Raw genomic sequence first — 57,310 nt, 5'->3', positions numbered from 1 at the left:
ACTGCTCGAGGGTGATGTCGATGTCGATGCGCTGCGCGCTGCCGGGGCAACGACGCCCGCCCGCCGGCTTGTCGCCTAAGTAGCGGCGTTCACCGCTCTTCGGGGCGGCGACGCCGTCGCGGTGCGGCGTGATCATCGAGCGTGTGAGGCGCTGCCAGGTCTGACAGCGCGGGCAGACCCCCATACGGGGCTCGTTCTCACGGAGGCTGAGGTGTTCGGGCCGCATGGTGCTGGCCTTGATGGGGGTGCGTCCGTTGTGGCGCATCAGGTGTCTCCCTTGCTGTTGCGTTCTCCGCCGGGCAGGAGCTGGACCAGGCCCTGTTCCTGATCGACGGGCAGCGCAACGGCTGCGGGGGCGCAACTGGCTGCTGCTCTCGGAGGACCGCGTCGAACTCGTCACCCCGGGCCGGCGTATAAGCACGGACAACCAGACGTATGAAGTTGAGTGGCAGGGGCGTGTCGCCCAGAAGCCCGGGGGAGGTTGGTGGAGTTCTCAACCCCGGCCACCCGCGGTAAAGGAGTGGCGGCCTCCTGCGCTGGAGCGTGACGGGGCGGTTTGCCCTGACCGCAGAGTCTGCGGCTGACCTGCCCCGCTAGCTCTCGGGATCAGAAGCATGCAAAACGGACTCAGGGATTCGAAGTGTGCCGGTCGCGCCGTCTCCAGGCTTGTACGGCTGTCCGTTCCTGTAGGCCGGGAGAAAGCCCTGGTGGATCCAGCGGTAGACGGTGGCTGGGTGCACTCGGAAGTGCGTCGCGACGTCTCGAACTCGCAGCACTGCGCCTCCGTTCAAGTGATTCGCATCTGTCGACAGACAGTAATAGCTTGCTGAATAAGGTAGCAAGCATCGCGCGCAGATTTGGCCAGCCAGCACCCCTCAGGCATAAGCATCAAGGGATTAAGGTTGGGGAGGTCAGGGGACACATCGTCAATACGAGGGGAGGCTCAAGAGATGGCCGAGATGCAGCGACCAACGGACTCGCTCGCCTACGTAACGCCTCGCGCGGAAGGGCAAGTGGACGCCTGGAGCGAAGAGTCGCAGCACCGGGGGAGCCAGCGACTTACTGAGGTCGCGGAGGTCGACCCACCACAGGAAGTGGCTGCAGCGCTCCGTCTCTCCCCTGGCGAGAAGGCCGCTGTGCGCCGACGCGTCATCCTGCTCGACGGCGACCCCATCGAGCTCGCCGACTCGTACTACCCGCTCTGTATCGCCCGCGGAACGGCTCTGGCAGAAAAGCGAAAGATCAAGGGTGGCGCCCCGACCCTGCTTGCAGAGCTTGGCTACCGAGCTCGACGCGTATGCGAAGACCTTGAGTTCCGGGAAGCAGACAACTTCGAGTGCACAGCCCTCGTGCTTCCCGCTGGGGCCACTGTGCTCACCCTGCTACGCGCAACGGCTGGCGAAGGCGGGAGCCCATTCGAAGTGCAGCACATGGTCATGAAGGCGCCTCGTCGCCTCCACTACGAGGTCGAGGTCGACTGACATGCCCGAACCGCACGAGGACAAGCGCCCACTGGCCGAGCGGATTGCCGCCGACATCCGCAAGTTGATCATGTCAGGCGAGTGGGAGCCCGGTAGGAAGGTACCGACGAACGAGAAGCTCAGAGAGCAGTTCCGTACGTCCAACGTCACCATCCAGCGCGCTCTTCAGATTCTCAAAGACGAGAAGTTCCTCGAAGGGCAGGCGGGCGTGGGCGTCTTCGTGCGCGACGAGCGTGCTCAGACGATCATCCCCGCCCACTACATCGCTCCCTCGGATCCGGGGCAGCCGTACCGCTGGCTAACAGAGGCCACCAAGAGGCAGCAGCGCGGGAAGTACCGGATGCTCGAAGTCGGTGAAGTTGTACCGCCAGTTGAGGTGGCGCGTGCTCTCCGTCTTGATGGGGAGGGCACCGCAACGCTTCGGTCGCGGATTGGGTTCCTCGACGACCAGCCAGCCGAGCTTGTGCACTCGTACTACCCGATAGAGCTGGCGCGCGGAACGCGCCTCGAAGACCGGCGCCTTATCCCTGGCGGGTCGCCGGCTCTGCTGCACGAGATGGGCTACCCGACTCGGTCTCAGGACGACGCGGTAGCGGCCAGGCCGGCCACAACGGAGGAATACGAGGCACTTGAGATCCCCCGAGATGTGCCGGTGCTTGAGGTCTTCCGCATTGTCTATAGCGACGACGAGAAGCCGATCGAGGTCACCATCCTGACCAAGCCGGCGCACCGCTTCAAGATGGGCTACCACATCCAACTTTGAAGTACCGCCAGCTTCGCCCCCGGCCGTCGGCTGGGGGCTTTCGCGTGCGCGACCATGGAGGCTTGATACAAGAATGAATACGGGCTACGGTCTGTGACGTAAGAGCAGCCAATGCCAAGCATGCAGCTGGGAGCGGCATGTCTGTGCTCATCGGATACTGCCGCGCCAGGAGTAGGCGCTGTCGCTGGTGGAGTGACTGACGTCGATGTCTCTTTAAAACGCCAATGAGACGGCGCAAGTAAGGGTGCGTGGGGGTCCCCGTCCAGCGGACTCGTGCGCTGCGGGTGGGGTGGCGTCGTCGGCGGGTTCGCGCTTGCTCTCTCGCAAATGACGAAGCGCCAGGAGGGCGCTTCGTCCTGCCCTCCTTCGTAGCAGTGGAAGGCGAGACCCGTGTTACAGGGTGCTGCCCTTTGCCGGCCTGCACATGCCCGAATCGCACGCTTTGTGGCTTACGCCTGGTTGCAGTTTTGCTCGCAATCAGGCCGGCTGCCATGCGTCGGAGCCGTGGTGGAGTGCCCGCCTGGTCGCTCACAAGGAGCCCGGTGAGCGCCGTGGCGGTAGCTCTTTCTCCGCGGTCGTCACAGGATGAAAGGGCTTTTGGATGCCTGCGTACTGTGCCGACGACGGAGCAGGTGGTCGCAGGGACCAAATCGCGACGGTGCGGGCCGCGGTGGTGGCTTCGATCGATCGAGTGGCTGGTGGGTGCAGACCTGCATCCGCGTGTGTCGATGACGACAGTGACGGTCGCGCGCGACCTGGCGGCACGGATGGACTACGACACAGGCCAGGTGCGCTACTGCCTCGCGGGCATGGTAGCGAGGCTCGGGTTGTCGCGGGCAACGATCGGCCGGCACGTGTCCTACCTGCGTGAGATGGGCTCGCTCGTTTGGGCGGTGCACGGCACTAGGGTCAACGTGCGCAGGGCGCGTGGCCTGGGCGGATATGCCGGTACGGCGACGGTCTACGCGGCGGTGATCCCACCGGTCTACGACCACGCCATGGGACACGGCATCGTCGGGAGCGGCTACAGCGCGCGCGTTGTCATCGACCAGCGCGGCCAGGCTCCTGCCGCTGTCCAGCCTGCGAAGCCTGTGGATAACCCCCCTGTGGATCACCGAAGTTCGGCACCCAGTGAGACCCCTTCCCTTACTCGGGTTAGGTGTGTGGGAAAGGCTCAGGTAGTGGGTGGTAAAGACTCTTCTACCGCTGCGCGGGCAGCCGCCCAGATCTCCTCCCGCCGCAAGAAGCGCAGGCTCACGATCCTCGGATACAAGATCACCAGCGAGCGCATCGAACAGGCCCGCCGTCTTGCCGTGTCGGTACGGCCGCAGGTGCACTGGATCCAGACCTCCCGCTACGACCAACTCTCCTGGGTGCTGTTGGACATGGTCGCCATGGGCTGGTCCGAACCGAAGATCGTGCTCTGGCTCCACCAGGTCGGCCACACCGCAGGCACACGCCGCTGGCGGCCCCGCTCACCACACCGTCTCATCGCCGCAGCCCTGCGCCGCCACGACCACGCAGCCACCCAGAAGACGATCGTCCAGGGCCCCGACTACGAGCAGGCCGCGCGCCACAGCACGGCCCCCAACAACGCCTTCCAGCAAGCCCGCGAAAAGGTCCAGCCGGACATGCGACAGGGCGTGGAGTACCCAGCACTGGATGACATCCCGGAGGACATCTGGGACCGGGCCATCCTGCACCACGCTGTAGACGCGGCCCTGGTCCGTTCGTTCGCGCTGCACGTCGGCCGAGACGAGACCATACGCGTCTACGGCAGCAAGGCGGCAGAAATCCTTGACGCCGCAGACGAGAACGCCCGAGCCGGACTGGCCTCCCGCGCCTCGTCTCCGGAAGCCATCTGCCCCATCCCTGCGTCCTGACCGCCACCGGCTGCGCGAGGGACATCTATGGCTCACCTCCGCTCACGCGGGGACGACGGGCAGCGACCGCCGTTCGAGGGCTTCGTTGTAGAGCGCCCCCCGCACGCGCAGGGACGACAACTCCGGCGCCCCGTCCGGCAACGACCTGCTGGAGCCACCCCCGCACACGCGGGGACGACGGTGGGTAGACGGAGACGCCGACCGACGTCGGCGAGCTACCCCCGCGCGTGCGGGGACGACCTGCACGCCGCTATTGCGCCCGGGAGCAGACTGCCAGCCCGCCGACGACCTTCCTGTGCTCGGGGCCAATCCCTTTGTCCGCGCGACTATCCCTGGCGGGTTCGGGGATCTACGCAGGCTCTGGGTGATGCCCTGCTTCGAGCTGGGACCATCCCCGCGCCCGCGGGGAGCACACCGCCGTCCGACGGGGCATCGGACAGGACCCGGACCATCCCCGCTCGCGCGGGGACCACCCCACGACTCGGCCAGCCGGACCTTCAATCAGGGGACCATCCCCGCGCCTGCGGGGAGCACGGCTTTGCGGGCGTCGATGATCCACTGCGGTTGGGGCCATCCCCGCTCGCGCGGGGAGCACTCGTGCAGCTTGAGCAGCCTGACCCGGCGTTCGGGAGCATCCCCGCTCGCGCGGGGAGCACGGTCGACGAAGTCACCACCAGCTAGACCGCCGGGGACCATCCCCGCTCTCGCGGGGAGCACGGAACCTCTTTGATCTCGTCCGGGTACTGGAAGGGGCCATCCTCACTCGCGCGGGGAGCACAGGTGGTCGGTCAGGGAGGTGTTGCCGCAGAGGGGACCCATCCCTGCGCCTGCGGGGAGCACGCTACGCGGTCGGTTCGTGAGCTGGCGCTGGCGGGACCATCCCCGCGCCTGCAGGGAGCAGACCACCAGCTTGTCGCCCCCGTGGTGCCAGAAGGGATCATCCCCGCGCCTGCGGGGAGCACCAGGGGCCCGGAGTAGTGGCGTTACGCAATCTGGGAGCATCCCCGCGTGTGCGGGGAGCAGATGGCGGCCATGCGGCCTGCGGCGCCCTGGTCGGGACCATCCCCGCTCGCGCGGGGAGCACTGTGGCGGTTGCATCGGACACGCGCTGTGCCCAGGGACCATCCCCGCTCGCGCGGGGAGCACTTGGTCACGAACGGTGTCAGCGTCGGCAGCGTGGGACGATCCCCGCTCGCGCGGGGAGCACATCACGGCGTGACAGATGCCGTAGAGGGCTGAGGGACCATCCCCGCTCGCGCGGGGAGCACTCATCCTCGACCGGGGTCGGGACTTCGGACAGGGGACCATCCCCGCTCGCGCGGGGAGCACTGCCCGTGGGACGGCTGGCGGCCAGGCGGACGGGGGCCATCCCCGCTCGCGCGGGGAGCACGGATGAGGACAAGCGTGTTCGCCTCGCGGTGGAGGGATCATCCCCGCTCGCGCGGGGAGCACCACCTCGGCGAACTCGGTGTCGTCCTTGGCCTGGGACAGGCGCGGGGAGCACGCAGATCCCCAAGTTCCGGGTTATTGCCCAGAGGGACCATCCCCGCCTGCGCGGGGAGCACACCGGCAACGACCCAGGCGAGGAATTCGCCTCAGGACCATCCCCGCAGGCGCGGGGGAGCAGACGTACAGCCCGGCCGCGTTCTACCGGGTGCGGGAACTATCCCCGCGTGTGCGGGGAGCAGTTGGCGACGGCGACTCCCATTCCGCGGCGGGTGGGACCATCCCTGCGGGTGCGGGGAGCAGCGTGTTCGTGGGGCTGGGCGGGATCATCAACGCGGGACCATCCCCGCGGGTGCGGGGAGCAGTCTTGGAGCTCGTTTGTCGGGCTGCTGAAGCCGGGACCATCCCCGCGGGTGCGGGGAGCAGAGCAGCCGCTGATACTCCGCCCGCTGCCGGCGAACCGACGAAATGGCGCTCGCGGGGTGACGGAATGCGTTGGGCGACGAAATGAGTGGGTCCACAGCGGCGGAAGCGTGTGGCGGTGTACGGCTTCGGCTGATCAAGGCTGATGTCTTGTGAGGTGACGCTGAAGGTCGATGTGGCGGAACTGGTACACCGCTCCCACCTGTCGCAGTACGCCTCGCCGCTCGTGGGCATCAGCGAGGAAAGTCATGAAACGCCAGGGCAGGTGTCCCAATAGGGCCAGTCTTATCCGTGCCACCAGAAAATCCACCCACACCGACCGAGCAAGTCCGATCAGAAGGCCGACCGGGATCCCAAAGACAAGACCGAACAGGAACCGGCCTGCGAGCCCGGCCGGGTCTACTCCAAACCCAAGTTCCAGCAAGGTCGCAAGGACGCTCGCGAGTGCGCCCGCGAGTCCGCCCGCGACCGTAAGAACACAGAAGGTGCGGCGGTCCCTAGCCAGGATCACGCCTGGCCCCACGGTCTTGTCCAGGTCCGGGTGTACCGACCTCAGTCCTCCCAGGACCACGAACGGAAGCCCGCCCGCGAGTCCGCTGATAAGGCCGGTCCGGAACCCGTACGTGGAGCCGACCAAGGACCCGAAGATCAATCCGAACAAGAATCCGAAGCTGAGCCCTACCGTGAACCAGGACTTCCCTTTCCAGCTCCAGCGGATCGCAGAACTTGGCTTTCTCCTTCCTGCGGACGAGGCGAGCATTGTTGCCGGCACCAGGCACAGCATCACAAGGACGAGCCACGAAGTGATTCCGGCCGCGAGGTCTCCCTCGAACGGCACCAGTAGGAGGAGTGGCAACGAGCCGATGAGCCCGACCGTGAGCCCAACCGTGATTTCCTGAAAGTGCCGGAGGACTTTGGAGAGTTGCCACCAGGCGAGGTCGGGGGTGCCATCGAGGGTGTCTTGGAGGTGGCCGGCCAGGAAGGTGAACGTGCGCTGGGCCTGTTGGGCGCTCCACCGTACGGGGTGGTGGCGGTAGGCGGCGGGGATGAAGGCAGCAAACAGGTGAGTGTCGATGTCCTGGCGAGTGGGGAAGCGGGCCTGGTCGATGAGTTCGCTGGGGTCGGGGAGGGCGACGATCTGTTCGTCGGGGCGGGGGTTGTAGATGGTGCGAGCCAAGAACAGGCCAAGTGGGGTGCTCAGTGCCTGGGAGACAGGGGTGTCGGTGCTCAGTGAAGCGGTGACCCGTCTCCAGCGGTTTGCAGCCCCGGTGCCGGAACCTCCGGCGTCGCGTTCCAGATAGGCGGCCGCTTTCGCGGGATCCAGTGGGAGGAGGCGGATGCCTGCGGCTCCATTCAGGAGAAGGGTGGTCCCGGCTGGCGTTGCCAGGGCGCTCCGATACTCGGCGGTGCGGCTGGAGAGCACCAGCGGCTGGCCGGCAGGTAGTACCTGGTTGATGTTGTCCAGGGCCCTGGCACGCATGGCCTGGGGGACTTCGTCCAGGCCGTCGAGGATGGGCAGGATCAGCCGCTCCGCAAGCAGAGCGCGTGCTTGGGTGACGGTTCCGGCTGGCGACAGGTCGGCGGGAACGAGTGCGCGCAGGGCAGGGTGGTCGCGGATGAGCTCGTCGGCCATCCAGGTGTACAGGTCCTGCCGCACTGGATCCCACGCTGCGAGAGAGAACAAGACCGGGACCGGGCCACCGGACGTCCGGTTTTTGAGCAGAGCAAGCAGGAAGCGAATGAACAGCACGGTCTTGCCGGAGCCGGATTCGCCGAGGATGACCAGGCGGCGGGTGGGGACGCGTTCGAAGACCTGGGCGATCTCACCCCCACTGCCGGCCAGCCCTCGAGGGCTCGCAGCCCACGTGAAGGTGGCTTCGGGGGACTGGCCTGGCCAGTCACCGGCCAGCTCCTTCAAGTGGGGCCACGATTCAACCAGGTCCGCTTCGGCTGCGACCCATTCGACCGACAGCGGGAAAGGGTCGTTGAGACGGCGTACCTGTGCCTCAGTCTCCCACTGTTGATGTACCCCTCGGGCGAGTTGGTCGGCCACGTCCTCCAGCCGGGCGGGCGTTGGTCCGCTCTTGCCAAGTCGGAGCACGGCGATCACCGCGGCCGGTATCCCCAGCAGGAGGGTGAACGCAGTGACAGCAGCGATCAGACTGGCGACTCGATGGCCGCGCGTGATGTACCACACCAAGAATGCGCCGGCCATGAGTACGAACAGCGGTGGAACCCACTTTGGTACACGTCTCACACGATGATCATGCAGGACCCCGAACGACATTCCCATGATTGACGTCGCTGCCGGAGCCGACCGGGAAGGCAAGCTGCGCAAGCCCAACGCTCGTGGCATGAGCCAGCGGCGTATCTCCGGGGAATCGGGCGCGTTGATCACGAAGATCGCTACACAAGGGCAACCCGCTGAGACCCAGGTCGGTAGTTCCGTCGGCAGCCCAAGGAGCCCCTAACCTCGAGTTGACTGGGACGGGCCGCCCACCGAAGTCTCACTCCGTCTGAGGCACCGCTGGTCACACTTCGGGGGCTACCTCATCGTCAGGGAGACACGTGATAGTTCACCCGGGAACCTTGACGGTCCAGCACGGGAAATCCACACAACGCGGGCCACGTTTCCGCAGGCCAGCGAATTCCGTCGGTAGACCCTGCCGGTCGGGACCATCCCCGCGGGTGCGGGGAGCAGGGGTCGGTGTCCCGCATCCGCCGCCACTCGGCGGGACCATCCCCGCGGGTGCGGGGAGCAGAGCACGTCGTGCACCCTCGACGTCCTCGGCGTGGGACCATCCCCGCGGGTGCGGGGAGCAGGCTGACCTGCATATCTATCGGGCAACAGGCTTGTAGTTCAGTACTTTCGCCGAAACGGACATATCGACCTGCCGCCGTAGAAGGGATGTTGCTGGCGGACCCCACCTCCGCTGCACGGACGGGAATTCAAGGCTCATCCCCTCGGCACACGGAGCACGTTGGCTCACGCCTAAGGGAGGATCTCCTCCCTGTAGTTGCGGGGAGCAGGCCGGGCCCCTGGCCCGGGTAGCCCGCCTTCGCGGGACCAGCGGTGATACTAGGCTGTTGGGTCCCAAACCCCGCTGAAGAGCGCCAGTTCTAGCAGGTCCGGGCTCGCGACAGGCCACCCGACTCCAGACTCGGCAAGCTGCCCGGCTGCGGCGGTCATCCACTCCAGATAGACGTCGTACCGGTGTGGCGTCCAGCCGCCGTCAGACCAGATCCAGTCAGCCACAGCCGCCACAGACGGCAGGCCCATGGCCAACCCGACTCGCGTAGCGTGGGCACGCAGAATGTTCGCGACCCTCTGGTCGAGGATCAGTGCTCGCGGAGAACTCGGGCCATCCACAGCCAGGTCCAGGAAATAGAAGAGTTTGGTGAAGAAGGCCGGGCCCAGTCCCTTCACCGCTCCGTACAGAACACGATAAGCCGCGGCCGCGTTGTCCTCCTTAAGCACCGAAGCTGCCTCCGCCAGTGCAGGTGCGACCGCCGGCTCCGCCAAGATCTCCTTGAGGCGGTGGGGACCGTATCCCGTTCTGCCCTGTCCCCACACATACGACGCCACAAGAGCCTCGGACCACTCGCGACGTTCGACTGCCTCCCCCACAGCCGCGACCACCTGGGCACGACTGACCATCGCGGTCCGCGCCTGTGTCAGCTCAGAAAACCGGTCAGGCCACGGCTCGACACCTGCCCAGTGCATAGGGGTGTACTCCACGGCGTGACCGCCGACCCCGGCCGCGTACCGAGCGCCAGCCCCAGACAACCATGCACCCAAGGTTTGGATGGCGGATGTCGGCAGCAGCCTCTTCATCAACTCGGCGTCCAGTGCGTCCGCGAGATCCTGTCTTCTCATTCTCGCCCCTCCCCACCCACAGTGTCTGCCATCCTGACCCGGGCCGCTGACAGACCTGGACAAGAAAGTGGTTCGGGCCGATCCGTCGCGGCATCCACCGCCCGTCAAATCCTCCCGACCATCCCCGCGCGAGCGGGCAGCACGCGCCCCTCAGGACACGGCCGGGCATCCGCGTGGGACCAGCCCCGTCTGCACAGGGAGCACCACATTCCTGATTATCGCGGTCGTAACGACAGGACCATCCCCGCTCGCGCGGGGAGCACCATATGCCCCAGATATTCGCCATGCAGACGGTGGGACCATCCCCGCCTGAGCGGGGAGCAGGAGCGGTACTTCGCGAACTCGCTCATCGGCATGGGGACATTCCCGCTGGTGTGGGCAGCACTGCAGCTTCCGCAGCCGCAGCCGGTCGTACTCAGAACCATCTCCGCGTCTGCGGGGAGCACGCCACCCCCAAGCGTGACGCCGCGTACGCCAAGGGACCATCCCCGCGTCTGTGGGGAGCACGCTCCGCCTCGAACCGCGTACGGGCGTGGATGGGAACCATCCCCGCGGGTGCGGGGAGCAAGACGGTACGCCCCTGGAATCGGGACCATCCCCATGGAGATGGGGAGCACGAGTAGGTGCATCGTGGCCAGCGAAAGTCTTGCTGGTTCGGTGCGCGAGCTTAGTCACGCCATCCTCTGCCTGTGCAGGCGGGTTTCAAGGCTCATGAGTCCTGGGAGTGGCCTGGTTTTGCCTCCGCCCAGCGGACCATGGGCAACCCTGCAACGGCAGAGACGGCGCTTGCCAGCGCCGTTGCGATCCCCCATCTGACCGCATCGTCATCGGGCTCTCCGAAGGGCAAGAACCTGCCCAGCAGGAGAGTCAACCAGAAGATGACGATCACTCCTGCGATCACCAGTAGCCATCGTAACCACCCGGGCATCGGACTCCCCTTGAATCGTTGTGCAGTTGGTGGCGATACTGGGGCACCCAAACCTGAGGTGTCAAACACCCCTGATCACAGTGCAGTTGGCGCCGAACGGCGGCTGCGACAACCCCAGGTCGCTATGGGCTGCCAGTTGCATGCCGGGGTCTCTATGCCAGAAGCAGTCACCTTGTGTGAGCGCTTGCTGTATTCATCAGACATGGCCTGTTCGAGGGGGCGCATTGCAGTTAGGGCTGAGTGGCCAGCTAGGGAAGCCCGCCAGGTCGGCGTGGGCCAAGTACGAGCCTGGTACGGACGGCTGGCTGCCGTTGTGGCGGCACATAGAGGACAGTGCTGCGGTAGCCGGCCTGCTGTGGGACGAGTGGCTGCCTGCTGGTCTGCGGAGGCTGATCGCTGAGCCGTTGCCCGGTGGGGAAGTGGACGGGCGCAAGCTCGTCGTCTGGCTCGCGGGTGTGCACGACATCGGCAAGGCCACCCCAGCATTCGCCTGCCAGGTGGATCAACTTGCCGATGCCATGCGGGAACAGGGTCTTGAGATGCGATCCCGCCAGGCGATGGGCCCGGATCGGCGGCTTGCGCCGCACGGGCTGGCTGGGCAAGTGCTGCTCGGTGAGTGGTTGGAGGAGCGGCACGGGTGGGTGCCGAAGCAGACGGGGCAGTTCACTGTCGCTGTCGGTGGCCATCATGGGGTGCCGCCGGAGAACGGCCAGATCAAGGCCCTGTACGACCATGAGGAGCTGCTGCGTACTCCGGGTCGCAGTAGCGGGGCATGGCGAGCTGTGCAGCATGAGTTGCTCGAGGCAACCGCGCAGCATTTCGGCGTGGAGGACAGGCTTGAGGCGTGGCGGACAGTGAAGCTGCCGCAGCCTGTGCAGGTCTTGCTCACTGCCGTGGTCATCGTGTCGGACTGGATCGCCAGCAACCCTGACCTTTTCCCGTACTTCCCGGATGCGGCGTCTTGTAGTGGCCAGGAGCGTCTGGCGGCCGCGTGGCGGGGGCTGGATCTGCCGGCGCCGTGGCGGGCGGAGGAGCCCGTGGGGGATGCGCAGGAGTTGCTGGTGTCCCGGTTCGGGCTTCCGGTGGGAGCGAAGGTTCGGCCGGTTCAGGAAGCGGCTGTGGGGCTTGCCCGGGAGATGGCTGTGCCGGGGCTGATGGTGATCGAGGCGCCGATGGGGGAGGGGAAGACCGAGGCCGCGCTTGCTGTGGCCGAGGTGTTCGCGGCGCGGTCGGGTGCGGGTGGGGTGTTTTTTGCGTTGCCCACGATGGCGACGGGCAACGCCATGTTCTCGCGTCTGCTGAAGTGGCTGAAGCGATTGCCCGGTGACGGCGGTGCCCGGCACTCGGTGCATCTGGCCCACTCCAAAGCGGCTCTCAATGAGGACTTCGCCGGGCTGCTGGCGCGGGGCGGGCGGGTTGCCGCGGTCGATCTGGATGCTGTGGTGTCTGCCGATGGGTCGGGGGACCGGGCGCGGTGTGCGAGTGCTGAGCTTGTGGCGCATGCCTGGCTGCGCGGTCGTAAGCGGGCGATGCTGGCGTCGTTCGTGGCCGGTACAGTCGACCAGCTGCTCTTCGCCGGGCTGAAGAGCCGACACCTGGCGCTGCGTCACCTCGCTGTCGCGGGCAAGGTCGTCGTGATCGACGAGGCGCATGCCTACGACGCCTATATGAGCGTGTATCTGGACCGGGTGCTGGCCTGGCTGGGGGCCTACAAGGTTCCGGTGGTCGTGCTGTCCGCGACCCTGCCTGCCGCGCGCCGACGGCAGTTGGTCGAGGCATACGCGGGTACCGCGGACCCGACCGAGGCTGTCGAGGGCATTCGGGAGTATCCGTTGCTGACCGCGGTCACCCCCGGTGGCGTTCCGGTGGTTCGCTGTCCGCAGGCTTCGGCCCGGACCACGGATGTGCGGTTGGAGCGCCTTGCCGATGGCCTGGATGTTCTCGCCGACCGGCTGGAGAGGGAGCTGGTGGACGGGGGCTGCGTCTTGGTCGTGCGGAACACGGTCAAGCGGGTGCTGGAGACCGCGGGGGTGCTGAAGGAGAGGTTCGGTGACGGTGCTGTCACGGTCGCGCACTCTTGTTTCGTCGACGTCGACCGTGCGGGCAAAGACAGTGATCTGCGGATGCGGTTCGGGCCGCCCGGCAAGGAGACGAGCAGGCCGGTGGGCAGGCACATCGTGGTGGCCAGCCAGGTGGCCGAGCAGTCCTTGGATGTGGACTTCGACCTGCTCGTCAGCGACTTGTGCCCGGTGGACCTGCTGCTGCAGCGGATGGGCCGGCTGCACCGCCATCAGCGCGGGGAAAACCAGGAAGATCGGCCTGTGCGGCTGCAGAAGGCACTGTGTCTGCTGACGGGTGCCGACTGGGAGATGGAGGTGCCCGCCCCAGTGCGCGGGTCGGTCGCGGTGTACGGGGCGTATGCGCTGCTGCGGTCGGCTGCGGTGCTGGGGCCCCATCTCGACGGCGGGCGGCAGCGTTGCGTGCGGCTTCCTGCGGATATCAGTCCGCTCGTGCAAGGGGCGTACGGCGAGGCGTCGGTCGGGCCAGAGTCTTGGGCGCAGGTGCTGCAGGAGGCGCGTGCGCAGTTCGAGGGGCATCGGGCCGACCAGGAAGGGCGGGCGGCGGTGTTCCGGCTCGGTGACGTCGGCCGCCCCGGCCGGCCTCTGTTCGGCTGGGTGGCAGCCGGGGTGGGCGACGCTGACGACACCCGGGCCGGGCGGGCGCAGGTCCGCGACAGCCGGGAGAGCCTTGAGGTCGTCGTCGTGCAGCGGCGTGCCGATGGCGCGCTGGCCACCCTGCCGTGGCTGGAGGCGGACAGGAAGGGGCGGGCGCGCGGTGGTCTCGTGCTGCCGCAGGATCAGGCCCCTGCGTCGTTCGTGGCGCGGGCGGCGGCCAGTTGCGGGCTGCGGCTTCCCATCCAGTTCTCCTATGCCGAGACCCTGGACCGGGCGATCGCGGAACTGGAGCAGCTGTATGTGCCCGCGTGGCAGGGCAAGGACAGTCCGTGGCTGTCTGACCAGCTGATTCTTGCGCTCGATGAGGATTGTCAGACCCGGCTGGCAGGATTTGCGCTTCGCTACAGCCCCTTCGACGGCCTGGAGGTGATCCGTGACTGAACCGACCGGGAGCAGCACGGCCGGCATCCCGTTATTCGACTTGACCGCCGAGCCGTGGATCGGGGTCCTGCGCTGTGACGGCCGGCAGGAGGAGCTGTCGCTGCGTCAAGTGTTCGCCCAGGCCGGTGAGGTGCGGCGCATCGTGGGGGACCTGCCCACTCAGGAGTTCGCCCTGCTTCGGCTGCTCCTGGCCATCGCGCACGACGTCCTTGACGGTCCCCGGGACATCGTCCACTGGGGCGAGCTGTGGGCCGATGCGCAGTGCTTCGCGCAGGTCGGGGCGTATCTGGATGCCCACCGTGAACGCTTCGACCTTGTTCACCCTGTCGCGCCGTTCTTCCAGACCGCTGGGCTGCGGACGGCGAAGGACGAGGTCTTCTCCTTGAACCGGATCGTGGCTGACGTACCCAACGGGGAGCCCTTTTTCACTGCTCGGATGCCCACCGTCGAACGCCTTGCCTTCGCCGAGGCGGCCCGCTGGGTCGTCCACGCGCACGCCTATGACACCTCCGGGATCAAGTCCGGTGCGGTCGGGGACAAGCGGGTCAAGGGCGGCAAGGTGTACCCGCTCGGTACCGGGTGGGCCGGCGGGCTTGGCGGTGTTCTTGCGGAAGGGGACACGCTGCGCGAGACGCTGCTGCTGAACCTGGTGGCGGCCGACACCGATGCACTGGACATCGCGGCCGATGACCGGCCGGCCTGGCGGCGTGAGCCGTGCGGTCCCGGCGGCACTGAACGCACCCCCACCGGCCTGCGCGACCTGTACACCTGGCAGACACGCCGCCTGCGCCTGCACCACGACCAGGACGGCGTGTACGGGGTGGTCCTCGGCTACGGTGACCCGCTCACCTCCCGGAACATGCACCGGCATGAGCCGATGACCGCCTGGCGGCGCAGCACGGCACAGGAGAAGAAGCTGCGCCAGTCACCGGTCTACCTGCCCCGGGAGCATGACCCGGCCCGTGCCGCGTGGCGGGGCATCGCCTCGCTCGTCGCCGACCGGCTGGAGACGGTGCAGGGCGCGGAGGCTGCCCCGTATCTGCGTCCCGGGATCCTGGAGTGGATGGCCCGTCTGGTCACCGAGGGGGAACTGCCGCGCAGCTTCCTGGTGCGGGCCCGCATCATCGGTGCCGCGTACGGGACGCAACAGTCGGTGATCGACGACATCGTCGACGACTACCTCGCCATGCCGGTCGTGCTGCTGCACCGGCAGGACCGCGCCTGTGCCCGGCAGGCGATCGGCGCGGCGGAAGACGCCGACCTCGCCGTGCGGGCGCTGGGCGACCTCGCCACCGACCTGGCTCGCGCGGCCGGCGCCGAGGGGGAGGGGGCCCGATCGGCCGCCAGGGATCGCGGCTTCGCCGAACTTGAGGCCCCCTACCGCACCTGGCTTGCCGCGCTGGGGGAGGCCGGTGATCCGTTCGAGCGGCGGCGCGCCTGGCAATGCGAAGTGCACCGCATCGTCAGTCGGCTCGGCGAAGGCCTCATCAAAGATGCGGGCGACGCCGCCTGGCAGGGCAGGACGGTCACCGACAAGAAGGGCACGCGATGGCTGAATGCGGGTCTGGCCGACAAGTGGTTCCGCGTGCGCCTGACGAAAGCCCTGGCCGATCCTCACGGATTGTCCGCACGGGCCGACGACAGTGCAGCCGGTACCGGCCTGCCCGGCCCGGTCGTCTCTGCTGCGACCGAGTCTGATAATCCCGCGACCGATTCGAAGGTTGACGTATGACCACCGTTTCTGCCCCGCCGTCGGTCCGTTCGCGGGTCGCCGACCTCGCCGCCGCACGGATCACCACGTGGCAGGAGGGCTATCTCCGCGACAGTCCCAAGGACGTTGCGGCGCTCGCCCGTCTGCGCCGCGGCGCAGGCCGGGACGCTGCCGACCTGCCTGACCTGTGGACGCTGGTCGACACCAGCCCCCTGCACTCCCGTGTTGAGGGCGTCCGGCTTCTGGGTGAGGAGGAACTGCTCCGCGCCGAGAACGCGGTGCACGCGGCGCTCACGCTGTGGGCTCTGCATCAGCAGTCCCGCGGCGTGCGCATGCACCGGCCGCACGCCCGCATGCGGCCGACGGGTTTGGGCGCGTCGGTTCGGCGGCTGATGCCGCCGAACGACATCGACGAGCCCGTCCGCAAGCGCCTGGTGCGCGCTGGCACCGCACCGGACCTGACCGCATTGTCCCAACGGCTGCGCGAGTTGATCGTCCTGCTGCGCCGTGCGGACATCCCGCTGGACTACGGCCTGCTCGCGGGACAGCTCTACACCTGGCAGTGGCCTGGCGGAGCCGACACTGTCCGCCGCGAGTGGGGCCGCTCCTTTCACTCCTGGCAGGAACCGGCGCCTCAATCCACCGGTGCGAGCAGCGACACCACCACCCTCAGCCCCGAACACAGCGACAAGGACGCCTCGTGAACCGCATCTTCCTGGACGTGCACGCCCTGCAGACCGTCCCGCCCAGCAACCTCAATCGCGACGACACCGGCGCCCCCAAGTCCGCCATCTACGGAGGCGTGCCGCGTGCCAGGGTCTCCAGCCAGGCCTGGAAGCGGGCAACGCGCACCTACTTCGCCGATGAGCACCTGCTGGAGCCCAACGAGCTCGGGGTGCGGACCAAGAAGGTCGTGGAAGTCCTTGCCAAGCGCATCACCGACCTCGATCCCTCCCTCAACGGGGATGCGGCTCTGACGATCGCCGACGAGACGATCAAAGCGACCGGCCTGAAGACCGAGGTGCCCAAGCGGAAAGCCGACGCCGCCAAGGATTCCGAGACCACCCCGGCACCGGAAGCGAAGTACCTGGTCTTCCTCAGCGCCCGGCAGCTGGACGGTCTGGCCCGCCTCGCAGTCGACGGCGCCGGCGACATCACGGCGTTCTTCAAGGACAAGAAGAACAAGGAGCAGGTCAAGGAGATCGCCGACAGTCGCCACTCCGTCGACATCGCTCTGTTCGGTCGGATGGTCGCCGATGCCGCCGACTTCAGTGTCGACGCAGCGGTGCAGGTCGCCCACGCCATCAGCGTCCACCGCGTGGAGAACGAGTCCGACTACTACACCGCCGTCGATGACGAGAACACCGACGAGGAAACCGGTGCCGGGATGATCGGCACCGTCGACTTCAACTCCGCCACCCTCTACCGCTACGCGGCCCTCGGAGTGCATCAGCTCGCCGCCAACCTCGGGCAGGGCTTGCGGGAGGACGAGCCGCGCACCGAGCCGGTACGCCGCGCCGTCGAGGCGTTCGTGCACAGCTTCATCGCCTCGCTGCCCACCGGAAAAATCAACACGTTCGGGCATCACACCCTGCCGGACGCCGTCGTGGTCAAGCTCCGCACCACCCGGCCGGTCAGCTTCGTCGCCGCCTTCGAGGAACCCGTCCGCGGGGACCAAGGAGGCCATGTCCGGGAGGCCGCCGACCGGCTCGCCGCCTACGTCCCGGACATCGAACGCGCCTACGGCGACGAGGAGTCCACCCTCACCTGGGTGCTGCGCGTCGGCCCGAACACCCTCAAGCTCGCCGACCTGGGCACCGAGTCCGACACCCTGAGCGATCTCGTCGCCGCCGTCGGCCGGGCCGTGGCTGAAAGGCTGGAGAAGCCCGCATGAGCAGCGTGCTCGCACTGCGGCTGGCAGGCCCTCTGCAGTCATGGGGAGCCTCGGCCCGCTTCACCCGCCGCACCACCGAATCCGCCCCCACCAAAAGCGGCGTCATCGGCATGCTCGCCGCCGCGGCAGGAATCGAACGCGGCGACGACACGCAACTGGCACCCCTGGCCGCGCTGCGATTCGGAGTACGGATCGACCAGCCGGGCACCCGTATCCGGGACTTCCACACCGCCCACCACGGCATCACCGGCAAATCCATGCCGCTGTCGGAGCGTTTCTACCTCGCCGACGCCGTCTTCGTTGCTGCGGTCGAAGGCGAACAGGCCCTCCTGGAGATGCTGGACGCCGCAGTGAGGGCACCGGTGTACCCGCCCTTCCTCGGCCGCCGCTCCTGCCCGCCGGCCGGGCCGGTCGAACTGGGCCTGCACATCGGAGCCCGCCTTGAAGACGTGCTCGCCGAAATACCGTGGCAGGCATCCGCCTGGTACCGCAGGCGCCACCCTGCCCGGGCACAGCAAGACCTGACCGTGCTGCGGGAGGCAGCCGCCGGAGAGCAGAGCGCCGCCGATGCTCTGCGCGATCAGCCTCTGAGCTTCGCCGCCGCACACCGCCGCCACGCCCTGCGCACCGTCATCACCACCACGGTGCCGGCACCGGGCGTCCCGGCCAGTGTTTCGCCGCATGACCCGTTCGATGCTCTGGAGGATGAGAGCAGCTGATGTTCCTCTCCCGCTTCCGCGTCAACACGGCGCGGCCCGGCGCCCGGCGCCTGCTGTCCTCACCACAGGCCATGCACGCGGCAGTCATGTCCGCATTCCCCAGCCTGCTGCCCAGCGATACCCCGGACCCGGACGGGCCGCGGGTGCTGTGGCGCCTGGACCACAAGGCCCGCGCCGAAGTCCTGCTGTACATCGTCAGCCCCCACCGCCCGGACCTGACGCACCTGGTTGAGCAGGCCGGCTGGCCGACGGCCGCAGCCGACCCGGACACACCGGGATGGCAGACCAGGCCCTACGGCCCGTTCCTCGACCGTCTTGCCACAAGTGACCAGTGGGCTTTCCGGCTGACCGCTAACCCTGTCCACACCATCCGCCGCAAGGACAGCGAGCCCCGCAAGATCACCGCACATCTCACCTCCGTGCACCAATTCCGATGGCTACTGGAGCGGCAGGAGCGCTGCGGCTTCCGCATCCTGGAGAAGGCTGACCACAAGCGGCTGCTGCCGAGCGGAACGACGAACCAGGGCAAGCACGACCACCACGGTGACCGCTACGAACTGTCCGTCGGCGACCAGCGCACCCTCACCTTCGACAAGTCACGGACCGCGAACGGAAACCGGCAGGGCAAGCCCGTCTCCCTCGTCACCGTCACCTTCGACGGCCGACTCGAAGTCACCGACCCGGATGCCCTGCGCCGCACGCTCACCCACGGCATCGGCCGCGCGAAAGCCTACGGCTGCGGCCTCATCACCCTGGCCCCCCTCAACCCAGCCACAGACCGGACACGATGACGACCGTCTCCCGAAGAGCGGCCCTCACACCGCGACAACTCACCCGCACGGCCGACCGAATCTCCTTCGTCTACCTTGAGCGCTGCACCGTCCACCGGGACGCCAACGCCATCACGGCGCAAGACGCCGAAGGCACGACCCACATTCCGTCGGCGACCATCGGCACGCTCCTCCTCGGGCCGGGCACCCGCATCACTCACCAGGCGATGAGCCTGCTCGGGGAGACAGGAGCGGCCGTGTGCTGGGTCGGCGAGCGAGGCGTGCGCTACTACGCCGCCGGCCGAGCGCTGAGCCGCTCGTCGGCACTCATGGAAGCGCAGGCACGGCAGTGGGCCAATCCGCGCAGCCGCCTCGCCGTGGCCCGTGCGATGTACCGGCTGCGCTTCCCCGACGAAGATCCCGCAGGCCTGACCCGCCAGGAACTCCTCGGCCGGGAAGGACGGAGGCTCAAGGACTGCTACCGCGCCCAGGCAGCCCGCACCGGCGTCCCCTGGCGTGGCCGCCGCTACCTTCCAGGCGACTTCACCGGCGCAGACGCCGTCAACCAGGCCATCACCGCCGCAGGCCAGTGCATGTACGGCATCGCCCACGCGGTCGTAACCTCGCTGGGCTGCAGCCCGGGTCTGGGCTTCGTGCACTCCGGCCACGAACTGTCCTTCGTCCTCGACATCGCCGACCTCTACAAGACAGAAATCGGCATCCCCGTCGCCTTCGACGTCGCCGCACTTGACGACGCAGACACGGACATCGGAGCCAGGACCCGCCGCGCCTTGCGTGACCGGATCCACGAGACATCCCTACTCGACCGCTGCGTCACCGACATCAAGCACCTGCTGCTGCCCGCAGAAGGTCGCGACGAACCCGCAGAAAGCGAGCAGGATGTCGTCACGCTGCAGAGCGATGGCGGCCACCAAGTCGCCTCCGGCATCAACCACGACGGGCCCGACGACTACGAACAGGGGTGCTGGTGACAGTCATCGTCCTCACCAGCTGCCCAGCCGGCCTACGAGGGTTCCTCACCCGCTGGCTCCTGGAAATCTCAACAGGAGTGTTCGTAGGGAACCCCTCGGCACGCATCCGCGACATGCTCTGGGACGAAGTCCGACAGTACGCAGGCCAAGGGCGCGCCCTACTCGCCCACACGACGAACAACGAACAGGGCTTCACCTTCCGGACCCACGACCACGCTTGGAATCCCATCGATCATGAAGGCGTCACGCTGATTCACCGCCCGAGCCCACAGGACCCCGCAGCAGGCGCCAGCCGCACGACTGCCGCACCCTCCGGCTGGAGCAGGGCCGCAAAGCGCCGCCGCTTCGGCAACTCCTGAACACAAGGAGAGGTTTTGTCGCAATTGCCGGACTCGGTGAATGTCATGAGATTCGCCTCGCTGTCCAGGTAAATACCCAGCTCCAGGAGTCTGCTCCCCGCGCCCGCGGGGATGGTCCCGCCCCCTGCTCAGCCCCAGGCGGTGTCGAGCGCTGCTCCCCGCGCCCGCGGGGATGGTCCCGACGTCCTGCGCCGCGACTACCCCGACCTGTGCTGCTCCCCGCGCCCGCGGGGATGGTCCCCGCAGCGACGAGTAAGGGGCTTGAGCTCCAGTCTGCTCCCCGCGCCCGCGGGGATGGTCCCCGCAGACGACGCCGCTGGGGTTCGGCTGTGGACTGCTCCCCGCGCCCGCGGGGATGGTCCCCCGTTGTGCGCGAACGGCGACTGGCCGGCCGGCTGCTCCCCGCGCCCGCGGGGATGGTCCCCCAAGCCCAAGCCGGGCAAGCCCGACTCGAAGCTGCTCCCCGCGCCCGCGGGGATGGTCCCATGAAAGCCTTCGGCGCAGCGAAGATGATCAACTGCTCCCCGCGCCCGCGGGGATGGTCCCAGCCGACGCGGCATCTCATCCGCCGTCAGCGGCTGCTCCCCGCGCCCGCGGGGATGGTCCCTGGACCCTCCACGATCTGCGGCACACGGCGACCTGCTCCCCGCGCCCGCGGGGATGGTCCCTGGACCGCCGCGGGCCCGTGCCGGCCGGAGCTCTGCTCCCCGCGCCCGCGGGGATGGTCCCACCAGGCCGACGACGGCCGGGTTGGCGTACCCCTGCTCCCCGCGCCCGCGGGGATGGTCCTGAGGCGAATTCCTCGCCCGGGTCGTTGGGGGTCTGCTCCCCGCGCCCGCGGGGATGGTCCCGGCACGTCACCCGCCTCGGCGTCCTGGGTGGACTGCTCCCCGCGCCCGCGGGGATGGTCCCAACCTGGGCCAGACCTGGAGCGGCAACCAGGACTGCTCCCCGCGCCCGCGGGGATGGTCCCGGGGAGTTCCACCTGCTCGGGACTATCGGGTGCTGCTCCCCGCGCCCGCGGGGATGGTCCCACCGAGTTCGGGCAGTTCGTCGGTGACGCAGCCTGCTCCCCGCGCCCGCGGGGATGGTCCCCAGACGATCTAGAAAGGAGCCTCGTCCGAGTAGCTGCTCCCCGCGCCCGCGGGGGTGGTCCCCGGTCCGAGCGCCGGGTGTTGTCCGCAGCGTCCTGCTCCCCGCGCCCGCGGGGATGGTCCCTCGTCGCGCCGCCCCTTGGGCAGCGAGAACACCTGCTCCCCGCGCCCGCGGGGATGGTCCCAGCGCCGAATCGACTCTGTTGACGGAGGGCCTCTGCTCCCCGCGCCCGCGGGGATGGTCCCATCATCGGCCGTCTGGCCAGTTATCCGTGCAGCTGCTCCCCGCGCCCGCGGGGATGGTCCCGTCCGCACGTAGGACAGCCCCGACTCACCAGAACTGCTCCCCGCGCCCGCGGGGATGGTCCCCCATCGACGCCGACGTCAAGTTCGACAGCAAACTGCTCCCCGCGCCCGCGGGGATGGTCCCAGGTCATGTGCCCGCTGCTGAAGCTCAGGGCTCTGCTCCCCGCGCCCGCGGGGATGGTCCCCCAGGGAAGGCCTGCGCCAATGGCCCGCATCCCTGCTCCCCGCGCCCGCGGGGATGGTCCCGGCATCGGCCGGAACGTCGTACGCAAGGGTGACTGCTCCCCGCGCCCGCGGGGATGGTCCCGGACCCATGCCACCCGCACGTCGGCGCCTTACCTGCTCCCCGCGCCCGCGGGGATGGTCCCCTCTGGACGCTGTTCGTGCGCGTCCCCCGGGCCTGCTCCCCGCGCCCGCGGGGATGGTCCCTCGTTGGCGACTTCTTCTCCGGGCTGACCGGACTGCTCCCCGCGCCCGCGGGGATGGTCCCCTGACCACTGGGTCGACCACCACCTACGGCAGCTGCTCCCCGCGCCCGCGGGGATGGTCCCGAGGACGGTCTCCATGCCCTTGCCGTCGAAGGCTGCTCCCCGCGCCCGCGGGGATGGTCCCGACATCACGACCATGTCCGACGGGAACAACCTCTGCTCCCCGCGCCCGCGGGGATGGTCCCCAGCCCGAACAGGCCGACACCCGAACCCTGTTCTGCTCCCCGCGCCCGCGGGGATGGTCCCTGCTGGGCAGCCGACATCTTCGGCTTCACCGACTGCTCCCCGCGCCCGCGGGGATGGTCCCCGGGACATGGACTACGGGCCGGTCATGGCGAACTGCTCCCCGCGCCCGCGGGGATGGTCCCGCTTCCAGCACACCCTCGGCAGTCTTGCTCAACTGCTCCCCGCGCCCGCGGGGATGGTCCCGACCTGCGCCTGCAGCAGCAGCGGCTGAATGCCTGCTCCCCGCGCCCGCGGGGATGGTCCCGTGCCGGACGATCCACGCAAGGCGGGGCACCGCTGCTCCCCGCGCCCGCGGGGATGGTCCCGCGGCGACCGGCGGCGGCTGGGCCGCCAAGTAAGGGGCGCGTCATGGACCGCCACTGCTCCCCGCGCCCGCGGGGATGGTCCCGTCTTGAGCAGCCCGGTGGCGATCGTGTTGGACTGCTCCCCGCGCCCGCGGGGATGGTCCCGTCGGTGACGGCCACCCGCAGCAGCCGGCCGGCTGCTCCCCGCGCCCGCGGGGATGGTCCCGAGAACGACGCCACCCACGACGAATGCCACGCGCTGCTCCCCGCGCCCGCGGGGATGGTCCCGCTCCGACCAGCCGTGGAAGTCGAGGATCGCCCTGCTCCCCGCGCCCGCGGGGATGGTCCCAGGCCCTGTTGGGGGGCTTGTTGCCTTATCGACTGCTCCCCGCGCCCGCGGGGATGGTCCCACGCCCGGCAGAAACCAGCGCCGGGAGGGATCCTGCTCCCCGCGCCCGCGGGGATGGTCCCGCCGGCGGCAACGGCGGAACCAGCTCGGCTGCTCCCCGCGCCCGCGGGGATGGTCCCCTACCTGGAGAGACCATGAACCAGACCGAGACCTGCTCCCCGCGCCCGCGGGGATGGTCCCGCGCAGATGGCCGAAGCCATCGAGGCCGAGGCCTGCTCCCCGCGCCCGCGGGGATGGTCCCCTGACCCGCTCGGTCATCGCCGGGCTGGACAACTGCTCCTCGCGCCCGCGGGGATGGTCCCACCGGAGGGATGTGGTCGATGATGGCCCGGATCTGCTCCCCGCGCCCGCGGGGATGGTCCCGCCTTACCCTTCGACCACAGCCACGAGCCCGCCTGCTCCCCGCGCCCGCGGGGATGGTCCCGAGGAGCTCGACAAGCTCGACCAGCGGATCAACTGCTCTCCGCGCCCGCGGGGATGGTCCCAAGAACAGCCCGACCCGGTCTGAGCTGAACGCCTGCTCCCCGCGCCCGCAGGGATGGTCCCACGAGAGGACACCGTGCACCACGACCAGATCGCTGCTCCCCGCGCCCGCGGGGATAGTCCCGGAGTTCGAGTCGAGCCACCGGGCCGAAGCGGCTGCTCCCCGCGCCCGCGGGGATAGTCCCGGAGTTCGAGTCGAGCCACCGGGCCGAAGCGGCTGCTCCCCGCGCCCGCGGGGATGGTCCCGGTGTGACCGACATGGTCGACGAGTACCGCGACTGCTCCCCGCGCCCGTGGGGATGGTCCCTCGCGTTCCACGGTCGGCACACGGCCGTCCAACTCCTCCCCGCGCCCGCGGGGGTGGTCCCGGCGTGTACCGGATGGCGTGGGACCCCGCCATCTGCTCCCCGCGCCCGCGGGGATGGTCCCCCGCATCCCCGTCCTGGAAGACTCGGCCGCCTTCGTGTGCTCGGATTCAGCGGATGGCGTCTAGAGCGCGCACGATCAGGGCGCGTGCCTCTGCCCCGTAGACGGCCAGATCGCGTAGCTTGTCGAACGCCTTTATGTACAGGGCGATCTCGGACGGCTGGGTGATCTGGACGCGGGCAGCCAGCAACTCGACGGAGACGAGAGTCTCGTCGTACATGTGGAACAGTTCTTGTGGCCACATCGGACGCGCAGTCGTCGCGCTGGGGATGATGCCCAGCGACACCTGCGGCAGGGCCCCGGCCGTGAGTAGATAGCCGAGCTGGGCGGCCATCGCGTCCTGGTCCCCCAACTGGTAGTGGAGCACTGGTTCTTCGATCACCATGGAGAACCGGTAGCCCGGTTCATGGATGATCCGGGAGCGTTCGAGACGGGCGGCCACCGCGTCTGCCACGTCGTTGGGGATGCCGCGGAACTGGGTGATGGTGGACATGAGCCCGCGAGCGTAGCCCTCGGTCTGGAGCAGGCCCGGAACCATGGTGGGGGAGTACACCCGGAACAGCTTCGTTGCCTTGAACAGCGGCACGTAGCTTTGCTGCAGCTGCTTCAGCCCGGTGCGGGCTTTGCGTCTCCACTCCGTGTACATCGACTCGGCGGTGCGGGACTGGGCGATGATGTCGTCGGCCTGGCCGGCAGCGCCGCATGCTTCGCACCAGCGGCGGATGTCGTCGGGCGACGGCGGGGTGCGGGCGCCCTCGATCCGGTACGTCTTCGGGTGGGACCAGCCACAGTGGGAGGCCAGCTCAGGCCCGGTGATTCCGGCGTCCGCGCGGAGTTCCTTCAGGCGCTGCGCGACGGCTTCGCGGGCGGCCTGGGCCGAGGAGGAGGGGGACATGGGCATGAGCTGGCCTGGCCTTACCGGTTGATCGTGTACTGGTCGTGCGGGATGGCGCGTGCCCACACCGCTTCGAAGGAATCGGCGCACAGTTTTGCTGCGGCGATCTCATCGCTGATTTCCCCGCCTGCCGAGGCGCCCTCGCCGGTGAAGTGGTTCCACCGGATGCGTTGGCCGTCGATCAGCCAGAAGTCGTTGCCCGGCAGGGCGATGGTGCTGGCCTGGCGGCGGGGCAGCCATCGGACCTGCTCGCCCGCGGCGACGTTGGTGAAGGTGTTGTCGTACAGGAAGCGGGTGTACTCGCTGACCGGTTCCGAGACGATACGGGCCCGGCGGACGACGACTCCGCGGCCCACCGTGTCCTGGATGAGGTCGAGCCATGGTCGCCACCACGACGCGCGGTCCTCCGGGTTGTGGCGGTGGCCGGCCCGCCAGTCGGCGAATGGGCCCTTCTCGTAGTCGACGGCGTAGGCGTCCCGCATTTCCAGATGAATGGCTGCGCTGGTGGCCGAGCCGAGGAGTTCATCCCACGTCGGCACGTTCGAGGGCATCGCACGCCTCCCTGATCATCGGCACCATCCGGGCGGGGATACGAATCACGGCCTCGTGGTCGGGGATGCCCGCGGCGTGGCCCGGGAGTTCGAACCTGGCGCATGCCGCTTCGAGGCCGGGGCCCGGCTTCCACCCTTGGAGCACGAGTTCCTTTGCGTCCTGGTCGACCCACACGGTGGGGCTCTCACCGTCCCCGGTGTTGGGGTCGATCCCGATGAACTGTAGATCCACAGTCGCCTCCACTGATTGCTGTGTTCAAGGATGCACATCACAGTCGGGCGGGAAAATCGGCAGTTCAAGGCCGCAATCAAGACGCCTGTACATCGGTGCACATTCCTGGCGGTGGCCGTGTTCACGCCTCTACCGTCAGGAGGTACGACGAAACCCCGGTGAGACTGCGGAGCCTCCAGGGGACGTGGCTGACTGCGAGGAGTCGACGTGGCGAACCGTACCTTCCCGGACATGCCGGCCGACCCCAGTGGGCAAGAAGACGGGACACCTGCTGCCGCACCCGGCGTACTGGTTCACACCCGCGCAGAGCGTTACCTCGCTACACAGCACTGGCTGCTGTCGACCCTGCCGGACTACGGGCGGGACCGCGCCCGCATGGAGTGGCAGGAGCACGGCATCACCCTGCTGCCGCTCGGCACCCTGTTCGCCGCCATCCGCCTCCCCGGCCCGCTGGTCCAGGCTGTCTCCGCGAGCACGACGCCGGCGGACGTCGACGCCATGCTCGGCGAAGCCCTGCAGGGCGGGCCCGTGATCTGCGACCGGCACCGGCAGCGGTACTACGCTCTGGTTCCGGCCAGCGTGCCCAGGACATGGCAACAGGCAATCGAGGACTGGCGAGCGGCAGGCGTTGCTGTGTTCGGCCGGGGCACCCACCTGGGCGTGCCGTGGCCGAACGCCAACCAGAAGCGATCCGATCTTGAGTCCTACTGGTCCGTGCCCATGGACTCGCCCGCGATGTTGTGCGCCCCTCTCCGCGTCGCCCGCCTGATCGCCGACGGCCATCGCCAGTTGCTCGCCCAGACGGCCGACCAGGATGCTGCCGACCACGCGGCAGCCTGTCTGGCTCCTGTCACCGGCCTGCGCCACGACGCCCGCCAGTAGCAACACCCAGGCCTGCATCCCGCGAAAGAACCAGACCTGGGCGCATATCCCCGGCCCGGTTCCAACACTGGCCCGCATGCTCATCCCCGACGAGCGGTTCGCCAGCTGCCGCAGCACTGGTGGACGCCAACCCGGATATGGCCCAGGCACGTACGTAGCAGATCCGCGACCGCATCCGAGGAACCGGGGCGGTAGCCGCGGTGCCGACCTAGGTATCACCGCGGTTCACGGGGGATGCCCTGACCCTCTCACCCCAACCGGCCGCCCGCGCAAGGAAGTTACTCCTAGACTCGTGAGCGGGACGACGTCGCGGCCGACCGCCGGGCGCACCGGACATCAGGAGGCCTTGTGGCAAGGGGGCTGCCGCTCACCGGCTGGCACACAAGCTCACACCGCTGCGGCGAGTTCGACAACGCGTGTGTCGAGGTGGCCCGCAGCCATGACGGAGTCGCCGTACGCGACTCCAAGGCCCCAGACCTCAGGCTCTTGGCCATATCCGCACCGGCCTGGCACGCCTTCCTCGCCCTCTCGCGGCGTACGTTCACCCAGGAGTAGTCGGCGGTACGGCTCGCTCCTCCCGCGGCCCTCGAACCCCCGAGGCTCGGGGCTGGGCCTGCGCGGCGGTGATCCGCAGGCGCGCCATGCGCTCCCTGTGGCGGAGCCAGTCCCGCCACACGTCACGTCGGTGCTCGGATTCCTGCGGAAGGACACCGATGAAGGCACCGGCCGCGGCGGATACCGCGAGGACCCACGCGGGGGCGCCGACGTAGGACGCGGTGACGAGGGCCAGGCCGCCGGCGCCGACGGGCGGGGCGGTCCGGGCGAGGAGACGGCGCGCGGACGGGCGGGTGGTCATGTCGGTGGTCCTTCGGGCTCGGAGGGCAGACGCGCCATGTGCGCGTGCAGGGCGGAGCGTGCAGCAGTCCCAGCCCTTGCGTCGCGGGCAGCGGATCTGACAGTGCCGAGAGTGGGGGAGCGAGGGGTTAGCCGCGCAACTCCCCTCTACGTGAGGCACCTCACGGCGACGAGGGGAGAGAGCTGGCCGGTGTGGGGAAGCGGAGGCGCGGTCAGCACGGCGGCGTCGAACCGCTCCGCCTCTGGGCAGCGCGCCGTCGCTGCTCGTCGGCCAGCCGCTTGGCCTTGCGGCGCACGCGCTCACCGAAGGCCTCGGGGGCGGTGGCGCCGGCGACCGTAGCGGCCTCCGTCCAGGTGGTGCCCTCGCCCGCGGCGTACGCGACCACCACCCGCCGCTCGTCTGGGGTCAGACCGCGCAGGACGGCCTTGAGCCGCTCGTCCGTGAACACCCCGTCCGCCGCGTGTCGCAGATGGTCGATGTCGGCGGCGACCAGGTCGTACAGCGACAGCCCGTCGCCGAGGGCGGCGTCCAGGGACAGCACCCGCCCGTGCCGGGTGCCGCGCTTCCACAACGGCACGAGCTGTCGGTGCAGCATGCGGGCCTCCGCCTTCAGCGCGTCGAGCGCGGAGTTGGGCAGGCGCCCGGTCTGCCACAGGGGCTCGCACCAGCCGCCGAGCAGCGCAGTGGACACGGCTTCCCGCCAGCGCTCGCTTCGTGGGACGACAAGGACTTTGGCGGCGAGGAAGTGATCAAGTGCCTGGGCGCGCGCTCGGGGGGTGATCTGTTGGTCAAATGAGGTGTTCCATGTACCGCTGACCCAGCCGCGGAACTGCACCGCGCGGATCAGCTCCGGGACGGGGGACGGCTCGCGTTGCTGGATGCGCTCCGGGGCGGGGGGCGGCTCCCAGTTCGGCTCCAGCCCCAGGAGGGCGTGCGGAATCGTCAGCTCCACCGGTGCTTCGGACCTGGGGCCGTCCCGCCGTTCCAGGGTGATGCCGTCCTCGGCTGTGGCGGCGATGTTGATCCAGACCTCCGGTCGTCCTTGGGAGGGAGCGGGCTCGGGGAGGAGGTGGAGGATCGGCGGGGAAGTCACTGCACGGTGCTCCTTTGTTGGTGCGGGCTGTTCCCCTCTCAGTCCCGGGAGGCAGGGCCAGCGGCAATGAATCTTGGACATTGCGACGTGAGCTGGGTCACATGCCCGCCGGGGTGGGCCGGGGGTTGAGGAGCGCGGCGAACTCGCGGTCGGCGGCGGCATGGCGGGTGGTGGGTCGTTCCAATGTCGCGATCACCCTAGGGCCCACGCGCCCCGATGCCAGAGCCTCCTCATCAGGAGCCAGCCGGGTGCCAGGTTGGCGGCAGACTGAGCCCGGTCGGCAACGGCGACCCGCTCGGTGGGACCAGGCCAGTGGGCGGCCCACCGACCGCGCCCTCGAAGTTGACCGTGCCGCCGGAGAACACCGCGCCGAAGAAACCGACCGTGCCGCCGGAGAAGACCGCGCCGAAAAATCTTGGGTGTCGTGTCAAGAATCCGGCGGCTGGGCGACTGTGAAGGGTTGTACGGCCGCTGCTTCACGGTGAGGCGCTCATGGCCGCAGACTGGAGGGGGTTCCCGTGCAGTTGACGGGCGTGGGTGTCGTCATGTTGTTGATGGGCGTGTTCGCCCCGGCGCTGAGCAGCGTGTTGCGAAGCATCGCCTTCCGTATCCGGGCGTCGGGCAAGGCCGAACTTGTGCGGGCCGAGCGGGAGTCGGGCGGCCGGGCAGTGGGCGAGCGACGTGAGGCGAGGCGGGGACCGCATGACTGAACTGGAGACCCCAGACCGAACCGCCGAGGTGTCGGCTCTGTTCGCCGAGCGAAAAAAGCAGATGGTCGGCTTTGCCCGGAAGCAGCTCACGGCCTTGGGGGTCCCGCAGTCGGCAGCCGACCCCGAGGACTTGGTCCAGAACGCCATCGCGAGCGTGCTGGCCCGCAACAATCCGATTGGGCGACTTCGCCCGTACGTCTACCGCGTCATCAAGAACGAGGTCTGGCAGGCGACGCAGCGCTACTACCGCACCGGCCAGGGCTACGGATCGAGAAACCTGGATCTGCAGTTGGAGGACGCCGGCCCCCTGGACGATCCCTGCGCGGCAACCGACCTGCGTCTTGACCTGGATGTCGCGCTGAGCGCTCTACCGCAGCAGCAGCGCACAGCAGTGCTATGGAACAAAGTCCTGGGACTCACCCAGTCCGAGACAGCCAGACTCATGGGGATCACGCCGGGAACAGTGGCCACGCACTGTTCACGTGCGATCGTCGCTTTGAAAGTGACGATCAGCGCTGTGGCTGTCGCGCTGGCTTGCTTCCTGGCGTGGCTGGGCACCGGCAGGCTGGTCGTCACTCCGGCCGCGGGCGGATGGTCGGCAGAAACGACGTGGTGGACGATTGCGCGGTTGTTGATGTGGGTGGCTGCCATACCGCTAGCCAGCGGTGCCTACATCGTCACTTGGCGCATATGGCGCGAGGCTCGGATGAAGTTGCGTCGGCCGCGCCCAGACACGGGCGGTGGGTCCGAGTTTTACAACCTGGGCGCGGGAGGAGACGGGCCGCCGCAGTGAGCTGTAGGGGTGGATCGGCTTGTCGAACGGGCTGGGGATCCTGGACCCGTTCGGCGATCCCGTGGTGTTCACGGGCAGCCCTTGGCTATGGATCCCGGATAAGCTCCCCATATCCGGGCCAACACATGCCGAGTCCCCCTGCACGCCGACGCCGTCCAGGCCTTCGGTCAGGGGTGAGCAGTTGAAGCGCCGCCCTACGATGACCGCGTGACAGACCGCCGCACTCTTGGCCCTGGCCCCCAGCCGTCCGCACAGATCCGCGCTGCCCAGGCCGATCTACTCGACTCCCTCCCTGGAGTCCGCCTCCCCGACCTGGATGAGCTGCGGGCCCGGGGAGTGCTCGGTATGCACCCGGCGCCGTTCCCGGCCCTGCGGCGGACCCTTGGAGCTGGCGGCCGGGCCGGGGAGGTACCGCCCCACCTCCCTGCCTGACGCAGCCTCAGTGGCAGCCGCTCAAGGCTCGATAGGGTCTCTCCGGCGTCACAGTTATGCCACCTTCTGTGACACTCCAGGTCACGGCCCATTGTCAGTACAGCCCGTCATCATGTGCCCATGAGGCTTGTGGGGTACATCCGCGTCAGCACCGGGCGCCAACTCGACGGGTACGGACTCGACGTTCAGGAGAAGCACGTGCGCCGGTGGTGCCGCGAGGTTGGCCACCGGCTTGGCCGCACCATCTACCGCGATGAAGGACGCTCCGGAACGCTGGAGAGCGCTGAACGCCCCGGGCTTGCCGACGCACTGACCGAGATCGAGGACGGCACCGCGGACGGCATCATTGCGCCGAACCTCGACAGGTTCGCCCGCACCCTCGTCGTCCAGGAGGCCATCCTGGCCCAGATCTGGAAGCACGGCGGACGCGCGTTCACCGCGGACTCCGGGGAAGTCCACCCGGACGACCCGGACGACCCGATGCGCACCGCCATGCGCCAGATGATGGGCGTCTTTGCCCAGTTGGAGCGGTCGATGATCGCCGCCCGACTCCGTCACGGACGGCGCGAGAAGGCCGAACAGGGCGGATACGCCTACGGTGCCCCGCCGTACGGATGGCGGGCCCACCAGAAGGAGCCGGCCGAGGCGGAAGCGGAGCAGGCCGGCCGCGCCCGTGCCCGCCAGCTCCGCGACGAGGACGAGCTGTCCTTCCGTGAGATCGCCGCGGTGCTAGAGGCCGAAGGTATCCGGCCGAAGCGCGGAGACCGCTGGCACCCGGAAACCGTCCGCCGGATGCTTGCCAACCCGACCGACAAGCCACCGATCCTGTACCCGCGCCAGCGCACCTCGTAGAGGGCTCCAGGCCCAACCCGGACACCAAGGTGTCATCGCATCAGGGCGTGGAGGAGGCCGACCACGGCCAGGCCCACCAGGACCGCGACTCCGACAGCCGGGTGCAGGAAGGCGACGTACGTGGCGCCGGCGCCCGCCAGCAGCAGTACGGCGGTGCGGGTGTCGAGACCGTTCACGTTGAACTCCCAGGTGCGGATGGTGAGACGCGGCCCATCCGCGTCGCAGGCCGCACCATGCAGCGCACGCGGGCTAGCCTCACAACTCTCGCGAGAATCTGTACTCCGAGAAGAGAAGACCCCAGCTCAGGCCGCACATCGCCCGGACAGCTCCGAATGCTGCCCGAATAGGTCCACATTCCTTGCGGGGCGGCGGGAATGGCTTGAGGCGCTTGGGCGTTGGAAGCTGTGACGGATCCGCCGAGCCTTGAGTGATCCAATGTCCTGCTGTTCTGAGGCAGCCCGCACATATCCGTGACGGGGCGACGAGAGCAGGCAGCCGCTACGTGTGTGCGACTCGGCCGCACAGCGTGATCACGTCTGTTGTCTCGTCAACAGGGGTGGTCAGACTTCGGCTGCCTGCCCGGCACCAGAACTGGCCTCCCCTGCCCGTGTGTGGAAGGGGAGGCCCGTCATGGTTGTCGGAGTCCTGTCGGTTGTTGTTGTGCTGTGCGTAGCGCTGGTTGTTGGTCTGGTGTCCGGGGTTGTGGCCGTCTGGCAGGGGGCGCCCGTGCTGGCGGGGTTGGGTGCCGGGGGCAGAGCCTTCATGGGGGTGGCTAGCCTCGGACTTATGGTGGTCGCCTTCCTCGCGTCCTCGTCGACCTGATCACTGGAGCAGGTGCAGGACATCCTTCGGTTTATGGACGCCCTCTCCCGGCGGGTGTTCAGCTGCCATGCTGAGCAGCTGGACACCACCTCACCCACTTGGAGAGCAGCGTGGACCTGAGCGCCACCGGCGAACCCGTCATCGTGCAGGAAGACACCCAGGTCCACGTCGGTATCAACCTTCGGCCGGGCACTCTCACCCTCACCCGAAACGGCAAGGACTTCGCGGCGTACCACGCCCTGGTGGAGTTCACCTCTGTCCACGCCAAGCCGTGGACAGCGGAGAAGGTCAAGTTCTCGGCCAAGGGTCCGGACGGCAAGTCCGTGGGATTGACCGTAGATCTCCTCAACGACACCTGGGACGTTCCCCGGGCTGGCGTTCCCGCCGCGATATGGAAGGTCGTGACCCTCGCCGCTACCTCCGCCGGAGACGTCGGCATCACCTACGCACCTCCTGGGGGCGCCTGATGTAGGGATGTCGCGAACGCCGTGTCCTTCCGCGAGATCGTCGCGGTTCTGGAGGCCGAGGGCATCCGGCCCAAGCGCGGGGAACGCTGGCACCCGGAGACCGTCCGCCGTTTGCTCGCCAATCCCACAGACCGGCCGCCCACCCTGCGGAAGCGGACGGCTTAACCCACGGCGGAGTCTGGCCCGTCGTACGAACCCGACATCCTTACTCATCCCTGCTGTGGGTGAACCACAGAATCCGCACCATGTCGGCGGCCGCGCGACGCCGCGCGGGCTTCGCGGAGTACACCGCGGTGACCGAGAGAACCGCGATCAGGACGAGATAGACCCCAGCGACCGCAAGGACGGCCCAAACAAGGAAGGGGATCCGAGAGAGGAACGGCAAGATCGCCGCCACGATGCAACTCCGCCAGGGCTAGTCATCTCCGCACTGACGGGGCGGCTTGCCGCAACGGAAACCAACCGATCCAACGATCTTGAATCGTCGGCCGGTTGCACCCGCTCCATTTGGCTGGGCGGGATCAGCTCCGTTGCGTGCTCTCCGACGGTCGCGAACCATCTGCCGGGCGATCCCGGTCGAGAACTACGGCAAGTTTGCCACAACACCCTTGCTGCATATGGGGAGATGCGCGGGCTGACGGAACCGGACGAACCGGCTGTGAACCAGCCCGGTTCCTCCAACACGGCGCGCTTTTGAGTTCTACAGTGGTCCGGTCAAGTTCCGCCGACCGAGGAGGGGCCCATGCAGTGCCCCTCGTGTTCCGCGCCCACAGTCGTAATCGATGCCAGGGAAGAGACAGCGGTACCTCGATCAGGCGACGCCGGCAGTGCTCTATGTGCCGACGCCGGTTCACCACCGTCGAGACCGCCGTGCTCATGGTGATCAGGCGCGTCAGCGTAACGGAACCCTTCTCCAGAACGGCCGTGATCACTGGCGTTCGCAGGGCAGCCCAGGGAAGCGTTCTCGTGATGGACGCTCTCGCCCGACGCGCGCGCTCCAAGTGGCGCTCTCCTGCAGGCTCACCTGCCTGCCGTCTTCCTGACCTCCGAATGACCGAAGCCAGCATGAACGGCGCCTGGTCGCCGTTCCCGCTGGCTTCTGCTTCGGGCCGGGGCTGAGCCAGCGTTCCCTTTTCCTTCGGTCGAGTTCCGCACGCGAGGAGCGCGGTGCGCAGTCCGGCCCTTCAGCGCACCCACGCCTTCATGGGGTCTGTGATCCAAGACTTTGCCATCAACGTGCTGAGCGGCGTACTCATCAGCCTGTCGGGCTTGGCCATACGCAGACTGCGCCGCCAGATGGCCCGCCGGCGCAGCGAGCTGGCATCGTCAGCCGACACCACCAGCAACGAATAAAGACAGACGATCGGGCAGACACGTGGTCCCGGGCCTGCGAGTCCGGGACCACCGAGTTGTTGGACACCTTTGGCGGACGCCGGAAGCGGGCTCCGGCCCGGCACGTCGACGTCCGAGCTCCGTTGTCCCAGAACGGATCGGTTGATGGACAACGCAGAGTCCCCTGACCGAGACCCGGCGACCTGATGCCCAAGGGTGCCAAGAACCTGGGAGGGGGGCCCAAGGTCGTACGTCCGGCTAGAGGGGGAGCGGGCGCAGCCTCGCGTCAAGGTGCACGGCTGCATGCAGGCCCGCCAGGGGCGGATGGGAGTGCGGGCTGTCTCCGGGGCAGAGCCTGTCAGGACGACCCGCACCAACCCCTTCAGGAGGAGCCCATGGCCACCACTGGCTACCGCGTCATCAAGCTGCGCGGCGGCTGGGCCGTCGAGGACACGCGCATCGGTGCAGTGTGGACCGGCTTCGCGCACGCTGGCGCGGTCGCCCTGGCCAGCCACCTCAACGTCGCCGCTGGCTGACGCCGGGCAGGCCCGGAGGCCCACCGGACGCCTCCGGGCCACCCAGCCCGACATCGGCAGCAGTACGTCATCGCCACTCCGGGCGGATGGGTCCCCACCAGCGCCGTCATGGCCAGCCACTTCGAGGATGGGATACGGGCGGAACGAGTGATAGAGGGGGTAGCGGCCCCAGCCCGGCCGTTCCACTCAATGCCCGGACAACGTGCCCAGCCAACGCAGTCCCGGTAGGCATACTCCACCGCGAGCCGGTATTTGCTCGGCCTCCCCATTACTCCCCCGAAGGCGGCCGCTAGGCTTCCACTCTGCACGCTGGCGCGATTCCGAGCACTGCTTGATCGGCAGAGAAAAGCCGCCCAAGCGGAAACGCGTAGGCGCATCTATCCACCTACCGGGTGGGCGGAGTGTTGACATGCCCATGACCTGCATGGACGGATGCTGGCCGTGTTCGGATAACGGGCCTGGCCTGCACCCCGTCGGCGGGCCAGGCTTAACCGTTCCGCCGAACGGGTGAAGTGGAGCAACCGCCGGACTTCAGTCTCGTTGATCGCAGCCCCTGGCTACAGGTCGACGCTCTCGTCGGCTGCAGCCGGTCAAGCGGCCCCGCTTGACTCACATCCGAGTCAAGGCCAACAGTCACGAGCCGGGGTGCGACGGCCGTGAGACACGATGAGCCAGCCACGAGACGGGACGAACGGGCCGTCGACCGAGGTGAACCGGTGTCGTATACGCGAGTGGACGCCGGCATACCCGAGTGGACCACGGGAAACAGGGCCATGAGACAGGTGAGACAGCCCTGCATGGAACTGGCGTGGACCGGTGTCGACTGCCGGTCTACACCACCGGTCGACACCGGTAGGCCGCCCGTATACGCGAGTGGCTTGGCCATGGACCAGCGTGAGTCAGCTGTATACGGCCCTTGGGGGGTATCTATACCCCCGTGGACCAGCGTGAGCCAGCCGTGCGCCGGCCGAGCCAGCGTTGAGCGCGGGCCGTCGGTCAAGCCGTGTCGCTTGACTCACCGGTGAGTCGGCGCTGCCGGTCAAGCGGGGCCGTGTGACCGGCTGGAGCGGACGGACTGACGCTAAGGGTCGTGTCCGGCAACGATCCGGCAGTCCCGTCGGGCAACGATCCGGCAGTCCGGTGGTTGATCCTCTTCACCCCGTCGGCCGGTAACGGCTGGCCCGCCGACGGGTGCGCAAGCCCAGGCCCGTTATCCAACACAGCCATTCGTCTGCCTGCCCACACCCAAAACACAGGAAAGACCGCACCGCGGGAAATTACCCGAACCGAAAGGTTCGAGGGCCGGGGAACTCAAATCGCATCCGGCGAAGTCAAATTGGTGAAGTCTCGCGAAAGATGAAAACGAGGCGACCAAATTGAATGGCGACCGGCGAAAGCATGCCGAAATCACAATTGACGCAGGCAGGGGAAAAATTGAACTTGCGGTGGTAGTCTGTGCCCAGCACGACCTCACCGTCGTTGCACTACTGTCCACATGACTGAGCCCCGCCGCTCGCCGTCAGCAAGTACGCGGGGCCCAGGCGGTGTAGGACGACGATGGGCCCACCCTTGGCCGAGGGTAGGGCCCATCACTTCTTTAGCCGCAGGTCACCAGACCTTCAGGGCGTAGTACACGGCCTGAAGGACGGCCCCCACGAACCGGGCCACGTCCGTGGCCCGACGAAGCAGCTTCGCCCACACCGGATCGCTACCCCCCTCGGGGCCCTTTCCGGTGATCACACCTCACCTCCTCTCGCCGGTGGAACCAGCTGGATGCCACCCGGGCAGCCGAGGAGGTGTAATGCTGGAAACAATACACCAACTGGCGGTGCATCCCGACCTGTTGGAGGGCTTTAGGGCCGCCTTCCGTCGTACCGCTGAAAGCATGACCCGGCAATGCGCAGAACTCCCCCGGATTTCCTCCCTAGAAAGGGAGTACCTGGGTTTTAGGAAACCGCAGCTCAGACCCCCCAAGAGCGTCGAGTTCGCTCAACTTCGGTGGCGCGGGTTACCCCGCCTCCGCGAGCTGAGATCGTCCGCGACGAGGCCGCACGGTCCCGCCCCTGCAACAGCGGGCCCAAGGCCACCGCCGCCCCGCACTCCTTGCAGAGGACCCCGTCGGCGGTCGAGCGCAGCACGTCGAGCGCGACGCATACGTCCAACTCCTCGTTGCCGGCAGGGGCGTCCGCGCAGTCCCAGATGTGCACCACCACGGCGCCGGGACGGCCGTTCCTCGGCGGAATGCGCTGGACCTTCCACCCCACCGGCCGGAGTCGTCGCCCGGATCGGTCGTGGGCAGGGCATGGGTCGGGACCTGCTCGTACGACACCCCGCCCACCGGGCTGGCCTGATCGGCAGTCAGCCACACCTGGTACTCGCCCGGCTCGACCCGCTCGGTCGTCCCATCGGCGGCCCACAGCGGGATACCCACCCAGTACGTCCACCCGCCCAGCCGCCACTGCCGCCGCTCGAAGATCAGGCCGTGCGGGATCGGGTCGAGGTCGGTGATGCCCATGGCGTAGGCGACGATCGAGCCGGCCGCGGAGCCTCGGCCGGGGCCGACGGCGATGCCATTGTTCTTGGCCCACATGATGAAGTCGGCGACCACGAGGAAGTAGCCGGGGAAGCCCATCGAGATGATGACGTCCATCTCGTACTCGGCCTGCTTCTGGCGGTCGTCGGGGATGCCGCCGGGGAAGCGGCGCTCCGTGCCCCGGCGGACCTCCTCCTCGAACCAGGTGACCTCGGTGTAGCCCTCGGGGATGTCGAACTTGGGCATGAGGTCGCGCTTCTCGAACATGCCGGTGGTGTCGACCATCTCGGCCACGAGGAGGGTGTTGGCGCAGCCCTCCTGCCAGGCGTCCGAGGAGTCGATGGCGTACATCTCGTCCGTGGACTTCAGGTAGTAGCCGGTGCCGTCGAACTTGAAGCGGTCCGGGTCGGAGAGGTTCTTGCCGGTCTGGATGCACAGCAGGGCGTCGTGGATGGGAGTCGTTGGTGACCAGTGGGGGGATGCGAGCTTCTTGCCGATCTCCAGCAGGCCGTCGCGGACCCGGCCGCTCGATCTCGATGGCCTCGCCCATCCAGCTTCAGGGCGGTGCTCGGGCGTTTCGGTGTGCCGGGCGACTCAAAAATCTTCATCTGCGGAGCAAGCGCGACTCGGTCGACGTCTCGCCCCTTCCGGTTCGTCAAACCGCGCTACGGGTAATCTGAATGTTCGTCCTATACCGGAGTCTCACATAGCTATCTCACTTGGCCCTCTTACTGCACACTACAAACCGTCAAGTCAGCGTAGCTGACTGCAGAAATCAAGTCTGGAGTCCCGGCATCTTCATGCGATGATGGATGTCATGACGGTGACTCAGAACGAGGCAACTCGCCCCGAGCGGGAGGCTGATGCCGCGCACGAGGACGATGCGATACCGGCCCTCATGACGCAGGAGCGCACGATCGAACTGCTCCTGGAGCGCTCGAAGCGCGCGAACCGGACTGCGCCGATCAGGAGGGCCTTCGTCCAGACCGGAAGGGCCCCGCAGACGGCCCCCGGCGCACTGCGTTCCCTCGTCTCCAACAAACAGGAACGCGCTCTCGACCTCTACCTGCTGGTGGCCGCCGTCACCAGCGGCGGCGACTACTCGGTGACCGACTGGTCCGCGACCTGGGCCCGGACCCTCGGTGTCTTCGACGAGAAGACCGGAGCGTCTGCGGTCTCCCGGGGATGGAAGGCGCTCAAGGGCCTGCACGTCATCTCAACCTCCCGGGGTACGAAGCGACGGACCACCGTCACCAAACTCCTCGAGGACGGTTCGGACTCGCCCTACGAGCCGCCGATCACCGACGAGCCGTACTTCCAGCTCCCCTTCGAGTACTGGGAGCACGACCTCCACACGGCCCTGTGTCTTCCGGGAAAAGCCATGTACCTGATCGCCCTCGTGCAGCGGAAGCCGAAGTTCCCGCTCACCCAGGCCAAGATCAGCGAATGGTACGGCCTCGCCGAGAGGACCGTCGCCAACGGCATCAACGACTTGCTCCACCACCAGGTCCTCGAACACGCCGGCGTGGAGGCCTACGAGACCCTTGCTGTCCCCACCGGACGGGCCTTCCGGCCGCTGTACTCCCTCAAGGAGCCGTTCCACCACCGTGGGCTCACGCCCGCCACCCAGGAGTCGTCCGAGCAGTAGGGCTCGGGGAAACAACCGCACCGCCCCTCGCAGGTTGGCGCCCAAAGGGGCGGTGCGGTCACACCCGCCGGTCTGACCGGCAGATTGGAGGGGGCCCTGTGCCCACCATAGGCGCTCATACCCAGTTCCATCCTCGCCCGCCATCGCACGGGGACGTGGACCGTCTCAAGGCCACGATCCGGGCCCTGTCCATCGTCGTCGGCGTGCTCGGCGGCCTTGCAGGCGCGCTGATCTGCTACCTAGTGGTACGACACCTGGGTGCCGCACCGCTCGGTGCCGCCGCCTCTTCCGGCGGTGGCTTCATCACGGTCTCGACCTTCATCTACTTCATCGAGGAGAAGCTCGGGCTCTTCTGAGAGGCGGGCGGTGCACGGCGGAGGCGGTCCGCGAACCCCAGCTTGCCGTGCTCGGCACGCCGTCGCCGCCCACCTGGAACCGACTCGGTTGGCCCCGTTAGAGGTAACAGGACCAACCGATCTTCAAATGCTCGGCGAACGCCAGGGCCCGCTCGCGCTGAGCCTTCGGCGTGCTGCGCAGGTTGCGGAAGTGGGCCACCGAGGAGTCGAGACGCTGGCTCGGCCTGCCGGCGATGAAGAACTCCACCGGCACGTCGAGGACCTTCGCCATCTGTGGACCCAGGTCCGGCCGCGAACGGGAGACGCCCATCTCGTTTCTCACGGACGGGAAATGCCGCAGCTCACTGGCAGTAGGCCCCTGCGCAAGCGCGCCTCGTCATGGCGCCCACCCTGTTTGCATGGGACAGCGGCCCGAGGGGAGGCAGCGTCTTTACGTCACGGGTTGCTACTCCCATTGCAACTTCTAAATAACCTCGGATATTTTGAAGTAAGGAACAGGGGGAGGTAGCCATGACGCAAACACTGGAGCGAGAAGAAGAGCAGGTCAGAGCGCTCTTTGAGCGCGTAGAGCGAGTGGAGGCCGTAGCGGAACGGATCGAGCGCCAGAAGCCGGACGAAGCATCGGAGCTTCGTAGCGTCGCCGAGGCCGCACTCTGCACCGCCGAGCCAGTCCGCCTGAAGATCGCGGCGTCCTTGCTAGCCATGAGCGACCGTACCGTCAGGACGTGGGTTGCCGAGGGCGTGCTGTCCCTGGTGAGCGAGCACCCCCAACGATTGGACCCGATACAGCTCCACCGCGTGTTCCACCTGGTGAAGGACCTGCGGGCTGCGGGCCGCAACAGGGACCTCATCAACGCCGTCTGGAACCGCCTGTAAGACGCGGCTCTACTCGACCGAGAAGACCTGAAGACCAGCCTCCAACAACTACGCAAGGGGCAGGTCGAACCAGCGTTGACCAAAGATGAGGAAGAGGCAGCGCAAGCCCACTAGGCTGCGTCAGTGCCTGTCACGGTCCATGTCACGCCACTCGCAAAGCAGCAGGTCACAGACCTGCGGCGAGCGCACCGAGCCGCATACGACCAGTTCCCGAGCGAGCTGAGAAGCCAAGGCTGCAGAGCCCTCGGATACAGGCTCACCGGGGACATAGTCGAGCGCCTGTGTGTAAAACACCTGGTCCGCGCCCTGCGAGTGGTCGTGGCCTTCACGGCTGAGGACGAAGCGACCATCGTCATCGTCGGACCCCACGGCGATGACGATCCGCACAACGACGTGTACACGCTCCTCTACGAGCTGGCAGGCCTGGAGCGTCCGCCGCAGGGCGAGCGAACGAAGCCGCCCTGCTGCAGCACCGAGGACGGCCTTCCGCCACTTGCTGATCAGAGTCTCGCTGATGATCTGGAGAGCCGGGCCCGCGACCTGACAAGGGCCGGCCGCCGACGGGCCAGCCGCCGACGCTGACCTTGCGTACTGCGGGTGCAGGTAACGGCTTTGCTATGAGCCGCAATCGGTGAGTCGATCTCGGTGTTCTGTGAGGGATCGCTATCCGGCGGGGCCGGACGCATCCCCCGCCCGCCCCCGCCAGTCGGCGAGGTTGTGCCGGGTGGTGACGGTGTCGGGGTGGTCCTTGCCGAGCACCCGCACCATGTGGGGCAGCAGCTCCGCCAACGCGGCGGCGGCACCGGACGCATCCCCCGCTTCCCCACGCCACCGGGCGAGGTCACCGCGGGTGGCGAGGGTGTGGGGGTGGTCCTTGCCGAGCACCCGCACGATGTGGGGCAGCAGCTCCGCCAACGCGGCGGCGGCACCGGACGCATCCCCCGCTTCCCCACGCCACTGAGCGAGGCTACGCCGGGTGGTGAGGGTGTCGGGGTGGTCTTTGCCGAGCACCCGCACCGTGTGGGGCAGCAGCTCCGCGAACGCGGTGGCGGCGCCGGCCGCATCCCCCGCCTGCCCCCGACAGTAGGCGAGGCTGAGCCGGGTGGTGAGGGTGTCGGGGTGGTCTTTGCCGAGCACCCGCACCGTGTGGGGCAGCAGCTCCGCCAATGCGGTGGCGGCGCCGGCCGCATCCCCCGCCTGCCCCCGCCACCAGGCAAGGTCGTGCCGGATGGTGAGGGTGTCGGGGTGGTCCTTGCCCCGCACCCGCAGCGTGTGGGTCAGCAGCTCCGCCAATGCGGCGGCGGCGCCGGCCGCATCCCCGGCCCTTCCTCGACAGAAGGCGAGGTCGTGCCGGGTGGCGAGGGTGTCGGGGTGGTCCTTGCCCCGCACCCGCAGCGTGTGGGTCAGCAGCTCCGCCAATGCGGCGGCGGCGCCGGCCGCACCCCCCGCCACCCCCCGCCAGAAGGCGAGGCTGCGCCGGGTGGCGAGGGTGTCGGGGTGGTCTGGGCTGTGGTGAGTGGCGGCGGTGTCCAGCATGTGTTGGAAGTGACTGATGGCGGCGTTGACCTGGCCGCTCTCGCCGAGGCTGTAGCCGGTGCGGTACAGCACTTCATGTATATCGGGGGTGTACAGGGCGTCCTGGGCGCAGTTGGTGAGAGCGTAGGTGTTGGCGCGCAGGGCCTGGGCGAGGGCGGTGTCGCATTCGATGTCGGGCCAGGCAGATATGAGGGCGTCGGCGGCGGTGCGAGCGAGCTGGTTGAGCTGGTCAGGGGTGAGGGTGTCGCGGGTGGCGCGCTGGATGAGCTGGTGGACGCGGACCGTCTGGTGGGGCGCGGTTGGGGTGTGATTGATGAGGCTGAGGCGGTGCAGGGCCCGCAGGGCGTCAGTCGCCTCCTTGGAGGTGGCCTGTGCCAGCGGGTGCTGACGCTTGCCTGGCCACCATCCCGGTCGCCGGGCAGCTCCAGGCAAGGTTGGGGGGCGGTGATGTGCGAGGTGTGCCAGGGCGGGCGGGCTGGTCAGCACGGCTTCCGGGATGCCGTTGGCATCGAGCAGGGCAGCCAGCTGGAGCATGGGGCGGGCCAGACCGGCGGGACGGAGAATGTCGGCGCGGTCGAGGGACAGGGACCAGGCGGCGGCCAGGGGGATGGTCTGGTCGTCGGGGAGACGGTCGGGGGCGGCATCGGCAAGGGTGGCGGTGCGGTCGGCCAGCAGGGCGCGGTAGGCGGCCGCGATCTGGCCGGAGTCGACGAGGTAGGCGGCTGCCTGGGCCAGGGCTAGGGGCAGGTATCCGAGATCGGCGGCGAGGGCCGTGAGCTGGCCGGCGGGCTCTTCTCGGCCGCGGTCGGCCAGGGACCTGGTGAGGTAGGCGGAGGCTTCGGTCTCGGTGAACAGTCCGACCTCGACCATGCGGCGGCCTTCCCCGGTCAGGGCGGCATCCCGGCGGCGGGTGGTGACCAGCGTCCGGCCGTACGGGCTGGCGGGCGGCCACAGGTTGTACCGGTTGTCGGGATCGTTCGGGTTGACGACCAGGTCGTCGGGGTCGGCGACGTCGTCCAGGACGACCAGCCACCGGCACGGCTTCTGCCCGGCCTTGGGGGTGAGCCAGGCCAGAAACGTCCGCGCGGCCTGCTCGGGCTCGTCGGGGTCCGCCCGGCACAGTTCGACACCGGCCTGGGCGTAGCCGTCCACCACGGGCGAGCGGGCGCTGGCGGTGACCCAGACCAGGACGTCCAGGTGGCCGTCCTTCCAGGCGGTGCGGGCGTAGTCGGCGGCGAGCTGGGTCTTGCCCACCCCGCCCATCCCGGACAGCACCTGCCCCCGGACGGTGTTCTGCCCGACCAGGACCGCGGCCTGTCCACCCGTCAGCGCCCCACGCAGCCGGACGGTTTCCGCCCGGTCCTGGAAGGAGCACGCCCGCGGCGGGATCACTCCCACTTGATGCGGCCACTCGGCTGGCGGCCGGGACGCTCCGTAGTGGTTGTGCTGGGTGCCTTTGCCCAGGACCGGGCCGTGGAACGTGCCGTCGGAGAAAACGACGTGGTCCCCGACACCGGCGCTCTTCCCGGGCTGCGGGACGTCATCGGTCACCCGGCGCCTCACCGTAGTGGTTGTGCTGGGTGCCTTTGCCCAGGACCGGGCCGTGGAACGTGCCGTCGGAGAAAACGACGCGGTCCCCGCCCGCTGCGGCACCGTCCGCGAGGGGGCGCAATGCCTGCAGCTGCTCCACGAGCCGCTCCAACGCCGCGGCGAACTCCCCGTCCCGCTCAGCGACATCCTCCAGGGAATCCGTCAGCCGCCGCCGGGTACGCTCCGACAACTCGCCGCCCTGCCCGGCCTCCTCCTCCGCCCGCTCCAGCGCCGGATCCGACCCCAGCCGGGAACTGACCAGCTCGTGCAGCCGGTCCATCCCCGCATCAACCGCCTGGTCGACCTGCGCGTCCACACGCCCCGCCGCCCGGCGAGCCTTGCGCACCAGCCAAGCGAACACATACCCCGCCGCGATCTCTGCCCCCGGGACCACAGCACCCCCCCCAAATCGGCCGAAGACGACACGATGACCGTACCCCTAACCAGACGCCCTTCACGGCGAGTTACGGCTCATGCCAGACCCGTTACCGGCACCCCTACACGCTGGGCGGCTGCACTGCGGCTGGCCGGTGGAGCGTGCCCTGACGGAGCCCGCGAGTGACTGCCAGGGCAGAAGCTGATCAGGACTGCTCTGCTCGTGAGGTGGCTGAGCTGCGGAATGCTGCCCAGGGGAGAAGGATGGGCCGCATAAGGATCGGCGCCATGCATCCGCCATGCGAACGACTGGGCCGTCAGAGCCCGCAACGCATCGCATTCATCACACACACATTGGGAATCACCATGCTCACCCCTACTCGGCGGAGGGGCCTCGGGCTTCTCTACGCATCCTGCTGCGCCGCCGTGTTCCTCGTTCCTGCCGGAGCCGCTACCGCCACGGCAACCGTCCAGTTTCCAGAGGCATCCTCTGCCGTGCCCGCCGATGATTCGGACACCTCAGGTGGTGACGATCAAGGGGCTGGCGATCAAGAAAGCAATGATCAGGGGGGCGCCGACCAGGAGAACGACATCCAGGCGAGCAATGATCAGGAGCAGTCCACTGCCGACGAGGGGGCGTCCTCGGTCAACAGCAGCGGGGAGACGACAACGACGACCAGTTCGTCGGATGGCGCTGCGTCGTCGACCACCAATGACAGCAGCAACAACAACGCCCGCCTAGCCCACACCGGCACAGCAACCTCCGGCCGTACCGCGGACACACAGACCTTCGGGGCGCCTCCCCGGTCCGGCGCCGACGCGGGCAACTCGTGCGATACGCCGTACGGCTGCGGCACGGTGGGCGGCAATCAGCAGTCCCACCAGGGGCAGAGGAACGCGCCGCCGGAAACCCACGGCATGGAGCCGCCCGACATTTTGAACACGATCAAGAATGCTCCGGGTCCTGCAACGGCCACTGACCTCCCGGACCTGAGGAACTCCATTCCCGAGCTGGCCTGCCAGCTGGCGAACGGCTGTACGCCCGACAAGTCAAAGATGTATCAACGGGGCAGTGAGCCGGAGGAGCCGCCTCCTGGGCCGTGCGTGCCGCCGAAGAACGATCCGAACTGGCAGCCCCCAGACCAGTGCTTCGGCAAGCTCGGCGGAGGACAGAGTTCGAGCCAGCCATGACTACCCGGTACCGCCGGTTAAGGGGTGTTAGGGCCAACGGGTCCAATGCCGGCCTTGGGACTGGTGGGCTCGCATGTTGAGGTGTCGCGTATTTCTTGTCGCCGAGAACTCGGTCTCACGTTGAGTGACGCGAGACCGAGCTGCGGGCCGGCCGCGTTTTGAAGGCGGAAAACGTCTCCGGCGGCCTCAACAGCGAGATCGCCGTCCGCGTCCATACCCCCCGGCGGCACGGTCTTCGTCAAGGGGCTGCGACAGGAACACAAACGGGCGTGGACGCAGCAGCGGGAAGCCGACGTGGCTCCCTCCGTACGCGACGTCGCCCCGGCCCTGCTGTGGCATGTCCAGGAGGCCGGGTGGGATCTCCGGACCGGATGAAGAACCACAGTCCCACGCCGGAGCTTTTCGCCGGGGAAATGCTGCTGTACACGGATTGCTTTCCCACCAACGTCCTGATCGCCCAGGACCGGGAGGTACTGGTCGGCTGGGCGTGGACGTCGTACGGCGCGGGATGGATCGACCCTGCCCTATGGGCGGTGTGGCTCATCAGGGAGGGTCACACGCCCCGTAAGGCGGAGCGATGGGCCTCCCAGGTGCCCGCGTGGGCCACGGCGACGAAGGAGGGCCTGGACACACTCACGGTGGCCACCGTCAGCGTCCGGGAGGAGATCACCGCTGACGATCCGGAACCGTGGATGACCGGGATGCTGACCGCTGCAAAGGCATGGAACGAGTACCGGCGCATGGTCTGACTGACAGTCTGGTCTTCGGCACACCCCGAACCGAGAGGAACCCATGAAACTGAAACAACTCGCCGCCACAGCAGGAGCAGCCCTGCTGACCGCGCTGGCACTGCCGGCAGACGCCCACGCCACCGCCATTGCCTGCGGAGGCGCCGTCTCGACCCAGAACATCGGCGCACAGGGCTGTATCTCCGCCGAACGGTGGAAGGACGGCCACGTCTTCATGCGGAACATCACCGCCCACGCCGTCATCACCAACTCCCGCGCCCACGCCTCCTACGTCGACTACGAAGCGTATTTCCGGATCCGCGAAGGCGGCCACTGGGTCAAGCTCGGCAACGGCCGCACGATCGTCCAGCGCAGGTCCACGATCGGCCCGTTTGAGATCGGCAACACCGACCGCGTCTGCGGCCCCGTCAACGCCACCGCCGAAATCCGGGTGCATGTGAGGCCGGCCGGCGGGGCGTGGAGCAACTGGAGCGGAGCCGCGACGAAGCAGTGCCAGACGTGAGCGAGGTACGACGACGCCCGCCCCCGCCTCCCGGAGTTGGAGGACAGGGGCGTCCGTGGAACGAGACGTTCCCCACCCGCCGAAAAGGGTGAACGCCGCATGAGATAGCCGGTGTGGTGCTGGTCATGTTCTGCACCTGAGCTAGGGGGCTGTCGCTGCGTCGAGGGCCGATTCGGTCCTGGGGGTTGAGGAACATTGGCGTCGGATCGTGCGTCTGCACGTTCCGTGATAGCCGTAATCCGTCAGAACAGGGCGTCCTGGCCCGGCTCCTCACGAGGCAACGGACCGACGTCCTCACCGCTCCACTTCGCCTCTAGGTGCTTGCGCCAGCCCGTCGGCGGAGGCCAGGGGACACCCCATTCCGCAAGCTGCTTCTTCGACCAGCCGCCGTTGGGGGTCCGCGCGGCGGCCACCTCGTCAGGGGAGGGCACGTAGTTGACCATACGGAGATGCTGCCCCAGCACGCGGCCTGGGTGCCACAGAAAACAGACCAATATGGCCCCGTACCTGCTACCGGTCCCTGGGCCCGGGGGTCCTCCCCGGGCCCAGGGGCATCAGGAGCCGGTGACTGCACCCGCAACGGCGGCCGCCAAGGTCAAGACGCCGAGAGCAACCAGCAGTGGCTGGGTGGCTGTGGGGTGGCGGTGCGTGATGTACGCCGCAGCGGCACCGAGCAGGAGCACGACCAGCATCAGGGCCGCGTCGCCGGAACTGAGGGACATGCGTTCTCTCCAAGGATCGCAGTGGGATGAATGTGGCGCCGGAGCCGTGGAGAGAGGTTGAGGGACGAGGGGGCTAGCTACGCAACTCTCGCGAAAATCCGCCGTTTTAGCAGGTCACACGGTTGCGCAAGTCTTCGCGAGAATCTTTTGCCCCCATCAGGGCCGGGGCGCGTTCATGGCCGGGGCGTCCCCAGAGACGAGGGAGTCCCGCCCCGCGGCCAGTTCCGGCACGGACTTGTACAGAGTCGTACGGGAGACCCCGAGTAACTTCGCGATCGAGGTGATGGTGTTCTCCGGCTGTGCGAGAAGGGCGCGGGCGTGCCGGACCTGCTCCGCGTTCATGGCCGGCGGCCGCCCGATCTGCTCGCCCGGGCGCGAGCCGCCGCAAGACCCTCGTGCGTGCCCTGCACGATCAGTTCCCGGATGAACTCCGTGAGCGCGGCGAACACGTGGAACACCAGGCGCCCGCCCGGGGTCGTGGTGTCGAGGGCCTCGTGCAGCGGCTGGAAGCCGATACCGCGCTTGCGGAGGCCGGAGACGATGGCAATCAGGTCTTGGATCGAGCGGCCCGGGTGGTCGAGGGAGGGCACCACCAGGGTGTCGCCGGGCCGTAGGTAGTCCAGGCACTTCCACAGTTCCTCGCGCTCGGCGTTCTTGCCTGACTTCTTGTCGGTGAAGACCCGAACGCAGCCGGCCGCCGTCAGTGCCGCAATCTGCCGGCCTTCCCTGCCAACTCCTCGGGGGCCCGGGTCGGGTACGGGCGCGTGTCCACGGATGCCGCCGCTTGCGTTCACTCCACAGTCTTCCCAGTCGTAGCAGCCGTCAGTGTGCGGATCGCCTGGCGGCGCAGACCCGGGCCCTGGTGGCATGCCGGGCGGGAAGGCGCCGGCGTGGGCGGCGGCTTTGCGATGACCAGCACGCCGGTGACGTGGGCTGCAGGCGAAGACGTGCCAACTTCCCCTTGCGGAAGCGGGTTTCACTGCGCTGTACCCAGGGAATCGCATACGCTGTAGATATCTACAGCACTTGGAGTGTGAGGAGTACAGCACAGATGCATCGCCTTCAACCCGTTGCCAACGGCCTGCGCACCGACCACCCCGTCCCCGGCCTGCCCTTCGTGGACGACGAGCACATCCCGGTCGACGACCCCGCCGCAATCGAAGCCATCGGACGTCACGAAGAGGGCGGCACCTGGGGCCGTTGGGACCGGGAGCGCAGCGTGGACGACTCCTGGCTCGCCTTCACGACCGACCCGATCCGTCAGGACCTGGCCTGGGTCGTCCGCCACCACTCCGAGCACGGCCGCACTGTTCTGCTGGTGCGAGACAATGACGCCTCGCCCTGGCACAGCAGCTGGTGGGGAACCCAACTCCTGTTCCGGCAGGGCGGCTACTGGTGGGACGGAACCAACTGGCACCGGCCCGACCAGGTCTGGGACGCCCCCAGTGAGCGATACGACCACCGGCCCGTCAAAGCGGCGATCACCATCACAGCCGCCGACCTGCTCGACGACAATGCCCACCCCGACGGCGGTCGTCTTCTGAAGGTCGCCAACTTCGACCTGGACGCGCCGCCTCCAGACACCTGGAACGACCACCTCGCCATGTGGGCCTCCCGCCGGCCTCGCGACGCGCGGCCGCTGTCAGCGTGCGTAGTGCGTCTGTCCGCACCGGAACTCGCCGCCGACCAGCTCATCGGAGTGCCTGAGATGGCGCAGATTGGCAACATCGCGGCCTCCACGCTCCGCGCCTACATCGCTCGGAACCAGCGCGATGTACCCCCGCCTCAGGCCACGATCAACGGCCGTAACCTCTGGGCTCGCCCGGTGGCCGAGGACTGGGCGGAAGAACGTGACCGCTCACCTCAGAGCGCGGCTGCAAAACTCAACTCCAGCGACGACAACCTCCCCGTCGGCCTGTCTGAGCTGCGTCAGCGGTTGGCCCGCCGGTTCTTCGGCGTTCTGTGGGAGCGGCCGGACTGGCGCAAGCGCTGGGCTCTGCGTTTCCGTACCGAGAGCGCTGTTCACGAGGTCGCAGATGAACTGGCCTGGAGCGTGGCCGACAACACGGGCAGCATCATCGACCCGCATGACCTGGCCGTCACCATCCGGCATGCCATCCTTGACGAGTTCGCTGCCGGCAAGGAACTCGACGAGTCCCTTGGCGACAGCGACCCGGCGATCTTCTACGGCATCGTGACGCCGGTGGCGAAGATGCTCGACTGGCTCATCCGGCACCACCCACTTGCTGCCCACGACGTCATCGGCGAGATCATCGGAGATGCGGAGCGGCGGCTGGACATCCCGCGCGACGTGAGCGCTCAGTCCATCCGCACCGCTCTTGGGCTGGACAGTCAGCTACCTCGTCAGGCCCGGCTCGACTTCCTTGACCGTGCGCTCCCGCCTGACTCCCGCTGATCTGACACTCAGGTCCCACCGGTGGAGTCTGGTCGTTCCAAGCTGCGAAGACCTGTATGTCGCCGCATACCCGGGGCCGAAGACCCCGCATGCGAATGCGGCCTGCAACAGGCCCGATGCTGCCGGACTCTGCGCGCAGCGGGGGTGGCGCAACTGCGGCGGGAGCCGATGTCCTGACTTGTTGTCAGTGCCGCGTCCTACCGTGAAATTGACGGGAGTTGTCGAGAAAGGGTGGTAGTGGGTGGCCAATATCGTCTGGCACACGAAGCTCCGGATTCTTATCGACCTGAACAAGGACGACCTTGACCACCCGGAGTTTCCTGACTTGTGGGAGACGATCTACCGGATAGACCGGTACCACGGGCGGCTCCGCACTCCCGTGCACGAGCGGGAGCTGCAGTGCGGGGGCGTCTGCCGGGAGCAGGGTGTCGAGGCCTGGATGCATCTTCGTGTGCGTAATGGCCGGCGGGAAGCCGTTCACGAGCGCAGCGAGGACGAAGCCCGTCATGTCGTGCCCATGAGCGATGAGCACAAGGCGTACCAGGAGCGGATCCTGCGTGCGGCGGAGGAGGGCGGCTTCCACGGCGACAGCGAGGTACGCACCCGAGCCGGCCGGAGCTGGATCCAGACCGACACCCTCGTCGAAGGTAGCGACGGCCGTCGCATCGGCTGGGAAGTCCAGCTGTCCACCATCGGCTCCGACGGTCTGTGCGGTGTCCGCGCCCGCGCCGCCAAGGCAGAGAAGAACGGCATCACCCCGGCCTGGCACACCGACCGCTCCGACTACGCCCAACGCCACGACACTCATTGGACCCGCAGCGACAACCTCCCCGCCTACGTCATTGCCAGAAGCGGCGACCTGCGCGTCGTCTCCGGCTTCCGCAAACTGGACTTCTGGCACTGCGACGTCCACGCCGTGCACCCCTGCCCCAATGGCGTACGCCGATGCGGCAAAGCACACGCCACGCCTGTTCCCAAGGACGTTCTGTTCGACGTCCTGGTCCGGCGAACAGCCGCTGGCACGATCGTGCCCATCCAGTTCCGCACGCCCACCAAGCTCCACCGCTTCTGGGTCACCGACACCGATCAGGACCGCTACCACGACCTGCTCAGCGACGACACCCAGCTCCCTGAGCCTGCGATCGACGCACCTGCTCCCGCCAGCGCCAGCCGAAACCGGCCTACCTGCCGCCCCGGTCTAATCGCCACCACATCCCCGCTGCTCACACCGCCGGCGGCCCCAAGCCCTGCGACGCTCCACTCTCCGCTGCCCGCCCAACCTCGCTCGCCTGCCACCGAAGCAATCAGTGGTACGGCCACATCATCGAGCGCTGAAACAGATCTCGTGCCTCGGCCTGGCCCAGCCATCCAGACGGGGCTGCCTGACACGCTGATCGTGCTGCAGCAGGCCGCGGACACGGAGCACGTCAAGCTGCAGCAACTGGCCGACAACGAAGAGCGCAGGCAGCAGCGGAGCGTGTGGTTCGAAGCAGCACACGCCGCGCAGTCCGCGATTACCCAGTACGCCCGGACCAAGCGCCTCAACCGGTACGAGGTGGAGAAGGAGATCCGCAGACTCGTACGCCACCCGGAGAACACTCCGGCCGAGTAGCGGTTGCTGCCTGGGCACCATCACAGTCCGCGAAGGCGTGCGGACCGGGACGGGACTACTGAAGGCCGCGAGGTGGCACGATGGATGAACAGGCAGTCATGACAAGGGAGTTGGCGGGCGCCAGCGACCAGGGATTGCAGCGGATCACTGCCGCGGTGTTCAAGAAGCAGATATCGAAATCGGCCCAGGCTGTAACGGCTCCAGTCCATGGACGAGATGCCTCCCGCGGCAACGACCTCCACGCCTAACCCCACAACGGCATGCAACATGCGTCACCGCAGATCCGATCCACCGAACCGGCCTGCCACGTGCGCGATCAACGACTCCAACTCCGGAGGCCAGCAGTCGGCTTCAGCCATCCCCACCAGGACGTGTCAACGAGAACTGCCAGCTCAGGATTCGAATGCTGACTGGGGTACTACTGCGTGGCTGATTTCTGTTGGGCGCCTGTGAGATGGCTGTAAAGCGTCTTTAGGTCCCCGTCACGCTCCTCGTACAGTCCTGTGCTTGTACGCGTATTCGCACAAGTGTTTGAAGACTCTACGGGGAAGGACACGAGTTTTCGTGCGAAAAGCCAGACGGTGGCTGACGGGCCGCCGCTTCTCCTCCCGCGCCGCTCTCGGCGCGGTTCTGCTGGCGGTCGTGCCGTTCGCTGCGGCCGGTACCGCTTCCGCCACCTCGACCACTGCCGCAGCGAGTTCGGACCTGGATCCCAACGCTCCGCCATCGAGCAGGCCGGCCGCCGGTCCCGAACGTGCCGCTCTTGCCGCCAACAGCCGCCCCACCTCGGGCAAGAACCCCTCGGCGGGACCGCAGTTCAAGAAGTCCGGCAGTACGTGGCGTGTCATCGCACCCGAGGTGGTGCTGCAAAACACCGCCACCGATCCGGACGGCGACAAGGTGGACGTCACCTTCGAGGTCTGGACAGCGGATGCCGACGGCAAGCCGAAGGACCGGGTCAAGCTGACCGACACCAACCCCTACGGCGTTCTCGTCTCGCCCTATGTCGCCTCCGGTAAGCCCGCCCAGGCCCAGGTCGACTACGGCAGGCTCAAGCCCGGCGTGACCTACGTGTTCCACACCAATGCCTACGACGGCGGCCTGTACGAGACCGAATGGTCGCCGTGGGCGACGTTCCGCATCGAGCCGTACATGTCGTTCCCCGCGCCCCAGGCGTCGTCCACGATCGACCAGACCACCCAGACCCCCGAGACCTTCACCCGCACCGATCCGGGCCCGGCCCTGCCGACGCTGCGCGCCGACGGGTCGATCGCCAAGCAGCCGGCGAAGAAGCGCTCATGCGGCGCGCCGGATGCCCAGGGACACCGGCTGTGCATCGAACTGTCCCCGCCGTCAAAAAAGCAGAGCCTCACCCCGCGCAGGCCGGGCATTGCCGCGGCTGTTCCCAAGGCGGAGTTGATCCCGTGGTGCGAGGACAAGCAGTCCGGGGCGGACTACATGACCCGCAGCGACGCCTGTCTGAAGAGCATCGGGAGCGGGAAGTTGATCTTCACCGACACCGACCCGGAAAAGCCCGCGCTGGGGTACGCCAATTTCGAGTTTGAGCAGCGCGTCAAGGCGTACCCGACCAAGACCGAGTCCGGCAGCGACTTCGCCGAGTTCGACCAGCAGATTCTCATCAAGCCCACGTACATCGATCCCCAACTCGAAGACGTGAAGATGGACTGGAAGGTGGCCAGTTCCTGCGACGACGAGTGCATCCAGACCCCGCCGAAATGGACGGACGACAACGGGACCGACACCGGCGGCTCGGCCTACTGGGTCACTCAGACGACTTCGCAGTACGACCGCAGGTGGGGCACGGCGCTGACGAAGTGGGTCGGTTCCGGCAAGAAGCAGATCGACCTCGGCTGGGACGTGACGGCCACGGTGGGAGCTGGCGGAAACCCCGCCACCGCCAACTTCGGCACCTCCGGTGACACCCGAGTGCGGGAACTGGCCCCCCGCTGCGACACTCTCGTTGCCGGTGCCAAGCCCGGCTGCACACTGACCTACTTCCACCCGACCCTCACCGTCGACACCAACCTGTACCCAGCCGCCGGCGCGTACTACTGGCTGATGCAGGAACGCCTTCCCGACCACGCCGGCGCACGCCGTTGGGATTCCCTGCTGCACTACCTGGGTCCCGACACGACGGTGAAGAACTCCAACGGCGACCCCTGGACGACGGACGACAGCCGCAAGGTCGTCTGTCCCACGTCGTGGAAGAAACACACGGCGGACAGCTCCGTCGGCGCCACCGACTGCGACGAATACGCCATGGCGTCCACCCACGAATCGGGCGGGTTCCCCGACGGGGTCAACCAGGTCTCCCGCGGAGACCAGTGCGCCCAGTACTTCACGGACCGCATGACCAACGGGAACACCGAGTTCGGTCTCTTCGCCGACACCCGTACGGCCACGCGCGGCCCGTCGGGCAAGGAACGCTGTGGCAGGGCCGCAATCAACTCCACCCAGAACGAGAAAGCGTTCAGCAAACTCCCTGTCGCCAAATGGCGCCTGCTCGACAACGATGGATACTTCGTCAACCTCCCCGGCTACGCCCACTGCCAGGGCGCAGACAAAACCTGCACCTGGAAGAAGACCGGATAGCCGGTGAACGCGAGAAGGGGCCCGTCGTGGGCCCCTTCTTTGCGTTGCAGCCACTCACGCCAGCGGACGCCACCGACGCTGCTCGTCCTCGTCCAGGGAACTGTCCAGCCACACGAGCCGGCCGTCCAGCAGACCAGGCGTCCCCTCGATGGCGAGCGCCGGAGTCTCCAAGCTGTCCGCGATCTCTTCGAGGTAGGTCACCAGGGAGTGCTGCGGCTTGGTGCCGTCCGGCAAGAGGTACTCGTACTTGGACCAGTGCCACATCAGCCCCGACGCGCTGTCGAGATATGTGCCCAGAACGGTGTCCTCCTCACCGAAGGAGAAGACGGGGATCCATGGCCGCTGCCATACGACGATGTCCTCTTCGCCCGGGACACCAGGTGTCGCGTATTCCTGCTCCGTCTCCGCCTGGAACTCCATCTTGCGCCGGTACACCTCAATGACGTCGTCCAGACGCATCAGGGAGCGATTATCGAGCCAGAAGCCGCCGCCGTTGACGTTGCCGCCCGAGACGAGTCCCCACAGCGTCCGCAGCTCCGCCGGCGCGGCGACCCCCAACGCCGCCTCCACGGCTGCAATCTCCTCTGCGCTCGCGCCCGGACCCAGGGCCGCCTGCGTCATGGGCGCATGCTCACGAAGCCACGCCTCGATCCGCCGCCATGCGTCCGTGACTTGCCGTGCCGCTATCTCCTCGGTCATGGCGGCAGCGTAGCGGCGAGGGTCGCTGACAGCCCATGGCGCCGTCGTAGCCGTGCAGGCCGCGCGGCGCTCGCTGGGCCGGACGCTCGGCTGTCCACGATCCCCGCGCTGGGGGTGGGATTACGCCCGAGCCGTACCCGGTCGCGCACCGGGGTCAACATCGTTCTTGTTGCCACTGCCGCCAGTACTGGCACACCGTCTGCCGGGGCGGTAGGTGGTGCGGCAGCAGTCTCCAGGCGCAGCCGACCCGCAGCCAGTAGGCCAGCGGCCCTCAGCCTCGACCCTCAGAGCGGCCTCGTACGCCAGTGACCGCGTACTTCCTGACATAGCAGCTCATTACCTCGTGCAAGCAGCCTCTGCTGAGGTCATCCGCAAAGGCCCCCAACCCTGTTGCTGAAGCAACTGCCTCCGGACGAGCGGAAGTGAGCCCTTGAGTCGCTCCGGGGTCGCTCACTGCTTCCTCTGCGCGAACGGAGGTGAGCCGGGATCCGGCTCGTACGTCGATCAGGTGGCGCGGTCCTCTCCGCGGGAGCGGGGGTGTTCCGGCCGACCCCCACCACATCGCCGACCTGCGCGCAAAGGTGCTGCTGTCCACTGGCCGGGCGGCACACGGGCAGGACGCGCTCGCCGTGACCGGTGCGCCCGCGATCCCGTTCCACACGCTACGGACGGTCCTCGATGTACTCGCCACCCCCGTCTGACGACGACACCCAGCGAATGACGGCCGCGTTCGAGCAGGTGGCCGCCACGCTCGGCGCCACCACCAGCGGCCTGCCCGTCTGGGGCTGCACGGCCGCACCCTCAGCCGGCGCGCGGACCACCCTGACCACGGTGCCAGCTGGCTGCGTCTGCTGTCCGTCCCCGCCGACAAAGCCGGCGGGAAACTCTGGGAAGGTACCGAGAAGGCTGCGACCGCCTTCCCGACCGCCCGCAAGCCCACGCTCCACTCGTTGTACGACTTCACCGCCGGCGGCTACGCCTACCGCGCCGAACTGACCTCCTACATCGACGAACCCGTGCTCTCCCCAGACCCGGTACTCCGCGCCGAACTCGACCTTTCGGATGCATGGTTCAAGACCATCCGCACGTCCCTGACGGCCATCGCGGCCACCCCTACCGACCGCACCGCGGTCAGGCCGCAATGGATCGCGCGCGCCGTCCCCGAGTACACCGGCCACCCAGCACCCGAGGTCACGGAATGGGAGTGCGCACACGGCGACTTCCACGCCGCCAACCTCACCCGTAACGCCACCCTGCTCCATCTCGGGCTGCTCCTTCGGTGGATCGGGCCGACGGCCACGTCGGCATGCTCGTCGCGGCGTGCCCCGCCCTCACGGGCATACCATCCAGTCGGTATGCCCGTGAGCGTAGGGTGCCGTTCCTCCCGGGGCAAGCGGATCATCACCGCGCAACGCACGAGGCTCAGCCCGCCGAAGCAGCAGGCCTGCAGCCGACGGGATGGGCCGACCCAGACCCGGAAGGGGTCCGTGCCAGACAGCGGGGGGCGAACCGCGCAGGTCAGCCCAGCAGTTCCGCACTGCCGGCCGGTTCGCGCCGATCCTGTCCGTTCATGCGGTGGCGTTCGATGGACGAGCGCCGGTACACCTCCTGCCGCACCCGCTGGATCTCGCCGATGGGCCGGTGTTCCTCGCGCGATCGCCAGGGCGTGATCGACGTGGTGTCGGCGGCCGCCAGGTTGTCGTTGCCGCCGACGTCCTGGCGCGGGAGATCCACCCGGGCGACCGTCACCCAGGGCGACAGGTCCTCGGGCCACTTCACGGAGGTGTTGTCCACCGGCATCCGGACCAGATCAGTGTTGAGCTGGACCTGGAGCTCGAAGGAGTGGTCTCGCTCTGCGGCTTCGGCCACCAGGGTGCGGCGGAATGCCTCGTTGTCCGCGCGCACGTCCACGATCTGGTGTGTGAGGGCAGACAGGGACGCGGCAGTCGGCACGGTACGGATCTTGGCGATGTGGTCGCCGTACCGGAAGGCGCCCATGCTGTTGTAGGTGTACGACAGCAGGTTCCTGCGCGGGACAGTGGTGAACGACAGCATGGCGAGCAGTTCGTCCCACAGCCAGCTGTCAGGATCGGTGAGCGTTCCCCGGCGGGTCAGGAACTCCGCCATCCAGGTCTTGCGGCGGGCTGGGTCCACCAGCGCCTCGGGCAGTTCGGCGAACAGGTCCTCGATGACCATGTAGTCATAGGCGGTGTTCGCGAAGAAGACCTCGTTGTTGATGAGGTTGAGATCGAAGGTGCCGCTGTCGCGTTCGTCGTCCAACAGCGAAGGGCCGGGAACGCCGAACAGTTTGATGCCCATGCCGCACGCCGCACCCAGTTGGTGGTCGGGGCGGTGATGACCCAGGCCGTTGGAGTAGCGGACGACGGCGTCGTACACGGCTGGGCGGCCGAAGATGCCCTGGCGGTAGAAGCCGGTGTTGTCACCAACGGTGACCATGGCCTTGAGGAGGCCGTAGGTCTTTCCGTGGGCCGTACGGATGGCGCGGCCGACGGGCTGGCGCTCCACGGAGGAGCGGGTGCGGCGCGCCACCTGCTTCACAACTTCGTCCAACTCCTGTTGGTAGGTGGAGCGTTCAGTGGGGCGGTAGTCCTCGTAGCGTATGGGGTTCACGGTGCCGCCTTCCTGTGTCGTGGTGTCCTGCCCCAGACGCTAGTGTGCAATTTAATTGTGCGCAACCTAACTTGCTGTGGTGAACCACACGTCGCGCGATCTGGTCGGAACGTGGGCATGGACGACGGAAGAGTCCCTGACCAGGGCACACAGCCCGGCGCCGTTCCCGATCACGGCGCCGCACCAGTCACACAGCTCCGGCTCGGCAGCCTCGTCCTCACCCGGCCCGTCGTCCGCCGGCCTGTCAGCGGGCTGTGACCGTGCACGGTAAGTGGCCCGGCTGGACAACTTCGGTGCTCAGGTCCTCCCAGGTGCGGGAATGCTAAAGCGCCGTGTCGGAGGGGTTGATGCGGGCCTCAGGCCGAGCGGACCCGAGCAGGGGAGAGCTGCGACGCGAGATCTGCGAGGCAGTGCTCCATCCCGCCGCCGAGGGGCGGCCGCGACGGTCGACGATCGCGGCGGACCAGCGACGGGACCTCTCCAGCGGCCGCTTCCTGGATGGTCGAGCCTTCACGCTCACCCGCGGCTGAGTGCCTTCCCGCCGGCTTGGGAAACGTTTCGGCTTCGTCCCTTCGGGCGGAACCCGAGTCCGGGGTGCGGACGGGCGGCCGCACCCGCTGGCACGATGCGTCATCGAATGATCCCTTGCTCCGCACTCGCCCGGTTCGTATGCCGGTAGGGGATTCGCGTGCACGCGGGAGGCGCAATGC

At 68.0% G+C, this 57,310-nt stretch carries 54 protein-coding genes, 2 pseudogenes and 2 CRISPR repeat arrays (1 of these 58 cut by a window edge); of the genes and pseudogenes, 31 read left to right on the top strand and 25 right to left on the bottom strand.

Going from position 1 to position 57,310, the window contains the following annotated elements; genetic code table 11:
• Positions 1–265, bottom strand: the start of a protein-coding gene (locus IPZ69_RS19390; RefSeq protein ID WP_235455413.1) for a hypothetical protein. Its footprint begins 398 nt before the window's first position; only the first 265 of its 663 coding nucleotides appear in the window; it begins with the start codon at positions 263–265; the stop codon falls past the left edge of the window.
• A gap of 328 nt (positions 266–593) precedes the next feature.
• Complete coding sequence (locus IPZ69_RS47855; RefSeq protein WP_374293461.1) at positions 594–776, bottom strand: helix-turn-helix domain-containing protein; 183 nt, start codon at positions 774–776, stop codon at positions 594–596.
• Between the two features lie 174 nt (positions 777–950).
• On the opposite strand from IPZ69_RS47855, the gene IPZ69_RS19385 reads away from it, so the two are divergent.
• From IPZ69_RS19385 to IPZ69_RS19375, 3 genes are all read left to right on the top strand, one after another.
• Complete coding sequence (locus IPZ69_RS19385; RefSeq protein ID WP_235455412.1) at positions 951–1,481, top strand: UTRA domain-containing protein; 531 nt, start codon at positions 951–953, stop codon at positions 1,479–1,481.
• A 1-nt stretch (position 1,482) separates the two neighbouring features.
• A complete protein-coding gene (locus IPZ69_RS19380) occupies positions 1,483–2,244 on the top strand; it encodes a GntR family transcriptional regulator (protein ID WP_235455411.1) in 762 nt (253 codons plus the stop codon).
• A gap of 728 nt (positions 2,245–2,972) precedes the next feature.
• Positions 2,973–4,127 (top strand): hypothetical protein, encoded by a 1,155-nt coding sequence (locus IPZ69_RS19375; protein ID WP_235455410.1) that lies wholly within the window; start codon positions 2,973–2,975, stop codon positions 4,125–4,127.
• 937 nt (positions 4,128–5,064) lie between these two features.
• A CRISPR array of direct repeats spans positions 5,065–5,579; the repeat unit is 24 nt; unit sequence CATCCCCGCTCGCGCGGGGAGCAC.
• A 553-nt stretch (positions 5,580–6,132) separates the two neighbouring features.
• On the opposite strand, the gene IPZ69_RS19370 is transcribed toward IPZ69_RS19375, so the two are convergent.
• Positions 6,133–8,211: an NACHT domain-containing protein gene (locus IPZ69_RS19370; RefSeq protein WP_235455409.1), complete on the bottom strand. Its 2,079-nt coding sequence runs from the start codon at positions 8,209–8,211 to the stop codon at positions 6,133–6,135.
• An 864-nt stretch (positions 8,212–9,075) separates the two neighbouring features.
• Positions 9,076–9,873, bottom strand: coding sequence for an 8-oxoguanine DNA glycosylase OGG fold protein (locus IPZ69_RS19365; RefSeq protein ID WP_235455408.1), 798 nt, complete (start codon positions 9,871–9,873; stop codon positions 9,076–9,078).
• Positions 9,874–10,977: 1,104 nt separating this feature from the next.
• On the opposite strand from IPZ69_RS19365, the gene cas3 reads away from it, so the two are divergent.
• The 8 genes from cas3 to cas2e are packed head-to-tail and all read left to right on the top strand — an operon-like array spanning position 10,978 to position 20,362.
• Positions 10,978–13,917: a CRISPR-associated helicase Cas3' gene (gene cas3 / locus IPZ69_RS19360; protein WP_445330175.1), complete on the top strand. Its 2,940-nt coding sequence runs from the start codon at positions 10,978–10,980 to the stop codon at positions 13,915–13,917.
• A 40-nt stretch (positions 13,918–13,957) separates the two neighbouring features.
• Positions 13,958–15,649 (top strand): type I-E CRISPR-associated protein Cse1/CasA, encoded by a 1,692-nt coding sequence (casA, locus tag IPZ69_RS19355; RefSeq protein ID WP_235455407.1) that lies wholly within the window; start codon positions 13,958–13,960, stop codon positions 15,647–15,649.
• Positions 15,646–16,332: a type I-E CRISPR-associated protein Cse2/CasB gene (gene casB / locus IPZ69_RS19350; RefSeq protein WP_235455406.1), complete on the top strand. Its 687-nt coding sequence runs from the start codon at positions 15,646–15,648 to the stop codon at positions 16,330–16,332. The genes casA and casB overlap by 4 nt, the downstream gene beginning before the upstream one ends.
• Positions 16,329–17,522 (top strand): type I-E CRISPR-associated protein Cas7/Cse4/CasC, encoded by a 1,194-nt coding sequence (gene cas7e / locus IPZ69_RS19345; protein WP_235455405.1) that lies wholly within the window; start codon positions 16,329–16,331, stop codon positions 17,520–17,522. Before casB ends, cas7e begins: the two co-directional genes overlap by 4 nt.
• Positions 17,519–18,241 (top strand): type I-E CRISPR-associated protein Cas5/CasD, encoded by a 723-nt coding sequence (gene cas5e / locus IPZ69_RS19340; RefSeq protein WP_235455404.1) that lies wholly within the window; start codon positions 17,519–17,521, stop codon positions 18,239–18,241. The genes cas7e and cas5e overlap by 4 nt, the downstream gene beginning before the upstream one ends.
• Positions 18,241–19,032 (top strand): type I-E CRISPR-associated protein Cas6/Cse3/CasE, encoded by a 792-nt coding sequence (gene cas6e / locus IPZ69_RS19335; protein ID WP_235455403.1) that lies wholly within the window; start codon positions 18,241–18,243, stop codon positions 19,030–19,032. The genes cas5e and cas6e overlap by 1 nt, the downstream gene beginning before the upstream one ends.
• Positions 19,029–20,003: a type I-E CRISPR-associated endonuclease Cas1e gene (gene cas1e, locus IPZ69_RS19330; RefSeq protein WP_235455402.1), complete on the top strand. Its 975-nt coding sequence runs from the start codon at positions 19,029–19,031 to the stop codon at positions 20,001–20,003. The genes cas6e and cas1e overlap by 4 nt, the downstream gene beginning before the upstream one ends.
• Entirely contained in the window at positions 20,000–20,362 is a 363-nt protein-coding gene (cas2e, locus tag IPZ69_RS19325) for a type I-E CRISPR-associated endoribonuclease Cas2e (protein WP_235455401.1), read from the top strand. The genes cas1e and cas2e overlap by 4 nt, the downstream gene beginning before the upstream one ends.
• Positions 20,363–20,452: 90 nt before the next feature.
• Positions 20,453–24,101: a CRISPR direct-repeat array (repeat unit 29 nt; unit sequence CTGCTCCCCGCGCCCGCGGGGATGGTCCC).
• 46 nt (positions 24,102–24,147) lie between these two features.
• Here the strand turns inward: cas2e and IPZ69_RS19320 are convergent.
• The 3 genes from IPZ69_RS19320 to IPZ69_RS19310 are packed head-to-tail and all read right to left on the bottom strand — an operon-like array spanning position 24,148 to position 25,776.
• On the bottom strand, positions 24,148–24,999 hold the full coding sequence (locus tag IPZ69_RS19320; RefSeq protein ID WP_235455400.1) for a helix-turn-helix domain-containing protein: 852 nt from the start codon (positions 24,997–24,999) through the stop codon (positions 24,148–24,150).
• A gap of 14 nt (positions 25,000–25,013) precedes the next feature.
• Complete coding sequence (locus IPZ69_RS19315; protein ID WP_235455399.1) at positions 25,014–25,544, bottom strand: DUF6879 family protein; 531 nt, start codon at positions 25,542–25,544, stop codon at positions 25,014–25,016.
• Positions 25,516–25,776 carry a hypothetical protein gene (locus IPZ69_RS19310; RefSeq protein WP_235455398.1) on the bottom strand — a complete coding sequence of 87 codons (261 nt, stop codon included), beginning with the start codon at positions 25,774–25,776 and terminating at the stop codon, positions 25,516–25,518. The genes IPZ69_RS19315 and IPZ69_RS19310 overlap by 29 nt, the downstream gene beginning before the upstream one ends.
• A 207-nt stretch (positions 25,777–25,983) precedes the next feature.
• Here IPZ69_RS19310 and IPZ69_RS19305 point away from each other — a divergent pair, with 207 nt between their 5' ends.
• Positions 25,984–26,658, top strand: coding sequence for a hypothetical protein (locus tag IPZ69_RS19305; RefSeq protein ID WP_235455397.1), 675 nt, complete (start codon positions 25,984–25,986; stop codon positions 26,656–26,658).
• 348 nt (positions 26,659–27,006) lie between these two features.
• Positions 27,007–27,213 carry a DUF397 domain-containing protein gene (locus IPZ69_RS19300; RefSeq protein ID WP_235455396.1) on the top strand — a complete coding sequence of 69 codons (207 nt, stop codon included), beginning with the start codon at positions 27,007–27,009 and terminating at the stop codon, positions 27,211–27,213.
• Here the strand turns inward: IPZ69_RS19300 and IPZ69_RS19295 are convergent.
• Together IPZ69_RS19295 and IPZ69_RS19290 are read right to left on the bottom strand one after the other, a co-directional pair.
• Positions 27,200–27,514, bottom strand: coding sequence for a hypothetical protein (locus tag IPZ69_RS19295; RefSeq protein WP_235455395.1), 315 nt, complete (start codon positions 27,512–27,514; stop codon positions 27,200–27,202). The two genes, IPZ69_RS19300 and IPZ69_RS19295, sit on opposite strands and share 14 nt — an antisense overlap.
• A 211-nt stretch (positions 27,515–27,725) precedes the next feature.
• Positions 27,726–28,607: a hypothetical protein gene (locus IPZ69_RS19290; protein WP_235455394.1), complete on the bottom strand. Its 882-nt coding sequence runs from the start codon at positions 28,605–28,607 to the stop codon at positions 27,726–27,728.
• A gap of 518 nt (positions 28,608–29,125) precedes the next feature.
• Between IPZ69_RS19290 and IPZ69_RS19285 the strand changes: the two genes are divergently transcribed.
• From IPZ69_RS19285 to IPZ69_RS19275, 3 genes are all read left to right on the top strand, one after another.
• Positions 29,126–29,317 carry a hypothetical protein gene (locus IPZ69_RS19285; protein WP_235455393.1) on the top strand — a complete coding sequence of 64 codons (192 nt, stop codon included), beginning with the start codon at positions 29,126–29,128 and terminating at the stop codon, positions 29,315–29,317.
• Positions 29,310–30,110 (top strand): RNA polymerase sigma factor, encoded by an 801-nt coding sequence (locus IPZ69_RS19280; protein WP_235455392.1) that lies wholly within the window; start codon positions 29,310–29,312, stop codon positions 30,108–30,110. Before IPZ69_RS19285 ends, IPZ69_RS19280 begins: the two co-directional genes overlap by 8 nt.
• 552 nt (positions 30,111–30,662) lie before the next feature.
• The gene (locus IPZ69_RS19275; RefSeq protein ID WP_235455391.1) at positions 30,663–31,394 is read left to right on the top strand and encodes a recombinase family protein; all 732 of its coding nucleotides are present in this window, start codon (positions 30,663–30,665) and stop codon (positions 31,392–31,394) included.
• Positions 31,395–31,426: 32 nt separating this feature from the next.
• On the opposite strand, the gene IPZ69_RS19270 is transcribed toward IPZ69_RS19275, so the two are convergent.
• Entirely contained in the window at positions 31,427–31,570 is a 144-nt protein-coding gene (locus tag IPZ69_RS19270) for a hypothetical protein (protein ID WP_235455390.1), read from the bottom strand.
• Positions 31,571–32,326: 756 nt separating this feature from the next.
• Between IPZ69_RS19270 and IPZ69_RS19265 the strand changes: the two genes are divergently transcribed.
• Together IPZ69_RS19265 and IPZ69_RS19260 are read left to right on the top strand one after the other, a co-directional pair.
• Positions 32,327–32,683, top strand: a complete 357-nt coding sequence (locus IPZ69_RS19265; protein ID WP_235455389.1) for a hypothetical protein — start codon at positions 32,327–32,329, stop codon at positions 32,681–32,683.
• A gap of 21 nt (positions 32,684–32,704) precedes the next feature.
• Positions 32,705–32,848 (top strand): recombinase family protein, encoded by a 144-nt coding sequence (locus IPZ69_RS19260; RefSeq protein ID WP_235455388.1) that lies wholly within the window; start codon positions 32,705–32,707, stop codon positions 32,846–32,848.
• A gap of 40 nt (positions 32,849–32,888) precedes the next feature.
• Here the strand turns inward: IPZ69_RS19260 and IPZ69_RS19255 are convergent, their stop codons facing one another.
• Positions 32,889–33,080 (bottom strand): hypothetical protein, encoded by a 192-nt coding sequence (locus IPZ69_RS19255; protein WP_235455387.1) that lies wholly within the window; start codon positions 33,078–33,080, stop codon positions 32,889–32,891.
• Positions 33,081–33,425: 345 nt separating this feature from the next.
• Here IPZ69_RS19255 and IPZ69_RS19250 point away from each other — a divergent pair.
• From IPZ69_RS19250 to IPZ69_RS19240, 3 genes and pseudogenes are all read left to right on the top strand, one after another.
• Positions 33,426–33,670, top strand: a pseudogene (locus IPZ69_RS19250) (NrdR family transcriptional regulator); the annotation flags it as partial.
• A 180-nt stretch (positions 33,671–33,850) separates the two neighbouring features.
• Positions 33,851–34,036: a hypothetical protein gene (locus IPZ69_RS19245; protein WP_235455386.1), complete on the top strand. Its 186-nt coding sequence runs from the start codon at positions 33,851–33,853 to the stop codon at positions 34,034–34,036.
• A 374-nt stretch (positions 34,037–34,410) separates the two neighbouring features.
• Positions 34,411–34,551, top strand: coding sequence for a hypothetical protein (locus IPZ69_RS19240; RefSeq protein WP_235455385.1), 141 nt, complete (start codon positions 34,411–34,413; stop codon positions 34,549–34,551).
• 1,331 nt (positions 34,552–35,882) lie between these two features.
• On the opposite strand, the gene IPZ69_RS47000 is transcribed toward IPZ69_RS19240, so the two are convergent.
• The 3 genes and pseudogenes from IPZ69_RS47000 to IPZ69_RS19235 all read right to left on the bottom strand — a co-directional run.
• Positions 35,883–36,017 (bottom strand): hypothetical protein, encoded by a 135-nt coding sequence (locus tag IPZ69_RS47000; protein ID WP_268834769.1) that lies wholly within the window; start codon positions 36,015–36,017, stop codon positions 35,883–35,885.
• Positions 36,018–36,159: 142 nt separating this feature from the next.
• On the bottom strand, positions 36,160–36,291 hold the full coding sequence (locus IPZ69_RS46995; protein WP_268834768.1) for a hypothetical protein: 132 nt from the start codon (positions 36,289–36,291) through the stop codon (positions 36,160–36,162).
• 724 nt (positions 36,292–37,015) lie between these two features.
• Positions 37,016–37,606: pseudogene (locus tag IPZ69_RS19235) on the bottom strand (DNA polymerase III subunit alpha); the annotation flags it as partial.
• Positions 37,607–37,901: 295 nt separating this feature from the next.
• On the opposite strand from IPZ69_RS19235, the gene IPZ69_RS19230 reads away from it, so the two are divergent.
• Entirely contained in the window at positions 37,902–38,732 is an 831-nt protein-coding gene (locus IPZ69_RS19230; RefSeq protein ID WP_235455384.1) for a hypothetical protein, read from the top strand.
• A gap of 155 nt (positions 38,733–38,887) precedes the next feature.
• Positions 38,888–39,088: a hypothetical protein gene (locus tag IPZ69_RS19225; RefSeq protein ID WP_235455383.1), complete on the top strand. Its 201-nt coding sequence runs from the start codon at positions 38,888–38,890 to the stop codon at positions 39,086–39,088.
• 97 nt (positions 39,089–39,185) lie between these two features.
• Here the strand turns inward: IPZ69_RS19225 and IPZ69_RS19220 are convergent, their stop codons facing one another.
• Positions 39,186–39,410: a hypothetical protein gene (locus tag IPZ69_RS19220; protein ID WP_235455382.1), complete on the bottom strand. Its 225-nt coding sequence runs from the start codon at positions 39,408–39,410 to the stop codon at positions 39,186–39,188.
• A 188-nt stretch (positions 39,411–39,598) separates the two neighbouring features.
• On the opposite strand from IPZ69_RS19220, the gene IPZ69_RS19215 reads away from it, so the two are divergent.
• Together IPZ69_RS19215 and IPZ69_RS19210 are read left to right on the top strand one after the other, a co-directional pair.
• Positions 39,599–39,964, top strand: coding sequence for a hypothetical protein (locus IPZ69_RS19215; RefSeq protein WP_235455381.1), 366 nt, complete (start codon positions 39,599–39,601; stop codon positions 39,962–39,964).
• Between the two features lie 123 nt (positions 39,965–40,087).
• Complete coding sequence (locus tag IPZ69_RS19210) at positions 40,088–40,546, top strand: hypothetical protein (RefSeq protein ID WP_235455380.1); 459 nt, start codon at positions 40,088–40,090, stop codon at positions 40,544–40,546.
• An 81-nt stretch (positions 40,547–40,627) separates the two neighbouring features.
• Here the strand turns inward: IPZ69_RS19210 and IPZ69_RS19205 are convergent, their stop codons facing one another.
• Positions 40,628–43,051: a tetratricopeptide repeat protein gene (locus IPZ69_RS19205; protein WP_308407500.1), complete on the bottom strand. Its 2,424-nt coding sequence runs from the start codon at positions 43,049–43,051 to the stop codon at positions 40,628–40,630.
• Positions 43,041–43,436: a hypothetical protein gene (locus tag IPZ69_RS19200; protein WP_235455379.1), complete on the bottom strand. Its 396-nt coding sequence runs from the start codon at positions 43,434–43,436 to the stop codon at positions 43,041–43,043. Before IPZ69_RS19200 ends, IPZ69_RS19205 begins: the two co-directional genes overlap by 11 nt.
• Before the next feature lie 455 nt (positions 43,437–43,891).
• Between IPZ69_RS19200 and IPZ69_RS19195 the strand changes: the two genes are divergently transcribed.
• From IPZ69_RS19195 to IPZ69_RS19185, 3 genes are all read left to right on the top strand, one after another.
• Positions 43,892–44,656, top strand: coding sequence for a hypothetical protein (locus IPZ69_RS19195; protein ID WP_235455378.1), 765 nt, complete (start codon positions 43,892–43,894; stop codon positions 44,654–44,656).
• Between the two features lie 353 nt (positions 44,657–45,009).
• On the top strand, positions 45,010–45,405 hold the full coding sequence (locus IPZ69_RS19190; protein WP_235455377.1) for a hypothetical protein: 396 nt from the start codon (positions 45,010–45,012) through the stop codon (positions 45,403–45,405).
• 43 nt (positions 45,406–45,448) lie between these two features.
• Positions 45,449–45,907 carry a hypothetical protein gene (locus IPZ69_RS19185; RefSeq protein ID WP_235455376.1) on the top strand — a complete coding sequence of 153 codons (459 nt, stop codon included), beginning with the start codon at positions 45,449–45,451 and terminating at the stop codon, positions 45,905–45,907.
• 242 nt (positions 45,908–46,149) lie between these two features.
• Here the strand turns inward: IPZ69_RS19185 and IPZ69_RS19180 are convergent, their stop codons facing one another.
• The 4 genes from IPZ69_RS19180 to IPZ69_RS19165 form a co-directional block, all read right to left on the bottom strand.
• On the bottom strand, positions 46,150–46,350 hold the full coding sequence (locus IPZ69_RS19180) for a hypothetical protein (RefSeq protein ID WP_235455375.1): 201 nt from the start codon (positions 46,348–46,350) through the stop codon (positions 46,150–46,152).
• Between the two features lie 111 nt (positions 46,351–46,461).
• On the bottom strand, positions 46,462–46,629 hold the full coding sequence (locus IPZ69_RS19175) for a hypothetical protein (RefSeq protein ID WP_235455374.1): 168 nt from the start codon (positions 46,627–46,629) through the stop codon (positions 46,462–46,464).
• Between the two features lie 156 nt (positions 46,630–46,785).
• The gene (locus IPZ69_RS19170; RefSeq protein WP_235455373.1) at positions 46,786–46,971 is read right to left on the bottom strand and encodes a helix-turn-helix domain-containing protein; all 186 of its coding nucleotides are present in this window, start codon (positions 46,969–46,971) and stop codon (positions 46,786–46,788) included.
• The gene (locus IPZ69_RS19165) at positions 46,968–47,423 is read right to left on the bottom strand and encodes a recombinase family protein (protein ID WP_235455372.1); all 456 of its coding nucleotides are present in this window, start codon (positions 47,421–47,423) and stop codon (positions 46,968–46,970) included. Before IPZ69_RS19165 ends, IPZ69_RS19170 begins: the two co-directional genes overlap by 4 nt.
• Before the next feature lie 323 nt (positions 47,424–47,746).
• On the opposite strand from IPZ69_RS19165, the gene IPZ69_RS19160 reads away from it, so the two are divergent.
• The 3 genes from IPZ69_RS19160 (at position 47,747) to IPZ69_RS19150 (ending at position 53,270) form a co-directional block, all read left to right on the top strand.
• Positions 47,747–49,045 carry a hypothetical protein gene (locus IPZ69_RS19160; protein ID WP_235455371.1) on the top strand — a complete coding sequence of 433 codons (1,299 nt, stop codon included), beginning with the start codon at positions 47,747–47,749 and terminating at the stop codon, positions 49,043–49,045.
• Between the two features lie 241 nt (positions 49,046–49,286).
• Entirely contained in the window at positions 49,287–50,657 is a 1,371-nt protein-coding gene (locus IPZ69_RS19155; protein ID WP_235455370.1) for a hypothetical protein, read from the top strand.
• Positions 50,658–51,221: 564 nt separating this feature from the next.
• Positions 51,222–53,270, top strand: a complete 2,049-nt coding sequence (locus IPZ69_RS19150; protein WP_235455369.1) for a hypothetical protein — start codon at positions 51,222–51,224, stop codon at positions 53,268–53,270.
• 54 nt (positions 53,271–53,324) lie between these two features.
• On the opposite strand, the gene IPZ69_RS19145 is transcribed toward IPZ69_RS19150, so the two are convergent.
• The 4 genes from IPZ69_RS19145 to IPZ69_RS19140 form a co-directional block, all read right to left on the bottom strand.
• Entirely contained in the window at positions 53,325–53,969 is a 645-nt protein-coding gene (locus IPZ69_RS19145) for an SMI1/KNR4 family protein (protein WP_235455368.1), read from the bottom strand.
• Positions 53,970–54,123: 154 nt separating this feature from the next.
• On the bottom strand, positions 54,124–54,222 hold the full coding sequence (locus IPZ69_RS47850; protein ID WP_374293479.1) for a hypothetical protein: 99 nt from the start codon (positions 54,220–54,222) through the stop codon (positions 54,124–54,126).
• A 409-nt stretch (positions 54,223–54,631) separates the two neighbouring features.
• On the bottom strand, positions 54,632–54,760 hold the full coding sequence (locus IPZ69_RS46990) for a hypothetical protein (protein ID WP_268834767.1): 129 nt from the start codon (positions 54,758–54,760) through the stop codon (positions 54,632–54,634).
• A gap of 727 nt (positions 54,761–55,487) precedes the next feature.
• The gene (locus tag IPZ69_RS19140; protein ID WP_235455367.1) at positions 55,488–56,600 is read right to left on the bottom strand and encodes a catalase family protein; all 1,113 of its coding nucleotides are present in this window, start codon (positions 56,598–56,600) and stop codon (positions 55,488–55,490) included.
• Positions 56,601–57,310 lie beyond the last annotated feature (710 nt).

The sequence above is a fragment of the Streptomyces olivochromogenes genome (assembly GCF_021538895.1).
Taxonomy (GTDB): Bacteria; Actinomycetota; Actinomycetes; order Streptomycetales; family Streptomycetaceae; genus Streptomyces; species Streptomyces olivochromogenes_A.
Note: the sequence above shows the minus strand (reverse complement) of the source record. Positions and strands in the feature narration are given on the sequence as shown.

Bases quoted from the DNA above. Each gene is read 5' to 3' on its own strand.
- IPZ69_RS19385 (WP_235455412.1), top strand. From the start codon at position 951: ATGGCCGAGATGCAGCGACCAACGGACTCGCTCGCCTACGTAACGCCT.
- IPZ69_RS19380 (WP_235455411.1), top strand. From the start codon at position 1,483: ATGCCCGAACCGCACGAGGACAAGCGCCCACTGGCCGAGCGGATTGCC.
- IPZ69_RS19375 (WP_235455410.1), top strand. From the start codon at position 2,973: ATGACGACAGTGACGGTCGCGCGCGACCTGGCGGCACGGATGGACTAC.
- IPZ69_RS19370 (WP_235455409.1), bottom strand. From the start codon at position 8,211: ATGGCCGGCGCATTCTTGGTGTGGTACATCACGCGCGGCCATCGAGTC.
- IPZ69_RS19365 (WP_235455408.1), bottom strand. From the start codon at position 9,873: ATGAGAAGACAGGATCTCGCGGACGCACTGGACGCCGAGTTGATGAAG.
- casB (WP_235455406.1), top strand. From the start codon at position 15,646: ATGACCACCGTTTCTGCCCCGCCGTCGGTCCGTTCGCGGGTCGCCGAC.
- cas5e (WP_235455404.1), top strand. From the start codon at position 17,519: ATGAGCAGCGTGCTCGCACTGCGGCTGGCAGGCCCTCTGCAGTCATGG.
- cas6e (WP_235455403.1), top strand. From the start codon at position 18,241: ATGTTCCTCTCCCGCTTCCGCGTCAACACGGCGCGGCCCGGCGCCCGG.
- cas1e (WP_235455402.1), top strand. From the start codon at position 19,029: ATGACGACCGTCTCCCGAAGAGCGGCCCTCACACCGCGACAACTCACC.
- IPZ69_RS19320 (WP_235455400.1), bottom strand. From the start codon at position 24,999: ATGCCCATGTCCCCCTCCTCCTCGGCCCAGGCCGCCCGCGAAGCCGTC.
- IPZ69_RS19315 (WP_235455399.1), bottom strand. From the start codon at position 25,544: ATGCCCTCGAACGTGCCGACGTGGGATGAACTCCTCGGCTCGGCCACC.
- IPZ69_RS19295 (WP_235455395.1), bottom strand. From the start codon at position 27,514: ATGACCACCCGCCCGTCCGCGCGCCGTCTCCTCGCCCGGACCGCCCCG.
- IPZ69_RS19280 (WP_235455392.1), top strand. From the start codon at position 29,310: ATGACTGAACTGGAGACCCCAGACCGAACCGCCGAGGTGTCGGCTCTG.
- IPZ69_RS19275 (WP_235455391.1), top strand. From the start codon at position 30,663: ATGAGGCTTGTGGGGTACATCCGCGTCAGCACCGGGCGCCAACTCGAC.
- IPZ69_RS19240 (WP_235455385.1), top strand. From the start codon at position 34,411: ATGGCCACCACTGGCTACCGCGTCATCAAGCTGCGCGGCGGCTGGGCC.
- IPZ69_RS19230 (WP_235455384.1), top strand. From the start codon at position 37,902: ATGACGGTGACTCAGAACGAGGCAACTCGCCCCGAGCGGGAGGCTGAT.
- IPZ69_RS19215 (WP_235455381.1), top strand. From the start codon at position 39,599: ATGACGCAAACACTGGAGCGAGAAGAAGAGCAGGTCAGAGCGCTCTTT.
- IPZ69_RS19185 (WP_235455376.1), top strand. From the start codon at position 45,449: ATGAAACTGAAACAACTCGCCGCCACAGCAGGAGCAGCCCTGCTGACC.
- IPZ69_RS19180 (WP_235455375.1), bottom strand. From the start codon at position 46,350: ATGGTCAACTACGTGCCCTCCCCTGACGAGGTGGCCGCCGCGCGGACC.
- IPZ69_RS19175 (WP_235455374.1), bottom strand. From the start codon at position 46,629: ATGTCCCTCAGTTCCGGCGACGCGGCCCTGATGCTGGTCGTGCTCCTG.
- IPZ69_RS19170 (WP_235455373.1), bottom strand. From the start codon at position 46,971: ATGAACGCGGAGCAGGTCCGGCACGCCCGCGCCCTTCTCGCACAGCCG.
- IPZ69_RS19145 (WP_235455368.1), bottom strand. From the start codon at position 53,969: ATGACCGAGGAGATAGCGGCACGGCAAGTCACGGACGCATGGCGGCGG.